Annotated in this window: 59 protein-coding genes, 1 tRNA gene, 1 other RNA gene and 2 pseudogenes (1 of these 63 cut by a window edge); 22 read left to right on the top strand and 41 right to left on the bottom strand. The window is 43.2% G+C overall.

The genetic code is table 11. The annotated features are described in order from the left end of the window. Window positions 1-43: the 3' portion of a pentapeptide repeat-containing protein gene (locus H6F92_RS23915; protein WP_190359757.1), read on the top strand. 521 nt of this gene lie to the left of the window's left edge; only the last 43 of its 564 coding nucleotides appear in the window; its start codon lies beyond the left edge, outside the window; its stop codon occupies window positions 41-43. A 130-nt stretch (window positions 44-173) separates the two neighbouring features. Here the strand turns inward: H6F92_RS23915 and H6F92_RS23910 are convergent, their stop codons facing one another. After that, window positions 174-1,178, bottom strand: coding sequence for a sulfate/molybdate ABC transporter ATP-binding protein (locus H6F92_RS23910; protein ID WP_190359759.1), 1,005 nt, complete (start codon window positions 1,176-1,178; stop codon window positions 174-176). A gap of 284 nt (window positions 1,179-1,462) precedes the next feature. Here H6F92_RS23910 and H6F92_RS23905 point away from each other — a divergent pair, with 284 nt between their 5' ends. Then, complete coding sequence (locus tag H6F92_RS23905) at window positions 1,463-2,260, top strand: sulfite exporter TauE/SafE family protein (protein WP_190359756.1); 798 nt, start codon at window positions 1,463-1,465, stop codon at window positions 2,258-2,260. Window positions 2,261-2,270: 10 nt separating this feature from the next. Here H6F92_RS23905 and H6F92_RS23900 read toward each other — a convergent pair whose 3' ends face one another. Both H6F92_RS23900 and H6F92_RS23895 read right to left on the bottom strand, forming a co-directional pair. Next, window positions 2,271-2,705 (bottom strand): YidH family protein, encoded by a 435-nt coding sequence (locus H6F92_RS23900; RefSeq protein ID WP_002794271.1) that lies wholly within the window; start codon window positions 2,703-2,705, stop codon window positions 2,271-2,273. Between the two features lie 336 nt (window positions 2,706-3,041). Next, window positions 3,042-3,725 carry a cadmium resistance transporter gene (locus H6F92_RS23895; RefSeq protein WP_190359755.1) on the bottom strand — a complete coding sequence of 228 codons (684 nt, stop codon included), beginning with the start codon at window positions 3,723-3,725 and terminating at the stop codon, window positions 3,042-3,044. Between the two features lie 146 nt (window positions 3,726-3,871). On the opposite strand from H6F92_RS23895, the gene H6F92_RS23890 reads away from it, so the two are divergent. The 8 genes from H6F92_RS23890 to H6F92_RS23855 all read left to right on the top strand — a co-directional run bounded on the left by H6F92_RS23890 (window position 3,872) and on the right by H6F92_RS23855 (window position 11,245). Next, a complete protein-coding gene (locus H6F92_RS23890) occupies window positions 3,872-4,792 on the top strand; it encodes a LysR substrate-binding domain-containing protein (protein ID WP_002787117.1) in 921 nt (306 codons plus the stop codon). A gap of 506 nt (window positions 4,793-5,298) precedes the next feature. Then, window positions 5,299-5,994 (top strand): aldehyde oxygenase (deformylating), encoded by a 696-nt coding sequence (locus tag H6F92_RS23885; protein ID WP_190359754.1) that lies wholly within the window; start codon window positions 5,299-5,301, stop codon window positions 5,992-5,994. A gap of 148 nt (window positions 5,995-6,142) precedes the next feature. Beyond that, on the top strand, window positions 6,143-7,162 hold the full coding sequence (locus H6F92_RS23880; protein ID WP_190359753.1) for a long-chain acyl-[acyl-carrier-protein] reductase: 1,020 nt from the start codon (window positions 6,143-6,145) through the stop codon (window positions 7,160-7,162). Between the two features lie 332 nt (window positions 7,163-7,494). Then, window positions 7,495-7,728 (top strand): helix-turn-helix domain-containing protein, encoded by a 234-nt coding sequence (locus tag H6F92_RS23875; RefSeq protein WP_190359752.1) that lies wholly within the window; start codon window positions 7,495-7,497, stop codon window positions 7,726-7,728. 34 nt (window positions 7,729-7,762) lie between these two features. Beyond that, on the top strand, window positions 7,763-8,038 hold the full coding sequence (locus H6F92_RS23870) for a hypothetical protein (protein WP_002787027.1): 276 nt from the start codon (window positions 7,763-7,765) through the stop codon (window positions 8,036-8,038). 606 nt (window positions 8,039-8,644) lie between these two features. Further along, the gene (locus H6F92_RS23865) at window positions 8,645-9,781 is read left to right on the top strand and encodes a DUF58 domain-containing protein (protein WP_190359751.1); all 1,137 of its coding nucleotides are present in this window, start codon (window positions 8,645-8,647) and stop codon (window positions 9,779-9,781) included. Window positions 9,782-9,867: 86 nt separating this feature from the next. Continuing rightward, window positions 9,868-9,964, top strand: an RNA gene (gene ffs / locus H6F92_RS23860) — signal recognition particle sRNA small type. Between the two features lie 9 nt (window positions 9,965-9,973). Further along, window positions 9,974-11,245, top strand: a complete 1,272-nt coding sequence (locus H6F92_RS23855; RefSeq protein WP_190359750.1) for an MFS transporter — start codon at window positions 9,974-9,976, stop codon at window positions 11,243-11,245. Window positions 11,246-11,281: 36 nt separating this feature from the next. Here H6F92_RS23855 and H6F92_RS23850 read toward each other — a convergent pair whose 3' ends face one another. From H6F92_RS23850 to H6F92_RS23830, 5 genes are all read right to left on the bottom strand, one after another. Continuing rightward, complete coding sequence (locus H6F92_RS23850; protein ID WP_190359749.1) at window positions 11,282-11,932, bottom strand: DUF3782 domain-containing protein; 651 nt, start codon at window positions 11,930-11,932, stop codon at window positions 11,282-11,284. A gap of 133 nt (window positions 11,933-12,065) precedes the next feature. After that, complete coding sequence (locus H6F92_RS23845) at window positions 12,066-12,611, bottom strand: DUF3782 domain-containing protein (RefSeq protein ID WP_052275959.1); 546 nt, start codon at window positions 12,609-12,611, stop codon at window positions 12,066-12,068. A gap of 137 nt (window positions 12,612-12,748) precedes the next feature. Then, a complete protein-coding gene (purU, locus tag H6F92_RS23840) occupies window positions 12,749-13,603 on the bottom strand; it encodes a formyltetrahydrofolate deformylase (RefSeq protein ID WP_052275960.1) in 855 nt (284 codons plus the stop codon). Window positions 13,604-13,724: 121 nt separating this feature from the next. Beyond that, window positions 13,725-14,300, bottom strand: a complete 576-nt coding sequence (locus H6F92_RS23835) for a (2Fe-2S) ferredoxin domain-containing protein (protein WP_052275961.1) — start codon at window positions 14,298-14,300, stop codon at window positions 13,725-13,727. A gap of 122 nt (window positions 14,301-14,422) precedes the next feature. Continuing rightward, a complete protein-coding gene (locus tag H6F92_RS23830; protein WP_167341537.1) occupies window positions 14,423-14,587 on the bottom strand; it encodes an Asr1405/Asl0597 family protein in 165 nt (54 codons plus the stop codon). Between the two features lie 231 nt (window positions 14,588-14,818). On the opposite strand from H6F92_RS23830, the gene H6F92_RS23825 reads away from it, so the two are divergent. Beyond that, on the top strand, window positions 14,819-15,658 hold the full coding sequence (locus tag H6F92_RS23825; protein ID WP_052275962.1) for a reverse transcriptase-like protein: 840 nt from the start codon (window positions 14,819-14,821) through the stop codon (window positions 15,656-15,658). A gap of 244 nt (window positions 15,659-15,902) precedes the next feature. On the opposite strand, the gene H6F92_RS23820 is transcribed toward H6F92_RS23825, so the two are convergent. The 5 genes from H6F92_RS23820 to hisF all read right to left on the bottom strand — a co-directional run bounded on the left by H6F92_RS23820 (window position 15,903) and on the right by hisF (window position 18,910). Beyond that, window positions 15,903-17,000, bottom strand: a complete 1,098-nt coding sequence (locus H6F92_RS23820; RefSeq protein ID WP_190359748.1) for an AI-2E family transporter — start codon at window positions 16,998-17,000, stop codon at window positions 15,903-15,905. Between the two features lie 57 nt (window positions 17,001-17,057). After that, window positions 17,058-17,252, bottom strand: a complete 195-nt coding sequence (locus tag H6F92_RS27150) for a hypothetical protein (protein WP_072024799.1) — start codon at window positions 17,250-17,252, stop codon at window positions 17,058-17,060. Window positions 17,253-17,502: 250 nt separating this feature from the next. After that, window positions 17,503-17,575 (bottom strand) — tRNA-Ala (locus H6F92_RS23815). Between the two features lie 123 nt (window positions 17,576-17,698). Further along, complete coding sequence (locus H6F92_RS23810) at window positions 17,699-17,899, bottom strand: hypothetical protein (RefSeq protein WP_002796074.1); 201 nt, start codon at window positions 17,897-17,899, stop codon at window positions 17,699-17,701. 246 nt (window positions 17,900-18,145) lie between these two features. Next, window positions 18,146-18,910, bottom strand: coding sequence for an imidazole glycerol phosphate synthase subunit HisF (gene hisF / locus H6F92_RS23805; RefSeq protein ID WP_002796072.1), 765 nt, complete (start codon window positions 18,908-18,910; stop codon window positions 18,146-18,148). 23 nt (window positions 18,911-18,933) lie between these two features. Here hisF and ruvB point away from each other — a divergent pair, with 23 nt between their 5' ends. Beyond that, window positions 18,934-20,010, top strand: a complete 1,077-nt coding sequence (gene ruvB / locus H6F92_RS23800) for a Holliday junction branch migration DNA helicase RuvB (RefSeq protein WP_190359747.1) — start codon at window positions 18,934-18,936, stop codon at window positions 20,008-20,010. Window positions 20,011-20,030: 20 nt separating this feature from the next. On the opposite strand, the gene H6F92_RS23795 is transcribed toward ruvB, so the two are convergent. The 4 genes from H6F92_RS23795 to gltX form a co-directional block, all read right to left on the bottom strand. After that, window positions 20,031-21,029, bottom strand: a complete 999-nt coding sequence (locus H6F92_RS23795; RefSeq protein WP_190359746.1) for a type II restriction endonuclease — start codon at window positions 21,027-21,029, stop codon at window positions 20,031-20,033. Further along, window positions 21,002-22,414 (bottom strand): DNA methyltransferase, encoded by a 1,413-nt coding sequence (locus H6F92_RS23790; RefSeq protein ID WP_190359745.1) that lies wholly within the window; start codon window positions 22,412-22,414, stop codon window positions 21,002-21,004. The genes H6F92_RS23795 and H6F92_RS23790 overlap by 28 nt, the downstream gene beginning before the upstream one ends. Window positions 22,415-22,544: 130 nt before the next feature. Further along, a complete protein-coding gene (locus H6F92_RS23785) occupies window positions 22,545-23,627 on the bottom strand; it encodes an ATP-dependent 6-phosphofructokinase (RefSeq protein ID WP_190359744.1) in 1,083 nt (360 codons plus the stop codon). A gap of 314 nt (window positions 23,628-23,941) precedes the next feature. After that, window positions 23,942-25,384: a glutamate--tRNA ligase gene (gltX, locus tag H6F92_RS23780; protein ID WP_190359743.1), complete on the bottom strand. Its 1,443-nt coding sequence runs from the start codon at window positions 25,382-25,384 to the stop codon at window positions 23,942-23,944. A gap of 296 nt (window positions 25,385-25,680) precedes the next feature. Here gltX and H6F92_RS23775 point away from each other — a divergent pair, with 296 nt between their 5' ends. Then, the gene (locus H6F92_RS23775; RefSeq protein WP_190359742.1) at window positions 25,681-25,968 is read left to right on the top strand and encodes a hypothetical protein; all 288 of its coding nucleotides are present in this window, start codon (window positions 25,681-25,683) and stop codon (window positions 25,966-25,968) included. 272 nt (window positions 25,969-26,240) lie between these two features. Here H6F92_RS23775 and ndhN read toward each other — a convergent pair whose 3' ends face one another. After that, window positions 26,241-26,717, bottom strand: a complete 477-nt coding sequence (ndhN, locus tag H6F92_RS23770) for an NAD(P)H-quinone oxidoreductase subunit N (RefSeq protein WP_002747620.1) — start codon at window positions 26,715-26,717, stop codon at window positions 26,241-26,243. A 316-nt stretch (window positions 26,718-27,033) separates the two neighbouring features. On the opposite strand from ndhN, the gene H6F92_RS23760 reads away from it, so the two are divergent. Further along, window positions 27,034-27,903: an ABC transporter permease gene (locus H6F92_RS23760; RefSeq protein WP_190359741.1), complete on the top strand. Its 870-nt coding sequence runs from the start codon at window positions 27,034-27,036 to the stop codon at window positions 27,901-27,903. Between the two features lie 49 nt (window positions 27,904-27,952). On the opposite strand, the gene phoU is transcribed toward H6F92_RS23760, so the two are convergent. From phoU to H6F92_RS23745, 3 genes are all read right to left on the bottom strand, one after another. Beyond that, entirely contained in the window at window positions 27,953-28,621 is a 669-nt protein-coding gene (gene phoU / locus H6F92_RS23755) for a phosphate signaling complex protein PhoU (RefSeq protein ID WP_190359740.1), read from the bottom strand. A gap of 120 nt (window positions 28,622-28,741) precedes the next feature. Further along, window positions 28,742-30,043, bottom strand: coding sequence for a sensor histidine kinase (locus H6F92_RS23750; protein WP_190359739.1), 1,302 nt, complete (start codon window positions 30,041-30,043; stop codon window positions 28,742-28,744). A 47-nt stretch (window positions 30,044-30,090) separates the two neighbouring features. After that, window positions 30,091-30,843, bottom strand: coding sequence for a response regulator transcription factor (locus H6F92_RS23745; RefSeq protein WP_002796025.1), 753 nt, complete (start codon window positions 30,841-30,843; stop codon window positions 30,091-30,093). Between the two features lie 74 nt (window positions 30,844-30,917). On the opposite strand from H6F92_RS23745, the gene H6F92_RS23740 reads away from it, so the two are divergent. Continuing rightward, the gene (locus tag H6F92_RS23740; RefSeq protein WP_190359738.1) at window positions 30,918-31,673 is read left to right on the top strand and encodes a creatininase family protein; all 756 of its coding nucleotides are present in this window, start codon (window positions 30,918-30,920) and stop codon (window positions 31,671-31,673) included. 79 nt (window positions 31,674-31,752) lie between these two features. Beyond that, window positions 31,753-32,517: a hypothetical protein gene (locus tag H6F92_RS23735; protein WP_190359737.1), complete on the top strand. Its 765-nt coding sequence runs from the start codon at window positions 31,753-31,755 to the stop codon at window positions 32,515-32,517. A gap of 525 nt (window positions 32,518-33,042) precedes the next feature. Here H6F92_RS23735 and glcD read toward each other — a convergent pair. Beyond that, the gene (glcD, locus tag H6F92_RS23730) at window positions 33,043-34,509 is read right to left on the bottom strand and encodes a glycolate oxidase subunit GlcD (protein ID WP_130756697.1); all 1,467 of its coding nucleotides are present in this window, start codon (window positions 34,507-34,509) and stop codon (window positions 33,043-33,045) included. 147 nt (window positions 34,510-34,656) lie between these two features. Beyond that, window positions 34,657-35,208, bottom strand: coding sequence for a 2'-5' RNA ligase family protein (locus tag H6F92_RS23725; protein WP_190359736.1), 552 nt, complete (start codon window positions 35,206-35,208; stop codon window positions 34,657-34,659). Window positions 35,209-35,552: 344 nt separating this feature from the next. Between H6F92_RS23725 and H6F92_RS23720 the strand changes: the two genes are divergently transcribed. Beyond that, entirely contained in the window at window positions 35,553-35,819 is a 267-nt protein-coding gene (locus H6F92_RS23720) for a YciI family protein (RefSeq protein ID WP_190359735.1), read from the top strand. A gap of 623 nt (window positions 35,820-36,442) precedes the next feature. Here the strand turns inward: H6F92_RS23720 and H6F92_RS23715 are convergent. The 5 genes and pseudogenes from H6F92_RS23715 to H6F92_RS23700 form a co-directional block, all read right to left on the bottom strand. Further along, complete coding sequence (locus H6F92_RS23715; protein ID WP_190359734.1) at window positions 36,443-39,391, bottom strand: CHAT domain-containing tetratricopeptide repeat protein; 2,949 nt, start codon at window positions 39,389-39,391, stop codon at window positions 36,443-36,445. Window positions 39,392-39,585: 194 nt separating this feature from the next. Further along, window positions 39,586-39,762 (bottom strand): annotated as a pseudogene (locus H6F92_RS26340) (PIN domain-containing protein); the annotation flags it as partial. A gap of 177 nt (window positions 39,763-39,939) precedes the next feature. Continuing rightward, window positions 39,940-40,179: a type II toxin-antitoxin system VapC family toxin gene (locus tag H6F92_RS23710; RefSeq protein ID WP_242030249.1), complete on the bottom strand. Its 240-nt coding sequence runs from the start codon at window positions 40,177-40,179 to the stop codon at window positions 39,940-39,942. Next, entirely contained in the window at window positions 40,166-40,426 is a 261-nt protein-coding gene (locus H6F92_RS23705) for a hypothetical protein (protein WP_190359733.1), read from the bottom strand. The genes H6F92_RS23710 and H6F92_RS23705 overlap by 14 nt, the downstream gene beginning before the upstream one ends. Window positions 40,427-40,549: 123 nt before the next feature. Beyond that, a complete protein-coding gene (locus H6F92_RS23700; protein WP_190359732.1) occupies window positions 40,550-41,584 on the bottom strand; it encodes a Clr5 domain-containing protein in 1,035 nt (344 codons plus the stop codon). A gap of 263 nt (window positions 41,585-41,847) precedes the next feature. On the opposite strand from H6F92_RS23700, the gene H6F92_RS23695 reads away from it, so the two are divergent. Next, a complete protein-coding gene (locus tag H6F92_RS23695; protein WP_190359731.1) occupies window positions 41,848-42,459 on the top strand; it encodes a calcium-binding protein in 612 nt (203 codons plus the stop codon). Window positions 42,460-43,155: 696 nt separating this feature from the next. Continuing rightward, window positions 43,156-43,755 (top strand): hypothetical protein, encoded by a 600-nt coding sequence (locus H6F92_RS23690; protein ID WP_190359730.1) that lies wholly within the window; start codon window positions 43,156-43,158, stop codon window positions 43,753-43,755. A gap of 316 nt (window positions 43,756-44,071) precedes the next feature. Here H6F92_RS23690 and rpmE read toward each other — a convergent pair whose 3' ends face one another. The 12 genes from rpmE to H6F92_RS23630 all read right to left on the bottom strand — a co-directional run bounded on the left by rpmE (window position 44,072) and on the right by H6F92_RS23630 (window position 52,743). Continuing rightward, window positions 44,072-44,305, bottom strand: a complete 234-nt coding sequence (gene rpmE, locus H6F92_RS23685) for a 50S ribosomal protein L31 (RefSeq protein ID WP_002760058.1) — start codon at window positions 44,303-44,305, stop codon at window positions 44,072-44,074. 19 nt (window positions 44,306-44,324) lie between these two features. Continuing rightward, entirely contained in the window at window positions 44,325-44,738 is a 414-nt protein-coding gene (rpsI, locus tag H6F92_RS23680) for a 30S ribosomal protein S9 (protein ID WP_002737094.1), read from the bottom strand. A 4-nt stretch (window positions 44,739-44,742) separates the two neighbouring features. Continuing rightward, window positions 44,743-45,198, bottom strand: coding sequence for a 50S ribosomal protein L13 (gene rplM / locus H6F92_RS23675; RefSeq protein ID WP_002735375.1), 456 nt, complete (start codon window positions 45,196-45,198; stop codon window positions 44,743-44,745). Window positions 45,199-45,238: 40 nt separating this feature from the next. Beyond that, on the bottom strand, window positions 45,239-46,054 hold the full coding sequence (gene truA / locus H6F92_RS23670; RefSeq protein ID WP_002747547.1) for a tRNA pseudouridine(38-40) synthase TruA: 816 nt from the start codon (window positions 46,052-46,054) through the stop codon (window positions 45,239-45,241). Between the two features lie 2 nt (window positions 46,055-46,056). Further along, on the bottom strand, window positions 46,057-46,407 hold the full coding sequence (gene rplQ, locus H6F92_RS23665) for a 50S ribosomal protein L17 (protein ID WP_002766099.1): 351 nt from the start codon (window positions 46,405-46,407) through the stop codon (window positions 46,057-46,059). A 21-nt stretch (window positions 46,408-46,428) separates the two neighbouring features. Beyond that, the gene (locus tag H6F92_RS23660; RefSeq protein ID WP_002737965.1) at window positions 46,429-47,370 is read right to left on the bottom strand and encodes a DNA-directed RNA polymerase subunit alpha; all 942 of its coding nucleotides are present in this window, start codon (window positions 47,368-47,370) and stop codon (window positions 46,429-46,431) included. 179 nt (window positions 47,371-47,549) lie between these two features. Continuing rightward, a complete protein-coding gene (gene rpsK / locus H6F92_RS23655; RefSeq protein ID WP_002735413.1) occupies window positions 47,550-47,942 on the bottom strand; it encodes a 30S ribosomal protein S11 in 393 nt (130 codons plus the stop codon). A gap of 39 nt (window positions 47,943-47,981) precedes the next feature. Then, on the bottom strand, window positions 47,982-48,365 hold the full coding sequence (rpsM, locus tag H6F92_RS23650; RefSeq protein WP_002735415.1) for a 30S ribosomal protein S13: 384 nt from the start codon (window positions 48,363-48,365) through the stop codon (window positions 47,982-47,984). A 93-nt stretch (window positions 48,366-48,458) separates the two neighbouring features. Next, entirely contained in the window at window positions 48,459-48,572 is a 114-nt protein-coding gene (gene rpmJ, locus H6F92_RS23645) for a 50S ribosomal protein L36 (protein ID WP_012593611.1), read from the bottom strand. Window positions 48,573-48,699: 127 nt separating this feature from the next. Next, window positions 48,700-48,930 carry a translation initiation factor IF-1 gene (gene infA / locus H6F92_RS23640; protein ID WP_002737109.1) on the bottom strand — a complete coding sequence of 77 codons (231 nt, stop codon included), beginning with the start codon at window positions 48,928-48,930 and terminating at the stop codon, window positions 48,700-48,702. A 1,189-nt stretch (window positions 48,931-50,119) separates the two neighbouring features. Next, the gene (locus H6F92_RS26880) at window positions 50,120-52,219 is read right to left on the bottom strand and encodes a tetratricopeptide repeat protein (protein WP_190359729.1); all 2,100 of its coding nucleotides are present in this window, start codon (window positions 52,217-52,219) and stop codon (window positions 50,120-50,122) included. 23 nt (window positions 52,220-52,242) lie between these two features. Beyond that, window positions 52,243-52,743 carry a hypothetical protein gene (locus H6F92_RS23630; protein ID WP_190359728.1) on the bottom strand — a complete coding sequence of 167 codons (501 nt, stop codon included), beginning with the start codon at window positions 52,741-52,743 and terminating at the stop codon, window positions 52,243-52,245. 198 nt (window positions 52,744-52,941) lie between these two features. Between H6F92_RS23630 and clpS the strand changes: the two genes are divergently transcribed. The 3 genes from clpS (at window position 52,942) to H6F92_RS23615 (ending at window position 54,816) form a co-directional block, all read left to right on the top strand. Continuing rightward, window positions 52,942-53,229, top strand: a complete 288-nt coding sequence (gene clpS / locus H6F92_RS23625; protein WP_002738526.1) for an ATP-dependent Clp protease adapter ClpS — start codon at window positions 52,942-52,944, stop codon at window positions 53,227-53,229. Next, window positions 53,222-54,058: a CPBP family intramembrane glutamic endopeptidase gene (locus H6F92_RS23620; RefSeq protein WP_190359727.1), complete on the top strand. Its 837-nt coding sequence runs from the start codon at window positions 53,222-53,224 to the stop codon at window positions 54,056-54,058. The genes clpS and H6F92_RS23620 overlap by 8 nt, the downstream gene beginning before the upstream one ends. Window positions 54,059-54,228: 170 nt before the next feature. Continuing rightward, entirely contained in the window at window positions 54,229-54,816 is a 588-nt protein-coding gene (locus H6F92_RS23615; RefSeq protein ID WP_190359726.1) for a hypothetical protein, read from the top strand. A 280-nt stretch (window positions 54,817-55,096) separates the two neighbouring features. Here H6F92_RS23615 and H6F92_RS23610 read toward each other — a convergent pair. Continuing rightward, window positions 55,097-55,675 (bottom strand): annotated as a pseudogene (locus H6F92_RS23610) (ISAs1-like element ISMae8 family transposase); the annotation flags it as partial.

Genomic DNA, 55,675 nt, shown 5'->3' with positions numbered 1-55,675 from the left:
GGACGGTGAAGGGGCGATCGGTGTCGATCCCAATCTATTCTAAAAAAGTTGGCGTTGCTGAATAAGGTATGAATGCCAACCGTGCAGGTTCCCGTACAAAAGTTAGTTTGGGTCTAGGTTTGAAAAATCCCACAAAAGAAGATTCAGACCTCAAATCAGCAACGTCCTTACTTTTAAGCAAAAACGCGAGCATCCCGAGGACGAACATAAACTTGCTCCCCAACTTTGAGATGCAGTTGATCCAGTTGTTCTCGATTCAGATGGGCAATCAGGAGAGAGCGATCCGGTAGAATTAATTCCACATCGATGGCCCAACCCAGATGGATAATGCGCTCGACTTTTGCCGCAATGCTAGACCCATTGGGAGAAGAGAGAATTTCTAGGTCGTGGGGACGAATAAAAATCTTGACTCCATTAGTACCCCCCCCAAGCTGCTCGAACAGTGCAGCCGAGGTCGGTGGTAAAACATTCACCCGGCCGATAAAACTCATCACAAAAGCAGAGGCCGGATGATCGTACACCTGATCGGGAGTTCCCACCTGTTCGATTTTACCCTCATTGAAAATTACGATCTCGTCGGCCACTTCCATGGCTTCCTCCTGGTCGTGGGTGACAAAAACACTGGTGACATGGACCTCCTCGTGTAACTGTCGCAACCAAACTCGTAGCTCTTTTCTAACTTTGGCATCCAAGGCCCCAAAAGGCTCATCTAATAATAATACTTCCGGTTCCACCGCTAAGGCCCGGGCCAGGGCAACCCGTTGACGTTGACCCCCGGATAGTTGGGCCGGATAGCGATCGCCTAATCCCTGTAATTGAATTAAACTCAAGAGATTGTCCACTCGTTTTTGAATGTAGTCGGGGGTAGCTTTGCGAATCTTTAAACCGAAAGCGATATTCTGACGCACCGTCAGGTGTTTAAAAAGCGCATAATGCTGAAAAACAAAGCCAATGTTCCTTTTTCTGACATTTAAATGGGTTGTGTCTTTGCCGTTGATGATAATTTTGCCTGTGTCGGGAGGTTCTAATCCTGCGATCGCTCTCAGGAGAGTGGTTTTTCCTGAACCGGACGGCCCCAGCAGTGCCACCAGACGATTCGATTTGATCTCTAGGTTGATGTTGTCTAAAGCAGTAAAGGTGCCGAATTTTTTCGATACTCGCTCGATGATGATGCTCACGGTAGCTAATCCTCTGGCAAAAAAATGTATAGGGTTTGACCGTATTTTAACCATGATTCAATCGCAATCGTATTAAAATACACTTACATTTTACAAGATAGCAAGAAAATTAAGTTTCGATTCGGGAGATTACTGGTTATAAACAGAGACTAAAAGATTAAACAGCGATAAAAGCTTACTATTACTCTTTTTTGCTCTTTTAGTCGGTTCTAAAGGCTTAATTAACTAATTTTGTCTCTTAACCACCAGAAACACACCGGAGAAAAGAGACAACTGAGGCAAAAATGGACTATTCTTTATTGACAATATTTAGCTTTTTTATCGGGATTGTCGTGGGATTAACGGGAATTGGCGGTTCATCCTTGATTACACCCCTATTGATCTTTGTATTTCAGGTTCCCGCTACCACCGCAGTGGGTTCCGATGTGGTAGCGGCCGGGTTGATGAAAGTGGTCGGCACCGTTCGTCACTGGCAACAGCAAACGATCGAGTTAGAGGTGGTAAAATGGCTAGTAATTGGCAGTGTACCCGGTTCTCTATTAGGATTAGTCGGTTTTCGCTATTTTCAGCAGAATAGCTCCATCAATCTCGATCAATGGTTGCCTCATATCATCGGTCTTGTCTTGATGATCGTGACTGTCCTAGGGGCCCTAGAACTACTAATCTCCTTATTTTTTCCCGATTTGTCCCCTTGGTCCTGGCCAAAATTAGATTTAACCACTCGCTCCGGTCAGATAAAAACAACGATATTAGGGGCAGTTTTAGGCTATCTGGTCGGTTTAACCAGTATTTCCAGTGGTTCCTTATTTGCATTGGTCTTGATGACCTTTTTTCACCTTGATTCTCGCAAATTAGTCGGTACAGATCTATCGCAAGCGTCCATCCTCTTAACCTGTACTTCCATCGGTCATCTGGGATTAGGAACAGTAGATTGGAATCTGGTACTTCCTATCTGGTTGGGTGGGATACCGGGGGTGGTAGTGGGAGCAAGATTATCGGAATATTTCCCCAAAAATGCCCTAAAAATACTGCTTTATACGGTTCTAGTCACGGTCAGTTGGCGCCTACTCCAACCCACCTAACCCCCATAGTTCACTCGAAAGTCATCATACTACCCATCAACAGATCGGGACTGGTGGCGACAAAATAGATAATTCCCGCACCGAGAATAACGATCGCTAAACTAAATAGTACCACCCATCGATCGGCTGGTTCGTAGGTATCTTCATCTATATCTCGTCTGACTGTAAAATAATGGGCTGTGGTCAAAAATACGGTCAATAAACCCACTAAAGCAAACATTAAGCCTAATTTCCAGCCATAACCGGGCCGGGGAACCAGAGGAGGATGAAAGGCCCGTAAACGCAGAATAACCATACCAAAACCCATTAATGCGATCGCCGTTCGCATCCAAGACAGATAGGTGCGTTCATTGGCCAGATGATCGCGGACTCGATTGGGATTGACTTTTTTCGGTTTAATGCTGGTCTTGCTTTCCGTCACTGGTGATTTGAGAAAAAATAACATGATCGAGTTGACTAGGGGTCGGTTTCAAGGTGAGCGCTTGAGAAGATGATGTTATTCTATGGCACTTGAGTTATAGATGGTATGGAAAAAATCTAAAATCTCTTTTTAGATGTATTTGTATTGAATCAAAAATTAAATAGGGGTTGCTGAATAAATCTAAAAACATTGTTCGATAAGACTTTTAGACCTTTTTGAAATCCAAAAGTACCGGACATTGGAGGGATCGGGGGGAAAATTCCTGGACTTTTTACCTGAAAATGGGTAAAACCCTGCACCCTACACCCTACACCCTACACCCTACACCCTGCCCCCAGGAAAAACCTTTTGCCGCAAACCCTAAATAGATTCTGCTTGCTGCTGGAGAAGCGCCCATCCATAGCTTAAGGATAGGGCCAAGAAAGCCAGGGGAAGACTTTCCTTGATTATAAATACACCCAAACCGATCAACACACAGGGGACAAAGTGGCTGCCGTGACTGGTAATTAAATTAGCGATCGCCGGTAATTGAGTTAACCTATGAGCAGTAAAACACCAAACACCCACCAAGATCAGAAAAACGCTGACGATAGTGACTAAATTTGGCCAGGTATTACTAGCGAACAGCGGCAGATAAATGCCGATATTATCGCTGCCATTGGCGATGGTAATTGCCGCCACAGCACCGGTTTGAGGGGAAAACCAGGCCGCCAAAGGAGAAGAAGGTGCTGATTCTACAGCCACCTCCAGATGATTATCCGTCTCGGTTTCTTCTCGCTGCCAGAGACTCCGAATCCCGAAAATCACCGGCAAAAGACCGAGAAAACGAATCCACTGAGCCGGAACCAAAAAACTCCCGAAAAAGCCGGTTAAACTCGCCAAAATCAGCAGGATAAAGCCTAAATACTGACCGATAACGATATGACGACGGCGAAAAAGTTGATTGACTTGGGTAAAAAGAATCGTCAAAATCAGGATGTCATCGAGATTGGTGGCAATAAAGGCCGCTATTGCTGTGGATATGGCAGTAATCATGGTAGTCATAGGATTTTTTTCTTAATCGGGTCTTCTGATCTCGATCGCCCTACTTCCACTCTAGAAAGAGCCATTAATAAAATCAAATATTCTTTCTTGTTGATTTAATAAATTAAAATGATGGAAAGACCAATAGAGACGGAAAACCCCTTGCCATGGCCAGAATGACCCTAGATCAACTAGAAATCTTTCTAGCGACTGCGGAACATCTCCACTTCACCAAAGCAGCAGAAGCTTTATATATCACCCAACCGGCCGTCAGTGCCGCCATTGCCTCCCTAGAAAATGAATACGGGGTGAAATTATTCCATCGCGTCGGTCGTCATATCGAGATCACGGAAACAGGACGTTTACTGCAATTAGAAGCGCAACGCATTCTCACCCAGGTAACTTTGACAGAAAGGGGACTGGCGGAATTTAACGACTTGCAACGGGGAGAACTACAATTAGGGTCGAGTTTGACTATTGGTAACTATTGGCTGCCGGCAAAAATTAGCGATTTTCAGGAGCGCTATCCGGCAATTAAGATCAACTGCACCCTAGCTAATACGGAAGAAATCTGTCTGGGTACGGCTAACGGACGTTTTGACCTAGCATTAATCGAGGGAGAAGTCAAGAGTGATTTAACAAATTGTTTAGAACAGGAGATCGTCGGCAGCGATCGCCTATTAATTATTGTCGGACGTTCTCATCCTTGGTATAAAAGAGAAGCGATCGAATTACCCGAATTAGTGGAAACCCCTTGGGTAATGCGAGAATCGGGATCGGGAACTCAACAAAGATTCGAGGAAGCACTACGGAATTGGGGCATTGATTTAAGGACATTAAAGGTGACTTTGCTGTTAAATACCGGAGAAATGGTGAAAGCGATTATCGAGAATAGTTCGGCTGCTGCTGGCATTTCCGAATTGATGGTTCAAAAGGAATTACAATTAGGCACATTGCGATCGATTCGAGTCATCGATACTTCCGGTTTATCCCCTCGCTATCTCGAATTTATGCGCCCTTTTTTAAAAATAAAACACCGTCAGCGCTTTCAACCCCGCATCTGTCAAGTTTTTGAGCAGATGTTGTAATCTGATAGCAATCACCAAAAATTAACCCCAGAGAAAATAAAGATATGTAAGGGAAATTATCTTGGGCAAAAAAGAGAGATTAGGGGGAGTGAAGACGATTTGCTTGAACAGAGTAGATTGTACGATTAGAGAGGGAAGTTATCGTTTTTCTCGACCGACTTCTCGGCAACAAAAGGTGTTAGATTTATTAGGGGTTTCTTTAATTTGTACTCAGTAACGGGGCAGCAGAAATTCTCTTAATCCCTCCTATTTATGGTGCTTGAGGGTTGAAACTGTGGTCAAGAGGTCGAAGACGATTTGAGGAACGCTGTTCAACGTGCTAGGGTTGTGGGGTGAAAGCTATCAAAATTGCCTAGCTAACTTGGCAAGTCAGCCTCTCAGGGCAACCTATACAAAAAAGACCGATCGAGCTAGACTCTTAAAAAGATCACTCCATCTAGAAGGCTTACCCTAGACTGGAAAGAACGTCGGAAAAATCTCGTCAGAAATAGGAGTCAATCGAGTTTATGCCAGAGCTTGCTGTACCATTAGAGCTTGATTTCACTAGCGAAACCTATAAATCAGCCTATAGTCGCATTAATGCCATCGTTATTGAAGGCGAACACGAGGCCAATAGCAATTATATTCAATTAGGAGAAATCCTCGCCGATAACAAAGAGCAGTTACACCGTCTGGCAAAAATGGAAAACCGTCACATGAAAGGTTTTCAAGCTTGCGGCCAAAATTTGCAAATCACTCCTGATATGGAGTATGCCAGAGAATTCTTTTCCTCTCTGCACAATAACTTCCAAATTGCCTACGCAGAAGGTAAAGTTGTCACCTGTTTATTGATCCAATCTTTGATTATCGAAGCTTTCGCGATCGCTGCCTATAATATTTATATTCCTGTTGCTGATCCTTTTGCCCGTAAAATTACCGAAGGCGTAGTTAAAGACGAATATTTACATCTCAATTTTGGCGAAGAATGGCTAAAAGCGAACTTTGAAACCGCTAAAGAGGAATTAGAAGCGGCAAATCGCGCTAATCTACCCATTGTCTGGAGAATGCTCAATCAAGTCGAGGATGATGCTCGCGTCCTCGGGATGGAAAAAGAGGCCCTCGTGGAAGACTTTATGATTAGCTACGGGGAAGCGTTAAGCAATATCGGTTTCAGCACCCGTGATATCATGCGGATGTCTGCCTACGGATTAACTGCTGTCTAAAGCTTGAGTCTCTAAATTTCCCTTTTTTTCCCTGCTGCCGCTCAACACAGAGCGGCTCTTTTGTGTATTATATTTAAGAGTCTTAACGATTTCTTAGCAATATCCTCATTTTTATCTAGTGCCATCTAGTCTAACGAAAGAACAATCAATGTTTGGTCTTATAGGTCATCTTACCAGTTTAGAACACGCCCAATCGGTCGCCGACGATCTAGGTTATCCTGAATATGCTAACCAGGGATTAGATTTTTGGTGCGCTGCCCCCCCGCAAATTGTCGATGATTTTCATGTCACCAGCATCACGGGGCAAACCATCAGAGGAAAATACATCGAATCCTGTTTTTTACCGGAGATGTTGTCGAATCGTTGGGTAAAGTCGGCTATTCGTAAGGTGCTAAATGCCATGGCACTCGCTCAAAAAAGTGATATCAACATCACCGCACTCGGCGGTTTTTCTTCAATTATTTTCGAGGAGTTTAATCTCAAAGATAATCGACAGGTGCGGAATATCGAGCTAGATTTTGGCCGTTTTACCACCGGTAACACCCACACCGCTTACGTCATCTGCACTCAGGTAGAAACCCTCGCTGACAAAATGGGCATCGATTTAGCTCAATCTACCGTCGTGGTTTGCGGGGCAACCGGAGATATCGGCAGCGCCGTTTGTCGTTGGTTAAATGAAAAAACCGATACAAAAGAACTAATCTATGTGGCACGCAATCAAGAGCGTTTACAATCTCTGCAAGAGGAGTTAGGATGCGGTAAAATTCTTCCCCTAGAGGAGGCTTTACCCCTAGCTGATATCATTGTTTGGGTGGCTAGTATGCCTAAAGGGGTGGAAATTGATCCAGATCAACTCAAGCGCCCCTGCATTATTATTGATGGTGGTTATCCGAAAAATTTAGGCATGGTATTAAATGCCCCCGATATTTCGGTGATTAAGGGCGGCATTGTCGAGCATTCCCTCGATATTGACTGGAAAATTATGAAAATCGTTAATATGGATATTCCCTCTCGTCAAATGTTTGCCTGTTTTGCTGAGGCGATTTTATTGGAATTGGAGGGTTGGCAAACTAATTTTTCCTGGGGACGCAATCAAATTACCGTCCCTAAAATGGAACAAATCGGCGCAGCTTCCCGCAAACACGGTTTTCAACCTTTGTTATTTTAATTAATTTATCTAGAATGTCATTGGGTTCATCCCATAACCCACTGCTAAGTTCAGCCATCCAAGAATCATCGATTGGCCTTGAGTCCATCGCTTTTCTCTATAGACCTCTTGCATAAATCCGAAAACAAACGATAGAAACAATAATGGGAGGGACTTTCAGTTAATTATTTATTAGTAGTTGATAATCTTCAAAAATGTTGCTGTACAAGGATCGACTTAAGACTTTTGCAAGAGGTCTTATGTTTTCAATCTACCAAATTTATTTGTAATATATCAACAGGTCATCTAAACTTTTTTGTATATCATAAATGGTGTATAATACCTATATGGCCATGAAAAACAAGATCGACTCCCTCATCAAGCGACTTGGCATAACTCCCTATCGATTTGCCAAAGATACTGGTATTAGCATGAATAATATCTACTTACTGAAAAATGACCCCTCTCAGTTCCCTAGTGCTAGAGTTTTCGACTTAATCCTTGAGAGATATAAAGATAAAGGGATCGCAGTCAACGATATTGTCGAATGGATTCCCACTGGAGCGATCGCATCAAAAAAAGATTAAGCGACCGCAACAGACCAAAAGAGAGGAGACAGAAATGACAGAAGATAGATTAGAACGGATTGAGAAAATAGTTGAATCAAACTCCCGGGCAATTCAAGCTCTTGCTGATGCCGTAGCTAGGGATCGGGAAGAACGAAAACAAGAGCAAAAAGGGCTTTACGATTACCTTGCTCGAATAGCCAGCGCACAATCAGATTTTTATCAGACTCAAGCCGATTTTTACCGGCATTTAGAGAGAATGGATGATCGACACGCCCAAATGATTGAAATCATCCGACAAATCAACGAAAACAAGAGCGATCGTACTTGATGCACAATCAAGCGTTCTCTTTTTAACCAATACCCCCACCCCCCCACCGACCACAGAATTAAAAGTTTTAGGCGACAAATAATTGGGGCTTGCTGAATAAATGTGAAATATAGACGAGGTAAGGGTCTTAGGGTCTTTTTTTGCGAAACAGGTGCAAGATTTTGAGAGAATCGTGCTTCCAAACCTTGCGTCTTCATCGGCCCGCGTCCTGTAGGGGCGAAGCATTCGGGCAATAACCTATCGGTGAAACCGTAGATTTTCTATCCGAATGCTTCGCCCGTACTTTTTCAGGCGACAAATAATTAAGAGTGAGGGCTTGACTTTGGCGGCGGCTTGGGTTATAATTGTCTTATAATGGGATGATTGTGTTTAAGCTTAAATTCTAAGATTACCAATATGAATAAACTCTTTTAAAAACATTATCCCAAAATCTGCCGACAAAAGCAAGCAAAATTTTGCCTTCAATTGTTAAATTTTGTTAAGAAAAATAACAATAGTGGCAAGGTATAGGACTCCCTTCGCTGATCAGAGGGCTTTTGGGGGAATTATAGAGATGTGGGCCTGAATTTTAGCTTTCTCGCAAAGACGACAAAACCACTAAACCCTATGAAAACTTGGTTAGAAGATCGCGGTATCTTACCCGCTTACGGTGGTGGGGTAATCATTGGCATTACCCTCTGTTTTTTCGGAGCTGCGACCAATACCATGGCGGGATGGTTGTATGCTATCTCTGGCACGACGATCGCTCTTTTAATGTTATCGATAATCTTACCCCGTCGTTCCCTTCTTCCTCTGAAAGTGCGTCGTCTTGCCATTGTACCCGTGAGTGCAGGAGAAGATCTTAGTATTAGCCTAGAGATAGAAAATACTAGCAATCAGCCGATAAATCTGTTAGAAGTGACAGAGCTGCTGCCAATTGTCCTTGATCGGCCAAAAATAACCCCAATAGAAGCAATTGCCCCCAAAAGTTGCCATCGTTGGACCTATTATTTACCCACCAGTAAACGGGGTATTTATCACTGGCAAGAAGTACAATTAAGAACAGCAGCCCCTCTCGGTTTATTTTGGTGTCGTCGTTGCTATCAAGCAGCGGCTAAAGCTTTAGTTTATCCCCAAGTTTTACCCTTACAACAATGTCCCCTGATCGATTCCCTCGGTCAAGAGATGGAACAAAAATTAGAAAATAATCGCTATTATCAAAGGGCTAGCCAAGGACTTACCCGTAACTTGAGACAATATCGCCAGGGTGATTCTACCCGTTTAATTCACTGGAAAACTAGCGCCCGTTTGGGAGAATTGCAAATTCGGGAATTAGAAGTGTTGACGGGAGGACAGGAAGTGATTATCTGTCTCGATACCCTCTGTGATTGGCAAGAAGACAGTTTTGAACGGGCGATTATTGCCGCTGCTTCCCTCTATTTTTATGCCCATCGTCGGCAATTAAATGTGAGACTATGGACGGGTGAAACGGGTTTAATTCAGGGGGAAAGGGTCATTTTAGAAACTTTAGCGGCTATAGAGGCAAAAGCTAGTCAAAAAAATGCTAATCTGCCTAATTTACCTGTAATTTGGTTGACAAGTAACTTCAATTCCATCGAACAACTCACCCCCGGCAGCCGTTGGTTATTTTTCCTCGCTGCCGATTCTAGGGAGAGTCCTTCACTCTTAATCCGACAGTTTAGCGGATTGGCGATCGAACCGGAAACTTCTCTACAACAACAATTGCAAAAACCGCCTCGTTGAGGAAATTTCCGTTCACAGTCTAGATTGAGGGGAAATTCTCCGGAAAAAAATACCGGTATCCCCGAAAAAGATGTTATGATGGAAAAGACTCGGACTCATGCGATCGCAACGCCTTAACCTTGTCAGGACCGGAAGGTAGCAGCAATACGGGATGCTTGTGACTGGCGTGATCTCCGGGTCTTTTTGTTGCCTGTGACGGTCACTGTCGTGAACGCTTTCAAAACTTTTCGATCGCTTACTGCCGAGACTCGTCGTCAACTACTGATCCTCTTCGTCACGGCGCTGTTTTTCTGGATAAGTATCACCACTCTCGTCCCCACTCTCCCCACCTATATTAAATTACTAGGCGGTAGCAAACAAGATATCGGTTTTGTCATGGGGGCCTTTGCCATCGGTTTAATTTTATCGCGCAGTTGGTTAGGCAATCTAGTCGATCGCCGCAGTCGCAAATTAGTGGTTTTATTTGGAACTATTGTCGCCGCTACCGCACCCCTCGGTTATCTATTTTTTCGCGATCTTTCCTCTTTATTCGCCGTCCGCGCCTACCATGGCCTCAGTATCGCTGCTTTTACCACTGGTTACAGTACCCTAGTGGTGGATTTTTCCCCCGTTCGTCAACGGGGGGAGATAATTGGTTATATGAGCTTAACTGCACCCCTAGGCATGGGAATCGGTCCGGCTTTAGGCAGTTATCTCTACGAATCGATCGGTTATGACGGTTTATTTCTAGTTTCTGCCACTTCAGGAGCGATCGCCTTTCTCTTGGGTTTCTCCATTCAAGAACCAGACTTCAAGAAAAAATTAGCCCAAATGAAGGCAGAAAATCAGACAATCGAGCGCAGTTTTTGGGCATTATGTCAAGAGCGAGCTTTTTTAGTCCCTACCTTAGTTTTTCTATTGGTCGGTACTTTATTCGGCGGTTTAGTCGCTTTTTTACCCCTGTTTCTCCTCGAAAATCAGATCCCTTTCAGTGCCGGTCTATTCTACAGTTATGCGGCACTATCGGGCGTAATCGGACGGATTTTGTCGGGAGGAGCCAGTGATCGCTATGGACGGGGTTTATTCATCACTATTAGCGTTTTTTGCTATGGTTTATCCATGTTGGTTCTATCTTCTGCCCGATCTCCTTCCGCTTTAATTTTAGCCGCTATCCTCGAAGGTACGGGAGGGGGGATTTTATTCCCTATGTTACTGGCTTTAATCTCCGATCGCTCTGGGCCCCAAGAACGCGGCCGGGCCTATTCTATCTGTATCGGCGGTTTTGATGTGGGAACAGCCTTAGCTGGTCCAATTCTGGGGGTTTTAGCAATTTCCTACGAAACTATGTTTAGTTTATCGTCAGGATTAGCTGTTATTGCTCTCTTGCTCTTTTTTACTCTTTCTAACCCCACTATCCGCCATTCTTTTCTCTTCGCTTTTGGTTTAGAAAAAGATCGTTATGCTCTGCGCGGACAAGTACAATAGGGTTGACTGAAAAAGTTTTTCCTGGGGTAGGGTTATTTAATAGGTTTGAGGTGGAAAATTATCGGGAATATCTAATTCAAATACTTGGTCATGAATCCGAGCCACATAAAGCCCTTCTTGCAAAATTTTTTCGCGTAATTCCGGGGATAAATCAACCGCCGCTAATATGCCATAGAGTTTTTTATCTTTGTGTTCAGGAAAAAAGCGGCGAAACCGTTGCAAAATACTTTTTAATTGAGTAATATCTTCCTGTCTAACATGACTTTTAACCTCGACGATATAAGCAGTATTTAGCTCACCATTGCTATAGGCAAGTACATCAATTTCTAGGTGTTGTCCTTCTTTACTGACTCGCACACTGGGACTAACAACTTCCATACCAAAGCGTTGTCTGAGAATCGTTTCCATTGAGGGAAGGGCAAGTCCTTCGGTAAAGCTGCCGAATTTGGCACCAAGTCCCCCAATTTGTTTGCCCAGTTCTTTGAGTTGTTTGTCAGTTTCCTTCTGTTGTTGGGCGTTTTCCTTCTGTTGTTGACTAACTTCCTTCAATAGTAGTTCAGTCTCCTTCTGTTGTTGACTAACTTCCTTGAGTTGTTTGTCAGTTTCCTTGAGTTGTCGGTCAGTTTCTTTTTGAGCGGCAGTTAATTCGGCTAAGAGTCGCCATACATCTTCGGATGTGGTTGCCATAGATAATTTTTTCCTTCTGCTCTGGTCTATTGCTATTTTAGTCAATCGCGCCGATACTTCCTAGTTTTTAACCTTCAATGCTCTCTTTTTTGTCCAGTACATCTTATCCCATTTTAGATGAGCTTACCCTGTTTTAATAGATTTGAGGTTGAAAATTATCGGGAATATCTAATTCAAATACTTGGTCATGAATCCGAGCCACATAAAGCCCTTCTTGCAGAATTTTTTCCCGTAATTCCGGGGATAAATCAACCGCCGCTAATATGCCATAGAGTTTTTTATCTTTGTGTTCGGGAAAAAAGCGGCGAAACCGTTGCAAAATACTTTTTAATTGTGTAATAGACTCCTCTCTGGCATGACTTTTAACCTCAACGATATAAGCAGTATTTAGCTCACCATTGGTATAGGCAAGAACATCAATTTCTAGGTGTTTTCCTTCTTTACTGGCGCGCACACTGGGACTAACAACTTCCATACCAAAGCGTTGTCTGAGAATCGTTTCCATTGAGGGAAGGGCAAGTCCTTCGGTAAAGCTGCCGAATTTGGCACCAAGTCCCCCAATTTGTTTGCCCAGTTCTTTGAGTTGTTTGTCAGTTTCCTTGAGTTGTCGGTCAGTTTCTTTTTGAGCGGCAGTTAATTCGGCTAAGAGTCGCCATACATCTTCGGATGTGGTTGCCATAGATAAATTTTTCCTTCTGCTCTGGTCTATTGCTATTTTAGTCAATTGCGCCGATACTTCCTAATTTTTAACCCGCAATGATGTCTTTTTTGTCCAGTACATCTTATCCCATTTTAGATGAGCTTACCCTAGCAACCTTAAGCGAACACTACCGTGCGATTAGCGTAAACCAAAACGCGATTTTGCAAGTGTAAACGTACCGCTCGCGCTAACACCACCCTTTCTAAATCCTTACCTTGACGAATTAAATCTCCTACGGTATCGCGATGGCTAACTCTGACCACATCCTGCTCGATAATTGGCCCCTGATCGAGATCGGCAGTGATATAATGGGCGGTGGCTCCAATAATTTTTACCCCTCGATCGTAAGCCCGTTGATAGGGATTAGCTCCGGCAAAAGCCGGTAAAAAAGAATGATGAATATTGATAATATTGGGGAAAAAGTTAATAAAATCTGGAGTGAGAACCTGCATATATTTAGCTAAAATCACTAAATCTATCCGGTATTCCCGCAGTAACTCTAATTGTCTGGCTTCCTGTTCAATCTTGGTTTCGGCGGTAATGGGAAGATGATGAAACTCAATACCGAATTGATTGGCAACTGAGTGTAATTCTGGATGATTGCTAATAATTAAAGGAATTTCTGCCCTAATTTCTCCCCCGTGTTGTCGCCATAATAAATCGAGGAGACAATGATCCTGTTTTGTCACCCAAATAGCTAGACGCGGGACAGTATCGGAAAAATGCAAAGACCAACTAGCCTGCAAAGGTTTGGCAATAGCGGCGAAAGCTGGTTCGATCATCCCACGGGGTAAATTAAACCCTTCTAATTGCCATTCTATCCGCATCAGGAACAATCCCGCCGAAAAATCCGTGTGTTGGTCAGCGTGGATAATATTGCCGCCATTAGCGTAGATAAAATTAGCGATTTTCGCCACTAGACCAATCTGGTCAGGACAAGAAATTAACAAGGTTGCAGTGGCAGCAGTCATAAATTATCGGCGGCAAGAATTGACTTTTTCTATCCCTAATTTATTACAATTTTAGGCACTTCGTCCCTTTGATACACAAAAAAGATCGTTTGTCAATAGCGATCGCCGATTAAATTCCTGGTTAGACTGATAGGCTATTCCCTTGCTCAGAAGTGGCAAAATGCCGCTCGATTAGGGAGGGGACATCTTGGGGAGCTACCTGATTATAATGCTTTTTATCGGGCATAACCACCAGATTCGGGCCTTTTTTGCACTGTTTTAAACAGCCGGTTAATTTAATATTCACCGCTTCTCCCAGTCCTTTTTCCTCTAAACCACTCTCCAACCTTTGGCAAACTCTCGCACCGCCATTTTTCCAACAATCAGACTTCTGACAGATTAAGACGGTGGCTTTTTTCGCTTTTGCCGGGGCGACTTCTGGGGTTTTTTCGCCAGATAAATGCTCGATCCCTAGTACCCTCAGTTTTAATTTTCCCTTTTTTGAACAAAGACTACTTTCTCCCGTCACTTTTAGCCATGAGTGGAGAGCAATATTGAGAGGTATGTGGTCTCGCAGTGTTTTTTCGGGCTTAAACCAATATTCTCGTTTATCAACACTGATTCTCAGGTATTTTACCTTATATCCGTCCTTGAGGACAAAACCGAGGAATTGACCGACCACTTGAAAGGGAACCATGCTAGTTACAGATTTTGACATACTTTCTCACTTTTTACTCTCAGATTGCTAATTTTTCTCAAGGATTATGCCTGCCAACAGGTTTCTAGCCAAGCGATTAAACAGCCTCGGGAGGCCTCCACCTGTCGCAGGACAATCCACAGCTATAAAAGTTGAGCGGAGGCATCAATGCGAACCGGCAAAAGCTGATGGAGCGAGCATTGACATTCAATGTTTAGGGCCTGCATCTGGTGGTAAACCTGCCAGGGATCCCAAGCACTAAGATTGAAGATTTTCTCACCTTCCGATGGCCATTTGTCTATACTCATGGGGCTTTTAATTGAGAACTATTAGCAATATAACTCTAGGCTGATGTTCTCAGTATAACCAACAACTGCAAATAATTATCAATAACCTGAAGAAAAAAAGTTACCCGGTAGCGGCGATCGGCTAAAATCTTGCTATTGTTGCCTTGTCCGCTTTGCCGATCCCGGAATCGCTACCGCCTAGAATTGTCAAAGAGATAAAAATGGAGATAACAAGATTTATTGACGAAAATTATGGATAAAAAAGCTCAAAAAACCGATAATTCAGCAATTCTCTATTTTGATGGTGGTTCTCGCGGCAATCCGGGGAGAGCAGCCGGTGCAGCGGTAATAGTTTTAGCCGAGGGTAATTCCTTGACCACGACTAGATATATGGAGAGAGCCACTAATAACGAGGCCGAATACACGGGATTGATTATTGGATTGGAAAAAGCCCAAGAATTAGGCTTAAAAAGCCTAGAAATTCGCGGAGACAGTCAATTAGTCATCAATCAAGTTAAGGGAGACTGGAAGGTAAAAAGCGATAGTTTACGTCCCTTTTATCAGCGTGCTTGTCAATTAGTTGCCCGATTCGATCGCATTAGCTGGCGCTGGATTGAACGAGCTAAAAATAGTTTGGCTGACGCTGCTGCCAATCATTGTATGGATGCGGCGAAAAAATCGCCAGAAAAACCAAAGGAAGGCGAAACTAATCTCGATATTCTGCTCCAATCCCTGAAACCAGTCCTAAATACCGAAGAATTCGTTTTTTCTTCCCTAACAGCAACAGGACTAGAACAGCTACAATTAACCCCTATCTGCCAATTTCAGGAAGAGGAAGGCATAACGGTGATTATTCCCCGTCAGCAAGCCGATCGGACGGGCTTGCAGTACAAATATATTTATAGACAAATTACTCTTTCTGTGCATTCTAGTTTAGCGGCGGTGGGATTTTTAGCGGTAATTAGCGAGAAACTGGCCGCAGCAGCAATTAGCGTCAATGTCATTTCTGGTTATTATCACGATCATTTATTTATCCCTAGGGATAGGGTGACAGAAGCGATGGCTATTCTCGAAGAAATTAGCCGCTCATAACAGTTATCAGTTATCAGTTATCAGTTATCAGTTATCAGTTATCAGTTAAGTGGTCGTGCAGAATTAATTTCTTGGTTAGGATAGGCAAAAGGCAAAAGGCAAAAGGTAAAAGGCACTCATGCAAGGGGTAGTTAGATATGTGTAATTAATTTTGCTTAGGTACTTATCAGTTAGCAGATGTGAGTTTTCAATTCACTCATTACTGTTTACTGTTTACTGTTCACTGAAAAAACAGGATTTATTATTATTTGCTCTCCTCCGAGGAATTTTTCACCGTTTCTTCTAGGAAAACTACCGGTTCTTTTTCCCGTTGCTGTGAGCGGATAATATCGATGGTACTTTTCAGCACACTAGCGATGGGTACCGCTATCAATAAACCGAGAATTCCTGCCACTTTGCCACCGATAAAAAGAGATAGAATAATCCAGACGGGATTAAGTCCGATCATACCTCCCATTAACCGAGGAGCGATGACATTATCATTAATTTGACCGACAATAATAGTCAGGGTCAAAACTTTTAACCCTAACCAAAAATCTTGAAACATCAGTAGGGTACTAATGCCAATAATGGTGAAGGCACTGGCAAAAGGAATTAATGTAGTTAGACCGATCGCCACCCCGAATAATAGGGCATAATCGACCTTGAGAACCACAAAAACAAAAATTTGAGCAAGGCTGAGAATTCCCGCTAAAATGGTTTGACCAGCAAAATAGGTTTCAAAAGTTTGACGAATAATCGTTCTTAATTTGAAATTCCAGGGAGCAGGAATCCAGCTAAAAATTCCCTCCCAAATTTGTTCGCCATAGAGAACCAGAAAGACAGTTAGAACCAGAACAAAGAGAATGTTTAGGATACTGTTGATAGTTCCCAGCACAAAGCTGAGTAATTGCGTGCTAAGAGTTTGTAAAACATTGGTTAGTCGTTCCGATAACTGGGTGATTGATTGCTCGATATAAATCGCATATTTCTGAGTTTTATCCCACTTTTCTAAATTTTGTATCTGTTCGGTTCCCGACTCGATCCACTGGGGCAAACTATTGATTAAACTGCTTAATTGCTCGACAATCTGGGGAATTAAAATTAAACCTAAAACAATCAAAATTAATAGGGCAATTAAAAAGACAATAGCGATCGAACCACTGCGATTAACCCCGCGTCTTTGCAGCAGTTTGATGGGAACATCTAAGACAAAAGCTAGTAAACTAGCAGTGACAAAAATACTGACTAAGGGTTCTAGATAGCTAAATAATTGGAATAATAACCAACCATTGAGAAATAAGAGCGGAAAAACTAGACTTAGCCGCAACCAACGAGGTAGTTGCTTAAAAAGCTCTATCATTAGACCTCTTGTAAAAATCAAAAATTGTTGTTAGGGTTAGGAGTCAGTAGTCAGTAGTCAGTAGTCAGGAGAATTAAGGCTCTTCGTTACTTGGTATGGTTCGATAGGGTGGCATAAATCGACTAAATCCTTGTCTGGCAAAAGATTTAATTGATTAGTTCGCTCTAGATCGAAAAAAATTGACAAAAATCGCCAAGTGCCTTTCTCTATAAGAGTTTCATTCCCTATAACCCTGTCCGTTGCATAAGACAAACCGAAGAGCCAGAATTAAGAATGAATAATAATCAATTAAACGGTCTATTTCCAGATTTTATGTAATTTAATCCTTGTTTTTGCCGTTTTTGAACCCTCAAAAATTAATTATGCAAGAGGTTTATTAATTTTGTCCTGAGAGAGTATCGAGGTAAAAAGAGACTTTTCTAACTAGAAATCCCCTTTCAATTTACCATCTCCTCGTTACTTTTTTGGTTCCAGTAACCCTGAAACTCTTATCCTAACTGTATGGAGCTAAGCGGATTCGAACCGCTGACCCCCTCAATGCCATTGAGGTGCTCTACCAACTGAGCTATAACCCCTTGAAGACCATTTTTGAATATAGCTTAAATAGAATCATTTTGTCAAGGGGGGGCGAGAAAAAAATTTGTCACTCAAAAGGCGATCGCTCATTGACAATGGTAAAACAATCGCCTCGCCTCCATTTAGACAGGAGCCGGAATTTGGGTTAAATAGGTTAAACAGTGACCCATGAGGAAATAAACTACTAACATAGCCGCTGCCGCTGCTGCCACTAAGGTTCCCGCCAGCATCAAGGAAAACTCTTGCTTGTCAAACGCTTGCTGCATCAGATGCAATGACCAAGCCACAAGACCGAGGTCAAAGATGAGAATCGGAACTAACATATTTTAAATTTTGTTAACTTTCCTCTATTCTAATACATAATTTTCCCGAGGGATAATCGGACGGAAGTTAAAAATAGGGATTTTTTGCCGGTTGCTCGATCGCGGCTGTCAGCCGTCAGCCATTAGCTTTCAGTAATAGGTCTAAACCTTGCTATTCTTGGGTTTAAGCCTGAAGAAATCCTTATCCCGGAAAAGCGACTCAATCACTAGATTAAGTTCTGCAAATCTGTCCCTCATTTTCCCTGGCTAACGCACGGGTACTTGTTGATTTTGCAGATAATTTTTAACCTCAGCGATGGTTAATTGACCATAATGGAGCAAAGAAGCCAATAAAGCCGCTTCTGCCCGCCCTTCCGTCAATGCTTCGTAGATATGCTGACAATTACCCGCTCCTCCCGAAGCAATCACAGGAATCTCCACCCTTTCCGCGATCGCTTTTGTCAAGGCCAGATCGTAACCCGCTTGCGTGCCGTCGGCATCCATACTGGTAACTAACAACTCACCTGCCCCGCGTTTTTCCACTTCTTGGGCCCATAATAAAGCATCAATACCCGTATTTTCGCGTCCACCCCGAACATAAACCTCCCAACCGGGGTTATGCTCATCCTTACGTCGTCTAGCATCGATCGCCACCACAATGCACTGTTTCCCAAAGCGATCGCTGGCTCGATCGAGCAATTCCGGCTCGCGCACGGCAGCCGAGTTAATGCTGACTTTATCGGCCCCGGCTCTTAACAAATTTTTAATATTTTCTAAGGATTGGATACCGCCACCCACGGTCAGAGGAATAAAAACCTGTTCCGCCGTACGATAGACTACATCAATAATCGTGTCGCGATCTTCATGGGTAGCAGTAATATCAAGAAAAACCAACTCATCGGCCCCTGCCTGATTATACAAGCGGGCCAACTCCACGGGGTCGCCAGCATCCTGAAGATTGACGAAATTAACTCCTTTAACTACCCGACCTTTATTGACATCCAAACAAGGCAAAATCCGCTTCGCTAACATATCCTAGACTCTTGATTGTAACAATGGCCATCAAACGATCGCACAATTCCCCCCCGGCTGCCGAGGAAAATCTGCTCACTCCCAATCCCACTATAGAAGAAACGGAAAAAGCAGAAGCGCAGATTCGTCCGCAATCCCTAGAGGATTATATCGGTCAACAGGACTTAAAGGCTAATCTAAAAGTCACCATCGCCGCGGCCAAAGCTAGACAAGAAGCGATCGATCATTTGCTCTTCTACGGACCGCCGGGATTAGGAAAAACCACCATGGCTTTAATTTTAGCGGCCGAGATGGGAGTAAATTGCCGCATTACCGCCGCCCCCGCTTTAGAGCGTCCCCGGGACATTACCGGCATCCTGATCAATCTTCAACCCCGGGATATTCTTTTTATCGACGAAATTCATCGACTGAATCGGGTAACGGAGGAGCTATTATACCCAGCGATGGAGGATTATCGCCTAGATGTGACGATTGGCAAGGGTCAAGCGGCGAAAATTCGCAGTATTTCTTTACCTCCCTTTACTTTAATCGGTGCTACTACCAAAGTTGGCTCTTTAACTGCGCCTTTACGCGATCGTTTTGGCATGATTCAACGTCTGCGTTTCTATACAGTTGAGGAATTGACGGCAATTATGCTCAGAAGTGCTAATATTTTTAATATTCCCATTACCGAAGCGGGTGCGATCGAAATTGCCCGTCGCAGTCGGGGAACTCCACGCATTGCCAATCGTTTATTAAAACGAGTGCGCGACTATGTGCAGGTGAAGGGAGAAACTATTATCACCCCCCAGTTAGCCGCTGAGGGATTAAATCAATTAAATGTGGATTCTATGGGTTTAGATTGGACTGATCGATTAGTATTAAAGACGATGATCGAACAGTTTCAAGGTAAACCCGTGGGATTGGAAGCAGTAGCGGCAGCCACGGGAGAAGATGCCAAAACGATTGAGGAGGTGTACGAGCCTTATTTATTACAAATAGGTTATCTTAATCGTACTCCCCGGGGTCGCATGGTGACGGCTGCCGCCTACGAACATTTAGGTTTACTGGCGAAATTGCCGAAAAATAGGGATCGGAGTTTACCTTTGTTCGAGTTCTAGTTTTCTAGCTGTTAACTAGGTTAAAGATGGCATAGCCAACGCATAATTGAAACCAGTTGATTATCATTGGTTAAGTTAGCGGCATTGGTGAGTTTTTTCGTCTCTAATTGCTGATAAATTTCCCTAGCCATTTTTGTTTCAATAGCAGCGCCGATAAAAAAAGTATAAGGATGCTTAGAGATTTTTCTAAAAGCATCATCAATTCTCTGCAAAGCAGTACGAGCAGTTTTCCAATGTTCATCTGCTCCCGCGGGATCAATCCCACCTTTCAATTCTCCCAAAGCAATGTATAAATCAGGAGATTGTAAGGTTTGTTTTTTGTTTTTTTGATTAGCTAATTGCGTCGAATCACATTTTAAAAGGCACAAATCAATATTGTTGTTATTAACAATGGGAACATTGACATTATAAATTATTGTTCTTGGTTGGCTGTTATTTAACCAGCTAACACCTCTAACCAAGATTTCTAGATTAGGTGTCATTTCTTCCGCTGCTCTCCATTGATTATTACTAGAATTGAGCCAATCATAAGCAATTCCTGCTACTCTTAAAGTTGCTAATAGAGAACGAGTAAATTTACTTTGAGCTAAGGAGCCACCCGCGTTTCTCATGATTCCTCCTAAAGTGTCACCCCGAATCAATAGAAATCTATAGACTAACTCCTCGACAAAATTAGTCCCCGCAGGTTCCAGAAAATTGACAATTAATTCTTGAATTGCTTCTACCTTGTCTTGGGGATGTAAATAATTTTTAGCTTTATCAGAAATTCCCGATGCAGTTAATAAAGCCGCTTGAATATCTGGGATGTTTAGTAACTCTCTAGGATTGTTTACGGTTTGGGCAATAATTTTTAAGGTTCTTGCTTCTGCAATTAAAGGAGTAGCTCTCTGATTTTTTTCTAAGGCTAGAGCAATAAATCCTGAACGGATAGCTTCATAGGTAGTCTCCAAATCACAACTTTGGTTTAAATGCAAGAGATAGGGTTTTTCCATTAAGGCTTTCTCCACACATAAATACATTTTCTTAAAGATTCTCTACCATGACATCCCATTTGCTGACTACTATTACCTTTTCCCTGAGGAACTACTAAAATATTTTCTACTTTAAATCCAATTTCTTCGGCAATTTTTGACAAAATTAAATCTACAGAAATACTAGCCCCCGCATAGCGCACGTTATCATTAATCATACAGAAAATACCCGAGGATTTCATAACCCGAAAGCATTCATAAATTAGACAAGACATTTCCAGAAAATACCCCCTAATCATCCGAGGAATACCATGGTTATTTAAGGCCTTGCTTGATTTTAATTCCTCTAAATAACCTAGGATACTTTCTAATAATTTTTGACGATCAGTTATGGCAATGGCTGGCGACCAATGTTCATTGATTTTTAGTAACTCTTTGGGTTTATTTTCAACAGTGCAACTAAGCATTTGTTGACGTAATTGTTTTAATTGTAGTTGATCTATTCCCAACAGAGCCAATTCCAAAGCGTAGATACGAGTATAATCATAGCGATTACAATAAGGAGGAGAAGTAATAATAGAATCGTATTTTTCTGACGAAATCTCTGGCAAAATCTCAAGACAAGAACCTTGATATAGTTGAATTTTTCCCCGAGGATAATCTCTAGAAAAAAGTTCCAATTGTTGCTGACTAGGCTCTAAATCTGCGAGAATTTCTCGTAACTTGCTATGTAGGGCAGTTTTAAAGTCTAAAATTTTTCCTTTGTCAAATATATTTTTGCCCTGTTGTTTACCAGAACGATAATCCCAACGGAGGTATTGACCATCTTTTCTAGTATAGCTAATTGATTCGAGAATAGAAAGTAAGGCAAATTTTAAGATCGCTTGCACTCGCTCATTCTCTTGGGCAATCAACCCTAAGTAACTTTCTATACAAGCCTGATTTTCTTGGGGATATGCTCCTTGAGTAATTGGTAATTCTAATAACTTAACTTTGTCATCTACCTGTTGCCAAAGGCTATGGTTAGACCAGTACTCTAGACGATGTATATCATCACTATTTAAGCCATTTTCTAAAATTTGTCTAGTAATAATTAATTCTTGTCCAATCGGCAATAGTTCTATTCCATCTGCTGATAAACCCCTGGCCGCCGCCGCAAATAAAGTTGTTCCGCTGCCAGCAAAAGGGTCTAGTATTTTTCCTTGTTTGATACCATATTTTTCTAGAAGATAAACTATCAGATCAACGGAAAAACCCTCTTTATATTTATACCAGCGATAAACCGGTTGGTTCTTATTACCTTGAAAACTGACTAGGGTACGAGATAATTGCTCAGAATCAATTAATTTGTCTTGAAAATAATTAAATAATTCTCGATCAAGATTGTTGATTTCTAACAATCTTTCTGCTACATTAACTGAACTATTAATCATTTAGGTTTACTGGCGAAATTGCCGAAAAATAATTATCAGAGTTTATCTTTATTTGAGGGGTAATTTTAATCGGTGGGGAAAGGGCGATACTTAAGGGTTAATTCTCGCACCGATTCCCCTAGATTTAATCTCAATCCCCTAGACAAATACCCAAACCCCTGGCGGTTTTGACTAAAGTTTCTTCGGGATCGACGACGCGATAGGTTTTAATCGCCTCCTCAATGGGAACACTGACCACTTGCCGATTTTGCCAGGCCACCATGCGATCGAATTCTCCCCGGGCGATCAGATCCACGGCCGCCACGCCAAAAGCCGCCCCCAGTAAGCGATCCATCGGAGAAGGAATACCCCCCCGTTGAATGTGGCCCAGGAAAGTCACTCTCGTTTCGGCCCCGGTTTCCCTGGCAACTTCTTCGGCTAAATAGCGACCGATACCCCCGAGACGATCTTCCCCTAGGGCTTCCTTTTGCACTAGGCGATTGCCAGTTTCGGTACGCACAGCCTCGGAGACAATAATCAGAGAAAACTGTTTATCCATACGCTGCCGTTGCCGGATCTTCTCGCAGATCTTCTCTAATCGGTAGGGAATTTCAGGAATGAGAATGATATGGGCCCCCCCCGCAATACCGGCAGCCAGGGCGATATGGCCGGCATCTCTACCCATAACTTCTAGAATCATTACCCGGTTATGACTAGCGGCGGTAAAATGGAGGCGATCGAGGGCTTCTGTGGCGATATTAGTAGCTGTATCGAAGCCGATGGAGACTTCTGTAGCTCCCACATCATTATCGATGGTTTTGGGGATACCAATCAGATTAATGCCTCCCTGTTGGGCAATACGGCGCAAAATCGCCAGACTACCATCGCCACCGATGCCGATCAGGGCATCCAGTCCCAGACTATGATAGCCGTCGATGATGTCCTGAGAGCGATCGATCAGGGTTCCATCCGGCATCGGGAAAGCGAAGGGATCCCCCTTATTGGTAGTACCGAGAATTGTTCCTCCCATCACCAACAGGCGATCGACTCCTTCAATATCAAAGATAGTGGTTTTGGGGGGACGGTTAATTAATCCGTTAGTTGCTTCTCGAATACCCACCACTTCCCAGCCATAATTGCCACTGGCATGGTGGACAACGGCACGAATGGCGGCATTTAAACCCGCACAGTCGCCACCACTGGTGAGAATTCCAATTCGTTTTTTTTCACCCATAGGTTTTTGTCAGGAGATCAACAAATCTATATTTAGGGAAAAGTTGCGGATAATGCCTAAAAATTAAGAAAGTTTCTAGATCGTCCCTGACAGCTAGGGGAAAAAATCGAAAAATCCGCCCCCATCCCCTCAGTCCCCCTAGCAGAAAGTTTGACCCACCTCCGGGTTTTTAACTTTAATACTGGTCAATCGATCACGAGCAGGGTATGCAGGGCGACACGGATTCCCATTATACTATAAATTATATAGCAATTCTAGGGCATTTGTCAACCCTAATATACGAGAAATTTTCTGATAACTGATAGCCAATCAATTTAACTATTTACTGCTTGCTGAAGACGGGATATATCCCAACCTTTTTGATTGAGAAGTAGCCAAGACTGCATTAAATCCGGACCATGTAACTCCCCCATCAAAGCGGCGCGTAGAGACTTCATCACTAGACCTTTTTTCACCCGATGGGCTTTAGTTGTTGTCTCAACAATTCCCTTAGCAACTTCTCCAGTCAAATCGGGACTAATAGCGGCGAGAATATCCTTGATAATATCCTTAACTCCCTCTAATTGTAATTGACTTAAAGCCTCCTGATTATAATTAGCCAGAGGGGTTAAAAGTAAACGACTTTCAGCGACAGCATCGCTTAAACGAGTTAAACTCGGACCGATGAGAGTAGCCAAACCGATCAACCAAGCTCGATCGGTTTCAGCAGCAAAATTATACCCCGCTTCTTGCCAGTAGGGGAGAAGTAAAGGCACTAATTCCTCACCGGTTAAACGATGAAGATATTGACTATTAATCCAATCCAATTTAGTCCAGTCAAATTTTGCCCCCGCTTTATTTACCCGTTCTAAACTAAACACTTCAGCGGCCGCTTCAAGGGTAAAAATTTCTTCGGTGGAATCGGGAGGAGTCCAACCGAGGAGAGTCATGTAATTAACCAAAGCTTGCGGCAGAAAACCCAGTTTTCGGAAATCATCGATCGAAGTGACTCCATCCCGTTTAGATAACTTGCGACCCTCCTGATTTAAGATCAAAGGACTGTGGGCAAACTCCGGCACTTTTGCCCCCAAAGCTTCGTATAAAAGAATTTGTTTAGCCGTATTAGCGATGTGATCTTCCCCACGAATAACATGGGTAATTTCCATATCGATATCATCAACAACTACCGCTAAATTATAGAGAGGCTGACCGAAGTTTTCCTCCCCATTTTCCGAGGTACGAGCGATCACCATATCGCCACCTAAATCACTACCTTTCCAGATAACTTTTTCCCGGATTAAATCCTGCCAAATAATTTCTCGATCATCGTCAATAATAAAACGAATTACTGCTTTTCTCCCCCCTTGCTCGAATTGAGCTTGTTGTTCGGGGGTGAGATAACGATGACGATTATCGTAACGGGGGGCAAGATTGCGGGCTTTTTGTTCTTCCCGCATTTTTTCCAATTCTTCCGGGGTACAATAACAACGATAGGCTAAACCTCGATCGAGCAGGGTTTGAATAGCTTGACGATAATAATTAAGGCGTTGAGTTTGAAAAAAAGGACCTTCATCCCAATTCAGTCCTAACCATTGTAGGCCCGCTTGAATATTTTCCGTATATTCTGGTCGAGAACGTTCTAAATCGGTATCTTCCACGCGCAAGATAAATTTCCCCCGGTGATGATGGGCAAAAAGCCAGTTAAACACGGCTGTGCGCGCTGTTCCAATGTGTAAATTTCCCGTGGGACTGGGGGCAATACGAACTCTAACTGTCACGATTTAACTCCTAGGTTTTTTGCGGCAACGATATCCCATATTATGGCAAATTCACCTAGGCCAACTCGCAAAATTAAGACAGTTTTCAGCCAGGTTTGCCAGCAGCAATTATCAGTTCTTTTGTACCGATTAAGCTCGGAGTGTTAGCCCTGAGTAACCGCACTGGGGAATCGAAGAACAATAAAACATCTTGGGGAATGTAAAAATATATAAAAGTATGTGAAGATGTGCGGAATGTCGGTTATAAATTTTGGAGATGTCTATTGGTTTTATCTCTGAGGTTGCGATTAATCACAATGTTTGAAACTCTATTATCTTCGATTTTGCTTACCCAGTCTAATTATATCTATCTGACTCCCACTAATAAGGTGGCAGTGCAGAGAAGAATTGTCGAAAAAAGTTTTGGTTCCGATCCTGAGATTAATCCTAGCGAAATCTCCAGTATTTTGAATCTTCAGCCCCAATGTGGTGCGAATCCTGCTAATTCTCAGATTCAATGCACTTGGAAAGAAGGAAATAGACAGATAAAAGCCTATTGGTTAAAACCTTGGCGCTTTCAGCGCTGGCAATCTACGGGATTCTAGCTATATCTTGAGATAATAAGCTAAGACGCATTTTAAACGCTTATTCTTAGATTAGCCCAACCTTCCCCAATCCCTTTACTGTTGCCTTTTGACTCTTGCCTTTTGCCTCGTCTCAACAAGCAATTTAAATTACGAACAGCTTATCAGTTCTCAAAATGAATAGCTACTAAAAGGTGAGGGAGGAAAAACAAACTCTCAAGAAATGAAGTTTCCCTCTCCAGGGAGAGGGTTTGAGGAGGAGATATTTAAATAACCCTGTTATTTCGGTAATTCTAGGCAGCGATTAAAGATTTGCTCAAAGGTTGCCAACGGAAATATCTTTCCCCACCCAATTCGAGGACAAATTTTAACCGGGGTTCCTGTTGACTAAGATTAATTAAGTATTGTTTTTCTTCCGAGGATAAAACAAAACTTTCAATAATCCAAATCACTAAACCTTTAGATTTGGGAGGTAAATTTTCCAATTGATAGGTAGCAATGGGAGGAATAAAATAAACTGGTCCCACGGCTGCTTCCCGACCAATATTTTTTTTACCTAAATGGGGGGGACGGACTCCATGAATGCCGGTAAGATAGGCACTTAAATCCCCTAGACCTCTAGCGGTGATATGCAGGACATTGTAACCAGTGGCCCGTAAACGTCTTTGATAGCGTCCCTCGTAACCCCCTTCTAAGGGTGCGTAAACGCCTAAAGCGCCGTATTGTTCCAGATCGCGAATAAATGGTTTTCCTGTGGTCAGTAATGCCATAGCTAGTAAAAAAATCTTTTTCCCTATAATCGCACGTTTTGTTAAGTTGTGCGTCAGGTGAACAGAAAAAGACTTAGGATCAGAGTATGAGAAAGAGACAATCCCTGCTCTCTCCCGAGGAGGCAATATGTTTCACGATCTCCTTTATCCCAACGGACTGCTTTACATCCTGATTAAACTAACTATTTTAGCTTTAGCAGTCTTGCTCTGGTTTATGGTCGTTTCGGCCCCAGCTGTTTGAAAAAAACACTGCTCTTGTCTCAGGTTAGCCTTGTCTTCTACAATTAGCGTTCTATGCAATGGCTAAATTTTGTCGATGACTCCTGTTAAATTGCCGATCGATCCTTTTCTGAAACCCAACCTAACCACTAAGCTCCTAGGGGTGGGGTTGGTATTGACAATTATTTTTATCCTGATTGCCCTGTTTTCGCCCCTTCTGCAAGCGATCGGACTGATTCAGGATCCAACCGACATTTTAAGCAATTATCCCCTACAAGCCCCCAGTTCCAGGCATTGGTTCGGGACGAATGTGCGCGGTTATGATGTCTTTTCCCGTACCCTATTCGGGGCCCGGGCGGCCTTGTCTGTGGTATTTTTGGCCACAGGATTATCTTTAGTCATCGGGGTTCCTTTAGGACTAATTAGCGGTTATTTGGGGGGTAAGATCGATCGCGTTCTCCTCTTTCTCATGGATACTCTCTACACCTTGCCGGGGTTATTATTATCGGTGGCTCTGGCCTTCGTTTTGGGTCGTGGTATCCTCAATGTAGCGATCGCTGTTAGCATTGCCTATATTCCCCAATATTTTCGCGTGGTCAGAAATCAAACCGCCAGCGTCAAAAATGAGTTATTTATCGAAGCGGCACGAGCGATCGGTGCCAGTCCTAGCCGGATATTATCAAAATATCTTTTCTTTAACGTCGTCCAGAGTGTCCCAGTTCTTTTTACCCTCAACGCGGCGGATGCGATCCTTGTTTTAGGCGGTTTAGGCTTTTTAGGCTTAGGATTACCGGAAGAAGTGCCGGAATGGGGTCATGATCTCAAGGAAGCTTTGGCGGATTTATCTACAGGCATCTGGTGGACGACTTTATTCCCCGGATTAGCGATGACCACGATGGTGGTGGGTTTATCTCTCTTGGGAGAGGGGTTAAGTGAAATTTTTAACCCCCTGAGTCGTAAACGCTAAAAGCGAGGGTCAGAGTTCGAGAGAAATCATCTGAGGAACTTCCACACCCTCAGCCTCTCTGTCCAGTAACGATGTAGGATACCCTTTGGGCGATATTGGTGGCGTGATCGGCCATACGTTCCAGATGACGGATTAGTAAAGCCATCAGCAAGATTGGTTCCACCACACCCTTAATATCTCTTTGATGGGCGAGAGTGTGATAAAGATAGTCATAGGCTTGATCGACCGTATTATCTAGTTCTTTGACCTTTGGACCGGCTTCCTGATCGAGGTCGGCCAGAGCAACAAGGCTCGTGGCTAACATATACTGGGCATGGTGGGACATAGCCTCGATCTCACCCATACAATCGTGGGGAGTATAGGCGAATAACTTGAGTGCTATTTCGGCTAAATCCTTGGCATAATCGCCGATCCGTTCCAAATCGCGCACTAATTGCATAAAAGCGCTTAAAAGCCGCAAATCTTGGGCTACAGGAGCCTGTAGAGTCATGAGAGTGGCACAATCTAACTCGATTTGACGGTAGTAGCGATCGATTTCCTTGTCAAGGGGGGCGATTTTTTTCGCCATTTCTAAATCCCTAGCAAAAAGGGATTGATGGCTAAGACGAAAGGATTCTTCGACCAAGGTTCCCATTCTCAGCACATCCTGTTCCAATCGCTGGAGAGAACGAGCGAAATAGGTGCGATCGCGATGATTGGTTTCTTTGGATAGGCTCACGGTCGGATTCGCTTAACATAAAACTACTCTTTCTCTACAGTCATAACAAGAAAATTTTCGATTTTGTACAGTTGTCCAGAGAACTTGACAGATTTTTTTTCTCCCCACACCCCACACCCATCACCCCACCTCCTTTTTTTGATGGGGGAGAGTGACTTGTAGGCGAGCGCCGCCGGTGTTAGGATCATTTTGAGCGACGATCGAACCGCCATGGGCTTGAATAATCTCTTTGGCAATCGATAAACCTAAACCGGTACTGTAATCCTTTGTGCTTTGTTTTTGACGGGTGCGGGAAGGATCACCGCGAAAGAGGCGATCAAAAACGTAGGGGAGATCCGCTTCGTTAAATCCTTTACCGTTGTCGATAACGTCAATTTTCAGCCATTTTTCCCCGATAGTATCGGATATTTCCCGAATTTCTAGGCGTATTTTCCCCTGATCGGGACTATACTTAATGGCATTATCAAAGAGATTCAGGAAAACTTGCAACAGACGAGAACGATCAACTTCTACCGTCCAATCCACCGGAGAGGAATAATCTAAGCTAATCTGTTTTTGGGCGGCTATTGGGGTGACAGTCTGCCAAGCAGCGCTGATTAATTCCTCTAGATTAATTATCTGGTATTGTAAAGATCGCCCCGCATCCGCTTGTAATTCACTGATTTCTAGCCAATCGCAGACTAATTGACTCAAACGCTCCACTTCTTTCCCCATTTGTTCTAACCAGCGTCTTTCGGGAGCTTGGAGGCGTTTTTGTAAAGCTTCGGTAAGGAGAGAAATGGAGGTTAAGGGAGTGCGTAACTCGTGAGTTAAGTCAGAGAAAGCTCGCTCGCGATTTTGCGATAATTCCACTAAAGGCTGTCTATTTTCGATAAATACAGCGATTTGACCTTCTGGCAAGGGATAACCGTAACCCTTCAAGGCAATCGATTTAGGAGCAATCACTTGGCGATCGCTAATAGGGGTGACAGGATAATTAGTCGGGTAAAAAGTCCAAGTTTGCACCTGTGGACTCTGTTTTTGACGAGTTTCTTGAATTAATTGATCTAATTCGTAGGAGCGCACTAATTCCAGCAGCAGACGTACCTGATCTGGCTGCCAGCGATCGAGTTTTAAGAGGGTAATTGCCTGTTGATTACACCAGAGTAGTTGATTATCGGCATCTATATGAAGATAGGCGATCGGCGCTCGTTCTAGCAAGGATTTCTGAATTTCTAAGCTCTTTTCTCGCTCTTGCAGACTTTGGGAGAGAAACTGTAATTCTCGACGCACTAGGGAGGTAACGGGAAAAGAAGCCGACAAATCCGCCGAATCCGAGAGAGCGCTCAGGGTTCGCTTTAACTCTCTATTTAAGCGTGAGACTTGCCAGTAACAAATACTCAAACCTAAAACTACTCCCAAAATAAAAGCGAAAATAGTCATTGTCTGCGCGAGCGGCGATCGCTAAACTTGAAAATATAATCGCTCACCTAGCCAAAACGATAACCGAAACCGCGTACAGTAATCAGGTATTCTGGTTGACTGGGATCGATTTCTAGTTTTTCGCGTAACCAGCGAATGTGAACATCGACGGTTTTGGTGTCTCCTAAAAAATCTGGCCCCCAAATTTGTTCAATTAATTGCTCTCTTGACCAAACTCGGCGCGGATAACTCATAAATAGGTCTAGGAGACGGAATTCTTTAGGAGAAAGGTTAATTTCTTCATCTCGCACCGTCACCCGACATTCCTGGGGATAGAGAAGAACATCGCGGAATTTTCGCACGGGAGCGGCAGCTAGGGAAGTAAATCCTTGACGACGAATGAGAGCGCGACAACGAGCGACTAATTCGCGCATACTAAAGGGTTTAGTCAGATAATCATCGGCACCTACTTCTAAACCCAAAACTCGATCGGTTTCGCTGGCCTTAGCACTTAAAATTAAAATCGGGATAATATTGCCGTGATAGCGCAACAGACGACAGATATCAAGACCGTTGATTTGGGGTAACATTAAATCCAAAACGACCAAATCAAAACGAGACTCACCGTGATTAGATTCTTGACTTTGCAGTAATTCTAGGGCAACGCGACCATCACTAACACCGAGAGCCTCGTAACCTTCTTCTTCCAAAGCCAAAATAATCATATCCCGAATCACTTCTTCATCTTCAACGATTAAAATCCGATGATTGGGAACGAAATCCGCACTCGCCGACAAGGGGGGGTTGTCAAGGGTTAACATAAAAATACTTGATTATTCGTCCTAATTTTATCTCAATTTGTCAACCTGCACTCGTTTTGGAAGGCTAGAGCCGAATGTTATTACAGTTATCTACATGGTTAGAGGTGGAATCCTATCTAGAACAATCTCAGGGAATTATTATTCCCATTGGTTCCACGGAACAACACGGGCCGACGGGACTGATTGGTACAGATGCTCTATGTGCGGAGGCGATCGCTAAAGGAGTGGGGAAACAGGTACGAGCAATGGTAGCACCGACCTTAAATGTCGGTATGGCCCTACATCACACGGCTTTTCCAGGTACAATTAGTCTTCGTCCTAGCACTTTGATTCAAGTCATCCTCGACTATGTGACTTGTTTAGCTAGAGCCGGTTTTCGTCAATTTTTCTTTATCAATGGTCACGGGGGCAATATTGCCACCCTAAAAGCCGCTTTTGCGGAAACCTATTATCATTTGGATGCCCTCAATTTGCCTAACACAAACGAGGTTAAATGTCAAGTGGCCAATTGGTTTATGGTGCGAGAAGTTTATCTTTTAGCCAAAGAATTGTATGGAGATCAAGAGGGTTCCCACGCTACACCGAGCGAAGTGGCCTTAACTCAGTATCTTTACCCTGAGAGCCGTAAAAAAGCCTTTTTATCGGATAAAGTGGCTTCTGGTCATGGTATTTACGGTGCGGCTAATTTTCGCCAAAATTACCCCGATGGTCGTATGGGTTCCAATCCTGCTTTAGCGACTCCCGAACACGGTCAGAGGTTCTATGAATTAGCGGTGAAAGAATTGAGTAATACTTATCTGGAATGGCTCTCTTGTTCTTTGTCCGAGTGATAGTGACTAAGCCACCGAGACCCGGAATAATTTAACTGTAACCCTAGAGACAAAACTTAAATATACAAGGAGAAAATTGATGACTGCCACCAATGACAATAACTCCAATCAAGCTCTGGCTAGTTTGCGGGAAATACAAGAATTTGCCATCGCAATTACCGCCAAAAGCCTCAATCCCGCCATGCTAACGGTTGATTTCCTCAAATATTCGGGAATAGTTCCCCCCGACTGGGAATTGAACGGCCAGCCAGTACTCAATCCTAATTACGCTCAGGTTAATTTTCAAAATGGTATCAGCATCGTCGCCCAACCCCGGAAAATTACCTTTGTGGAGATAATTAAATCCCCCGATAGCCTGAACCTAAAACTGCCGGAAATTGTCTGTTTATATCTAGATAAACTCCCTTTAGCCGAATATCAAGCCCTGAGTATCGCCCCGAAAAGTATTGTTCCTCTCCCTAGTAGCCCCGATGCCGCTAAAAAATATATCACCGAAACTCTTCTGGCCCCCGGTCCCTGGCACAATTTCGGTACAGCACCCCTACAAGCCGGCATCAATCTACTTTATCAGCTAGAAACCTCTCAGTTATCCGTGGCGATTAACGAGGCAAAATTGCAATTACCCGATGGTAAAACCTTAGCGGCGCTATTATTTGCCGGCAACTTTAACTATAATCTGGCCGAGGGCAGCGATCGATTAAATCTGCTTAAACAATATCTGGGACAATGGCAAAAAGATCTAGAGATTTTCCGAGAATTAATCACTCAGCGTTTTCTGGAAAGACAACTCCCAGTTTTCCCCTCTAATATCAATCTGCCCCTAGGACCGGAAGATGGACTGTAATCAGTAGTCAGTCATCAGTCATCAGTCATCAGTCAGAAAAATCTTTAGACCTCTTGCATAATTAGGGCTTGCTGAATAATGGTAAAACCCTTTTAAAATAAAGCTTTTGACCTGTTAAAGTCCGATGTTAGTGCAAGAAAATAGGATTGGGACTTTCAAAAACCTTGCATTATCCTTCTTGTAGTACATCGCTTGGTACAAAAACCAAGGGCAACAAAGCCTGAAACGACCGGCTACTGACTCCGTTCGGACTTCGGCGTGAGCTTTTGTCGAACGCTGAGATCACGGCCGAAGCCTGACGACCGACTCCTACCCCCAGGAAAAACTTTTTCAGCAGACCCTAATTAATTTTTCATGGTTCAAAAACAGCAAAAATAAGGATTAAATGGCATAAAATTTGTAAATAGACCATTTAATTGATTATTATTCATTCTTAATTCTCCTGACTACTGACTACTGGCTACTGACTCCTAACCCTAACAACGATTTTTGATTTTTGCAGTATATCTATTGCTTACCGATAACCTAAAACACATCCACCCCCGCAAACCCTTGTATTTTGGCATTAGCGGCCTCCCCACAGCTGCGCGGGGTGGGGAATAATTTCCCCGGGTTAGCCAAACCTTTGGGATTAAAGCAATCCCGCACATAGCCCATAGTTTCTAAGTCAATCTCGTTGAACATGGCGGGCATATAACAATTTTTATCGATGCCGATACCGTGTTCCCCCGATAAACTGCCCCCAACCCGCACACAAAGCTTGAGAATTTCACCGCCTAATTCCTCCACTTCTGCCCAGGCCCCTTCTACCCTGTTATCGTAGAGAATCAACGGGTGTAAATTGCCATCCCCAGCGTGGAAAACATTGGCGATTTTATAACCGTATTTTTCACTTAAAGCCTTAATTTCCTGAAGAACAGACACCAATTGAGTGCGGGGAATCACCCCATCTTGCACAAAATAATTAGGGCTAATTTTCCCCGCCGCCGCAAAAGCCGCTTTTCTGCCCTTCCAGAGTTTCAAGCGGGTTTCGGCATCATTAGCGGTGGTGATATTTCTCGCCCCATTTTGACGGCAAATCTCGGCAACCCGATGTTTATTACTGGCTACTTCTACCCCTAAACCATCCAATTCCACTAATAAAACTGACTCGGCATCCCGGGGATAACAGCCGGTAGCTACCACGTCTTCCACGGCGTTAATACTGAGATTATCCATAATCTCCATCCCCGCCGGAATCATTCCCGATTTAATAATATCCGCCACCGCTTGGCCCGCCGCCTCGATACTGGTAAAATCGGCCAGTAAAACACAGATAGATTCCGGAGTTTTCAGGATTCTTAAGGTGATTTCCGTGGCAATGCCTAAAGTTCCCTCGGAACCCACAAATAAACCGGTTAAATCGTAGCCCGGTTGTTCCGGTACTGCTCCCCCCACATCGATAATTGAACCATCGGGAAGGACGATTTTTAAGCCCATAACGTGATTGGTAGTGACACCGTATTTTAAACAGTGAACCCCGCCGGAATTTTCCGCCACATTACCACCGATCGAGCAGATAATTTGACTAGAGGGATCCGGTGCGTAATAAAATCCCGCCCCGCTTACCGCTTGTGTCACCCAATTATTAATCACCCCGGGCTGCACCACCACCCTTTGATTATCTAAATCAACCCTGAGAATCTGATTCATCCGCGCCGTGACGATGAGAATCCCCTCTTCTAAGGGTAACGCCCCTCCCGATAAGCCCGTTCCTGCACCCCTCGCTACCCAGGCAATCTCGTTATCGTGACAGAGTTTCACCACCGCCGCAATTTCTGCGGTGCTGCGGGGCAGTACCACAAGAGCGGGTCTTTGTCTGTATCCTGTGATACCATCGCACTCGTAGGTTAATAATTCATCTTTGCGACGGATAACTCCATCTTTGCCAAGGATCGCTTCTAGCTGTTTGATCAGATTGGGGGAGATTTTCGGGGGATTTTTGAGTAACATAGGTTTCAGGGCGGCGGAGTCGCCATAAAATCGCTCTATAGGTTAAAATTTCGCAAAAAAGCCAGAAATGAAGCTTTAAAAACTGCTCTCTCCTATTTTACCACTATAACTCCCTCCTCTGTAGATAGAAACCTGCAAGGGTCCGGATTATAGAGAAAATTCCCGATAAATTTCCCAGTGCTTACCGTTATGAATTAGGAGGGTAATTTGATCGATTATCACCTCAAAAAATAGCTCTTGATTAGCATATTTTGACCAAGCTTTCCAGAAATTATCTTTAGTTAAATCTCGGAAGCCAACGGTTAAATGGGGCGAAAAAGCTCGGCTTTTTGAGACGTTATCGATGATATTCAAGGAAGATTCTAGCTGCTGCAAAAGCCGTTTTTGTAGGGTTAATAATTCTGGGGTTTTCTGGACATTAATATAAATGACTCGCGGTTTAAAGGCGGCAAAATTCTGGAGAATCAGGGGAATAGGAGAGTGCGAGCGGGCAAATTCCTCTAAACATCTTTCTAAATCTGGTAATTGTCCTAAATTCCACCGAAAAGGGGGTTGGAGAGTGACGTGGGGAGGCGATTTCAGGGCAGCGCGACTATTGTAAATTTCTGCAAACTCTAACTTGATTTTTGTGGCAATTTCCTGTACTTCTGGCGGCGGCAAAAGCGCGATAAAAAATAGAGATCCCTGGGGTTGATTCATGGAAACAAGCAAAGCTACAGAAATGAGGCTGTCACCTCGATTCTAGCAGTCTTCCACAACTCTAAGCTAATTGTATAAGCTAAGACGTATTTAAACCGCTTATTCTTAGATTAGCCGAATCTCCCTCGTCCCCCTGCTAGTAGGGTTGATTCAAGGTAGGGTTGATTCATGAATCAACCCTACTAGGGTTGGGGGGGTTGCGTGAGTGCCTCTTGCCCCTTGCCTCGTCTCAACAAGCAATTTAAATTAGGAAGAGCTTAGTTCTGTTGCATGGCACCCTCGACGGCCAAGATTAATCGGTATAATTATAGGGTTGTTAATCCGTCCTAGCCTACTGAGAATTTATGCCCTGGTTTGTCAAGATAGAAAAAGGCATTGTTGATAAAACTACCTTCGATCACTATGTCAGCGCCCATAAGGACTATGTGCGTGATTTAATTAGTCAAGGACGAGCAGCAAAAAGTGGTTATTGGGCAGAAAAGGGCGGCGGAATGTTATTATTTAAGGCCGATTCTCTTGAGGAGGCCCAAGCAATTATAGTTCGCGATCCTTTAATCGAGAATGGTTGTGTGGAATATGAACTCCATGAATGGCGAATTGTCGTCGAATAATCTAGCTTTTCAGTCAACAGTGAACAGTAATCAGTAATCAGTGAAAAGACGGCAATGTTAAGCTGTTGATTATCTAAATAGGGCTGGCTGAATAATGGTAAAACCCTTTTAAAATAAGGCTTTTGACCTGTTAAAATCCGATGTTCATGCTGCGAAAATAGGATTGGGACCTTCAAAAACTTGGCATTATCCTTTTTGTAGTACAAATGCTAGTACAAAAAAGGAGGGCAACAAAGCCTGAAACTGCTGCCTCCTAACCCCACCAACCAACTTTTTGCCGCAAACCCTAAGTAGTTAGGTGTTAACTAGACCTCTTGCATAAATCCGAAAACAAACGATAGAAACAATAATGGGAGGGACTTTCAGTTAATTATTTATTAGTAGTTGATAATCTTCAAAAATGTTGCTGTACAAGGATCGACTTAAGACTTTTGCAAGAGGTCTACTGTCAGATTCCCCCTCAAGGTAGGGTTGATTCATGAATCAACCCTACCTTGAATCAACCCTACCCCAACCCCCCCCGATGTCGGGGGGCAAGGGGGGGAGGTTCGGCTAATCTAAAAATAAAGGGATATCTTGAAATTGTAGTTTCCTCATTTCAGATTTTGTTCCTTGCTCGCCTGTCAAAATGGTAAAAGCGGAAGACCGGCTGGATTCCCTAAACAAATAAAAGCAGCCCAATACTTAGGAGCTTCATAAGGGCGTTCTAAATCAGATTTTTGACTTAATTCACGCAAATGGGCAGCAATTCCTATACTGTGTTTTTCTGCCGATTTGATGGCATCTTCCGTTAGCCATTGGGAACGCATTTTGGCGATGGTGAGACGCTGGAGGCTAGATTTGGCTTTTCTCAAAGCTTCTGCTTTGCTAAGTTTGGCTTTCAGGAGATAATAATAGAAATACTGCATTAAGATAGTGGTAGCCACATCCTCCACTTTCCAAAGGCTGATAATAACGGTTTTTGCTCCTGCTTGGATGAAGGAACGACGCAAACCGATGAGGGTTTCTCCTGTGTAGAGGTGTCCTAAGGCGGTTTCACAGGCGGATGTTACTACTAACTCTGTCCCTGCTAAGTTGATAGATTGCACGTCTAGGGAAGTTAATAAGCCATCTTCGGCTTCTTCGGGTAGTTTACCGCCGTTTAACATGGTATTCACCCCCGCAAAGGCTAAACCTGAACGCAACAGGGGATTTTGCCTGGTGCCGACTTGGAATCTTTCTGAGGCGGAAAGACTCGATAACATGAAGTTTTGGTTAATTGTGTCCAGTTCGGGGGTTATATCGCCGAGAAAGTAGCCATGAGTAGCGATATGGAGAATATACGGGGCTTTTTGGGCTTTGGAGACAAGAGGTTTTAAAGCTTTGGCGGCGGTAACGGGTTTGACTCTGAGTATTTTAGCGATTTTTTCGCCTTCGATTTCGGCGCCGGGGAGGGAGTTGAATATTTGTCCTTGTCTAGAGGTGGCTAAATCGCGTAAGGATGGTTTAAAGGGGAATTTTTCCTCATTTTCAGCAGTTGATGGCGTGTTTTCGGGACTAGCTAAGTTATAGTCAGGGTTAGCGATAACGAGAGGATAGGTGACTTTTGCGGGAATTTTGGCTTTAAAGCGCAGGATATCTCGTCCTACATTTAAGAAGTTGCAGCGATATTCATCCATTAAGTAGCTGCCTTTATCGGTGGGTAAAATTTCAAAGGGTAAGCAGTTTAATTCGCCATCGGGACAGATAATTAATTCTTGGGTGAGATAAGGCTTGATTTTCTGAAAAATAAGCTGGCTTAGTTCAATTTTTGACAGTATATCCTCTTTTTTCTTAAATACGGCCACACTTAATCCTCGTGGGTTTTCTACCGATTCCCGAAACTCTTTCACTAATTTGTCTATGGGTTCAGCTTCTCCTAAATCTATCATAGTTAGCTGTTCTGGGGCTTGGGCAGGTAGGATAAAGGCAAGATAGCGAGGGGGAAAGGATGCAGCGTCACCGTTGGCGGGAATTGCTGGAAAATTGTAGTTATTAAACCTGAAAAATTCAATTAGAGTAGTTCCTTGAGGTAATTCTAAGGCGATGGTACGAAAATCAGCGTTTTGCAGTTCTTTTTCGAGGTTAAGTTCGGGGATATTTAATTCTCGTTCGAGGTTTTCTGCTTGTTGTTCGAGGGATTTAATTTCTTGTTGGTAGTAGGGAAGTTGTTCGGGGGTGGGTATATCAAAACAGCGTTTGGCGAGTTGTTGTCTGATTTGTTGCCATTGTTGGAGTTTGGGGGCAAGATGGGCGTATTGTTGGGATAATAGGGCGATTTTTTGCTGGATGGCGGTTTCGGTTGCGATCGCTTTTCGTCTTAAGATGAGGTTATAGGCAGATTGTACCGCTTCGGGGCTATTAGGAAAGTGTTGGAAAACAAGGGAGAGAAATGTTTCTACTATATGGTAGTTTTCGGCAAGATAGTTGATGCGTTGCTTATCGGTGCTAATGCTAAAGATGGTCGAGATAGTTTTTAAATCAATATCTGCCGCTTCTTGCATTAATTTTAGTGCTTCTTCTGGGCGGTTGGTTGCTGTGTATAAAAGGGCTAAATTATTGAGAAAAAGAGCATAGTTAGGGTGATCAGTACCTAAACTTTTACCATGAATTTCGAGAGCTTGTTGAAAGAGAGGTAAAGCTTGCTCATACCGTCCCATTGACCGATATAATGCGGCTAAGTTATTCAGAGAAGTGGCATAGCCAGGGTGGTCAGTACCTAAACTTTTACCACGAATTTCGAGAGCTTGTAGAGAGAGAGGTAAAGCTTGCTCATACTGTCCCATTGACCGATATAATCCGCCTAAATTATTCAGAGAACCAGCATAGTCAGGATGGTCAGTACCTAGAATTTTACTACGAATTTCGAGAGCTTGTAGAGAGAGAGGTAAAGCTTGCTCATACTGTCCCATTGACCCATATAATACGGCTAAATTATTCAGAGAATCAGCATAGTCGGGGTGGTCAGTACCTAAACTTTTACCACGAATTGCGAGAGCTTGTAGAGAGAGAGGTAAAGCTTGCTCATACTGTCCCATTGACCCATATAATACGGCTAAATTATTCAGAGAATCAGCATAGTCGGGGTGGTCAGTACCTAAACTTTTACCACGAATTGCGAGAGCTTGTTGATAGAGAGGTAAAGCTTGCTCATACTGTCCCATTGACTTATGTAATACGGATAAGTTATTCAGACAAGTAGCATAGTCAGGGTGGTCAGTACCTAAACTTTTACCAATAATTTTGAGAGCTTGTTGAGAGAGAGGTAAAGCTTGCTCATACTGTCCCATTGACTCATATAATAGGGCTAAGTTATTCAGACAATTAGCATATTCAGGGTGGTCAGTACCTAAACTTTTACCAACAATTTCGAGAACTTGTTGAGAGAGAGGTAAAGCTTGCTCATACCGTCCCATTGACTTATATAATATGGCTAAAAGATTCAAAGAATAAGCATAAATAGGCTCATTAGTTAGTGAGTAACTTTTGGCTAAATCACAGGTTTGTTGAGCGAAGATAATCCCTTGCTCATATTGCCCCTGCTGATATAGCATTCCTAGGGTTTGGTTATACTGTTGTATCTGGTTAATTATGGATTGATTGATGTTACTATCTTCCTTTAATAAACTAAGTTTTTGTTGCTGATTATTGTTGCTGATTGATCAGAGTGATTAATGGGTTTTTCTACCACCTTAAACCGCTTATAAAACACCTCACTATTACCATGATTACCCTGAATAAATATCTCCTACAATAAGTTGTTAAAAACCTCCGTATTGTTCCAACGATAGATACTGAAATCTCGACGATCAACAGTTAATATTCTTCCATGTCCTAGATGCTCTGCTAATACAATCAAAGAAGCGTCTGCCATATCCATCGGTAAGTTAGCGTAACGATCCATTAATTCAATCATTCGTTCAATAAGTACCTAAGCAAAATTAATTACACATATCTAACCCCCTCTTGCCGTTCGGCGGTTCGGCGGTTCGGCTGAGCTCACCGTCGAAGCCTGAGCTCACCGTCGAAGCCTGAGCTCACGGCCGAAGCCTTTTGCCTCTTGCCTTTTGCCTATCTTCACTAGGAAATTAATTTTGCACGACTACTTATGATGATTTTGTAAATGAAATATTTCAAAGTTATCGTTAACCAATCCCTGCAAAAAGTTGATTTGCGCCTGATTACCTATTCTGGCTAAGAGTAAATAACAGGTTTCGGTGATAACAGGATAGGTGGTAATTAAGGCTTCATTTTGACTATAAATAGTTTGAATGGCTAACGAGTGATCTTTGTCTTTTCGATTGCCAAGAGCGAGAAAGAATCCTGTATCAGCAATGATCATTTTTTTCGGATAGGAGTGAATGCAAAATGTTTTCTGAGTTTTCGGCAAAGTCAGCCTCTGCTTCAAAGCTACCGATAAAGGAACTTTGTTTTAATTTAGCTAGGGGATCGTGTGTTTTTTCTTGGAGTTGTTGATAGCGTAGTTCAATGGCTTGTTGAATGGTTTCTAGGGTATTTTTTTTGGTGGTTTGTTGGATATAGGCTAGTTTTTGAGCGTGTTCATCGTCTAGTTGAATGGAAATTTGCATTTTTTTTCCTATTTTATGGGCAATTACTGTTGACAATGGGCAAGGGCGATCGCTGGCATGATGCGATCTAGTTATACTATTGTATCTGGTTAATTATGGCTTGATTCATGTTACTATCCTCCTTTAATAAACTAAGTTTTTGTTGTTGATTATTGTTGCCGATTGCTCAGAGTAATTAATTGTTTGTTCTACCACCTTAAACCGCTTATAAAACACTTCACTATTACCCTGTTGACCCAATTTAACAAATATCTCCTCAAGACGCTCTTGACTTAAAATAATATCTGTAGGGTCAGATTCCCCATTAACCCAAGATAAATCAATGGGTTGTTCTGTGACAATTGCCAGAAAATATTCATCTCCTACTGCATCATATTGGAAAAATCGAGCTAGTCCTTCAGACGGGGGTAAACGAAGTCCTTCTGACAGCTTAGTATAAGGAACATAGGCAAATGCTCTTGAAGGACTAAAGAGATAAAAATTTCCTTCTACCGTCTCATTAATTAACAATAAATATTTACCATTGTCAGGTAAATCAACCCATAAATAATGGGGCTTATTAAGATAAAGATAATTACCCTTATCTGGCTCTGGCTTAATTACAGTACCATTCATAACTAGACCCCTTTTTGAACTACCGTTTGAGGCTCCTCCATTAGGGGATTTTTCTCCCTCAAAATTTTCATTAATATCCAGCATCGTTAACTTATTACAAGCAGGTGCAGCAACTTCTTTTGCTAATTCCCAACCCATCCGAGGAAATTTTTTCTCCCATAACCATTGATAAGTCACTTGATGAGGTTCAATTGAATTCTGAGGTTTTCCTTTCTTCTCATATTTAGTAGTAATTAAATTGACACTTAATTCTAATCCATCGTCTATCATCGCTTGTTTAAACACATCTACCATTATTCTCCTAATTCTTTTCGCATATTCATTAATAGTTGCTTCCGTATAATGAAGATTATGCTTATCTTTCATTATTTCGACAATTTCACTTCTTTTTTTATCTTGATTTTTTGGATGATATAGAAGTTGAAATAAACAACTATGATCTTGATTTTTTATCAAACCAGTATTTTGCAAGATCCAGTTTAGAAATGCTTTTTGCAATAGGTCTTTATCTTTAGTCCCTATCCTGTCAGGAATGCCAACCATTTTTAGTTCAAAAATAATCAAAAAATTAATGGAGATATTTAAAGATTACATCATTTCCTCTAATTTGTCAATATTTTGATGAGAAAGAGAAAGCAATGTTATTAATTGTTATTAAAAGTTATGTACGGTTATTTAGAGCTATTTAGAGTTATTTAGAGTTGTTGGCTGATACCAATTTGTTATTCAGTATCTATTGAATGTTATTTGATCTGAATGTTTGACTTGAATCATCAACTTAATTAATTCACAGGAGTTGACAGCTAATGCCAGTTTACAACGGTACAATTTACAATGACTTCTTGTTCGGCAGTTTCGGTAATGACACCCTTTACGGGAATGAAGGGAATGATAGCATTTACGGCCAAGGAGGCAACGACTACATCGACGGTGGAATAGGCAACGACTACATTGATGGTGGAGATGGTGTAGATATCATCTTCGGCGGCGCTGGAAATGACAATGTCTTCGGCGGAAACGGTAGTGACTTGCTCATTGGCGAAGCGGGTGCTGACACGTTATCAGGCGGAAACGACACTGATTATCTCTTTGGCGGAGCCGACAACGATGTTCTATTAGGAGGCGCTGGGAATGACTTTGTCTATGGCGGCTATGGCAATGATATCCTCACTGGCGGCACTGGTGCCGATGTCTTTTATTTCGGTTCTCTTCTAGAAGGAGTTGACGTAATCAAGGATTTTCAGTGGATAGAGGGCGATGTCATCCAGATCAGTAAGTCCGGATTTACTGCTAGTAGCCTTAGCCAATTTAACTACAATAGCTTAACAGGTGGGTTAAGTTTTCTTGGGCAACAATTCGCAACCATTGAAAATCGCCCCGCCGGGTTTGCTGTCTCTTTCGATGTTCAGCTTATTTAGGGTTTGCGGCAAAAAGTACGGGCGAAGCATTCGGATAGAAAATCTACGGTTTCACCGATAGGTTATTGCCCGAATGCTTCGCCCCTACAGGAGGCGGGCCGATGAAGACGCAAGGTTTTGAAGCATGATTCTCTCAAAATCTTGCACCTGTTTCGCTCGTAAAGCCACAAAACCCTTACCTTGCCTACATTTCACATTTATTCAGCAAACCCTATTTAGGGCTTGCTGAATAATGGTAAAACCCTTTTAAAATAAAGCTTTTGACCTGTTAAAGTCCGATGTTCATGCTGCGAAAATAGGCTTGGGACTTTCAAAAACCTTGCATTATCCTTCTTGTAGTACATCGCTTGGTACAAAAAACCAGGGCAACAAAGCCTGAAACGACCGGCTACTGACGACCGACGACCGACTCCTACCCCCAGGAAAAACTTTTTCAGCAGACCCTATTTAACTAGTTGGGAGTGGGCGGGCGAACCAAAAGATTCGCCTGTTCCAGACGACTGGGCAATTTTTGCTCACTGATCAAACTAAGCTAAACGGCGCTTAACCTGCATGATCCAATAGCTATAACCCTTTTGGAGTCTATATCGGTGATCCGAAGTAAAAGCCGTTTAGCTTAAAAGCATGAACCTTGTTCTCAAGGAACAAAAGATAACGAACAACAAAAAAAGAATTAATTTTTGAGGAGCAACAAAAATGTTCAATCCCTGCAACCCCAAATATCCCTTATTTACTTTTGCTATTGCTTTATTCGTTGGCGGTATTACTAATCCAAGCAGTGCAGCAGAGTTTAAATTTCCTGATCAGGTTGATATTTACGTTAAATCCTTAGGAGGTGGTGCTGGTGCCAATTCTGAGTTTGGTCTTGGGACTACTTCAGAAAACTTTGTTCCAGTTCTTTCAGGATTGCCGAATAATCCATCAACAAACAGTGAGGTTTTTTTGGGGTCTTTTAATCCAGATCAACCAATTCCACTGGCAGTTCTAACTAACTGGAATGGTCAAAGTTTTTTCACTACAATTGGAAGCACAGATATTGCTTCAAAAATAGTTTTTTCAGATCTAGATAATAGCCTTGGTTTCGGAGGAAATACATTTGAGTTACTAGATACTAATATCTTCTTAGCTCATCTTGATGACGCTGCATCTTTCACTGTAGATGATGATGACGATGATGTTCTTGTTCAGATTCGTGTTGCATCTAAAAGAACGACTCCAGAATCCAGCAGCGTTCTTGTTTATATTACCCTTGGGGGTTTAATGCTAGGGAGTGCTATCCGCAAAGCCAGAAAGTGATCGCAGATATTGTAGCTCGCTATTGGGTTGTTGTCAGCTGAGACCTTGCGACTGGATTCCTTGCTCACTCTACGATTTCAGAAGTTTAATAAATCTCAGATTATGAACGTCTAATACTAAATCTGGTTATTAAAGACTGATTATTTATTCCCCTTTTTGCCTGAGTGCATGAGCAGAAAACGGGTTTCTCGGAGAAACCCGTTTTCTGTGCGTTACTCAACGGATTTAGTATAAAGTATAGCTTACCAAATCATTACCTACCAAAAAACCCGGTGGGAAAATTTCCCCACCGGGTCAAAAAGGCAAAAGTAAAGAATTATTTCTGATCGGCCTTTTTGCTTGACTTATCGCCCATTTTGTACTTACGCAAGAAGCGATCGACCCGGCCCTCGGTATCGATCATCTTCTGGGTTCCCGTATAAAAAGGATGATTACCCGACCAAACCTCCACATGAATTTCTGGTTTTGTCGAACCCACAGTCATCACCAGTTCACCATTACAGATCACCTTGGCTTCCGGATACCAAGTAGGATGAATTTTTTTCGGCATAATAAACCTCTCTATTAACCTAACGTTTCGAGTATTGAGGCGCTTTGCGCGCTTTGTGAAGACCGTATTTTTTCCGTTCCTTCGCCCGGGGATCCCGAGTCAGATAACCTTCACTCTTGAGGGGAGGACGATTTTCTGGCGCTAATTGACATAAAGCTCTAGCGACACCCAATTTCACCGCGTCCGCTTGGCCGGTCAAACCACCGCCCTCGGCCTTAACGATGATATCATACTCGTTTTCCAGTCCCAAAGTCTCCAGAGGAGCCTTGATCGTCTGGATATAGGTGGGAATGCGGTTAAAATGGGTTTCCCCATCGCGACCGTTAACGGTAATTGCCCCCGTCCCCGGCACCAGACGCACGGAAGCGACCGCCGATTTGCGTCGTCCCGTTCCCCAATAAACTACCTTATTTTTACTGTCCGTGGCTTGCATTGACTTAATTTCCTCCTGCGGGAATCGTATTAATTGCTAAAACTTCCGGTTGTTGTGCCTGATGGGGGTGTTCCGCACCGGCATAAACTTTCAGTTTCGTGAACAATTTCCGACCTAAGCTATTTTTCGGGAGCATTCCCTTAACAGCGTGTTCGATAATCCGTTCGGGAATGCGTTTTTGCAGTTTATCGAAGCTTTCTACCTTCATACCACCCGGTCTGCCGGAGTCGCGGCGATAAACTTTCTGTTGGCGTTTTTTGCCCGTTACCGTCACTTTTTCGGCGTTAATAACAATGACAAAATCCCCCGTATCCAGATGGGGGGTGAAGGTGGCTTTATTTTTGCCCCGTAGAATCATAGCGATTTCGGTGGCCAGACGACCTAGACGCTGATCGGCCGCATCAATGACGTACCATTTCTGCTCTAGAGTCTCTAAATTTGGTAGCGGTGTTTTGTTCATGGTCAGTTTGCCTTGGTTTACAAAAATAAACTTTGAATCTCTATGCTCGGAAATAATAAAGAGGCTGAGTCTCGCACCAGACGCTATCGGCAAAGGGAAAATCAGCGTAACCCACCCGCAGTAAACATAGTCCTTTAGCTGGTGCGGCGTATTTGACCAATTCTCGGCGCTGATTGACCCAGATGTCGGTAAAGTTTTCTAGCGATCGCTCACCGGTTCCCACCTCCACCAACATTCCCACCAATAGCCGCACCATCCCGTACAAAAAGCCATTGGCTTGAATTTCCATCTGTACAAACGGCCCTTGACGGTAGCATTCCACCCCCTGTACTTCTACCCAAGAATGGTCACGACTAGAGTTGGCACGGTGAAAGGCGGCCAGATGGTGCTTTCCCAATAGGGGAGCCAGGGCCCTGGCCATCAAATCGGCATCGAGGGGACGATGGTAGTAGTGCCAACTAAAGGGACTAACAAAGAGATTGGGGATGGGGTCGGTATAGAGGGTGTAACGATAGCGTCGCCAGAGGGCAGAAAAACGAGCGTGCCAGCGATCGGGAACCTGGGCTGAAGCCCGAATGACGATATCGTCATCTAGCCGAGCATTGAGAACCTTGGCCCAATGGGCAGGTGGGATCGGACTCTGCTGCTGGAAATGGGCAACTTGGGCGGCGGCGTGAACACCGCTATCGGTACGTCCGGCCCCGTGCAGAGTGACGGCATGACCGAGAATATCGGCCAGAGCCTTCTCGATTTCCTCCTGCACGCTCCTGTGATGGGGTTGCCGTTGCCAGCCGTGGAAATTAGTTCCCACATACTGGATAACTAGGGCGATCCGCGACTGGGGGCAAGCTGTCATCCTTACATCAGTTCGATAATCGCCATGGGGGCATTGTCCCCGCGACGGCGCAGAGTACGCACGACCCGGGTATAACCGCCGTTACGGTTGCCATAACGGGCCTGGGCGCCTTCAAAGAGGGCGTGAACCAGTTGTTTGTCGTAGATGTAGCCCATGGCTTGGCGACGGGCGCTCAGGGAACCGTCTTTAGCTAGGGTGATAATGTGGTCTACCTCTGCTCGCACCGCTTTCGCTTTCGCTAGGGTGGTGGTGATCTGACCGTGGCGAATTAGCTGGGTGGCCAAGCTGCGCAGCAGTGCCTTTCTTTGGTCAGCCGGCAGACCCAATTGAGGCACTTTACACCGATGTCTCATGGTATTTTCCTGGAATTGGGTTTACTTGCTTTTTTCTTGGGGTAGGGTGATGCCTAACCGTTTTTGTAGGGCTTCAATGACTTCTTCAGCCGATTTCTGCCCAAAGTTTTTGATTTCTAAGAGATCTTCTTGGCTGTAATCGAGGAGGTCGGCTACGGTGTTGATCTGCGCTCGCTTCAGGCAATTGTAGGCGCGCACGGATAATTGTAGTTCCTCGATCGGAATTTGGTTTTCTTGGTTGATCTCTTGGTCGTCAAAGTTACCGGAGGATTCGAGGGCGTTGAGATCCTTGAGCGGGTTAAAGAGATTAACCAGCATATCGGCCGCTTGGGAAAGGGCTTCTTTGGGGTTAATGCTCCCGTTTGTCCAAATTTCTAAGAGCAGACGATCTCTAGCTTGACCGCTTTCGGAACGGATATCTTCGACGCTGTAGTTGACTTTGGTTACGGGCATAAAAATCGAGTCGATTTGCAGAAAGTCCAGCGAAGTGGCTTCTTCTTTACTGCGATCAATCGCCCGGTAGCCTTTGCCTTTTTCCACGCGAAATTCCATCTCTAGCTTGGCCCCTTCGGCCAGGGTAGCGACGTACTGATTGCGATCAACTATCTCGATTTCTGAGGGTAAATCGAATTGTGCCGCCACTACTGTCGCCGGTCCAGTTGCCACTAAACGCCCGATCTGGGTTTGATTGGTGTAGCTTTTCAGGATGATTTCTTTCATGTTGAGCATGAGTTCCATCACGTCCTCGCGTACTCCCTCGACGGTGGCAAATTCGTGATTGACTCCCGCGATCCGCAGGGCCGTCACGGCCGCCCCTTCCAGATTGGAAATGAGAATCCGTCTCAGGGCATTACCTACGGTCGTACCCTGGCCTCTTTCTAGAGGTTCTAGTACGAATTTACTGTACTGACTCTGATTCTTGTAAGTTTTTGCTTCTACACACTCGATTTGAAATTGCGCCACCGATTGACCTCCCTTGTTCAGTTTTCAGTTATCAGTTATCAGTTATCAGTTTTCTTTGGCTTTCAGCCTTTAGCTTTTTGCTCAGATGGTCTTTGACGACCCGATTCTGCTGCTGATGCGCTCAAAGCTAACGGCTGTCGGCCTCAAGATCCCTGTCACCTGAAAAAGCTGTTCACTGTTTACACTCTCCGGCGTTTGGGAGGACGACAACCATTGTGGGGGATGGGAGTCACGTCCCGGATCAGGGTGATTTCTAATCCTGCTCCTTGCAGGGCCCGGATTGCGGTTTCCCGTCCTGCCCCAGGGCCACTAACCATTACCTCTAGTTGACGCATTCCCTGTTCGATCGCTCGGCGGGCGGCGTTATCGGCGGCGGTTTGGGCGGCGAAGGGGGTTCCTTTTTTGGCTCCTTTAAAACCACTCGATCCCGCCGATGCCCAAGAGATCACATCGCCTTTGGTATCGGCGATCGTGACAATGGTATTGTTGAAGGTCGATTGAATGTGAGCGACTCCGGTAGGAATATTTTTCTTCTGTTTTTTCGGTCCGGTTTTTTTGGTTGGTCGCGCCATAGTTTTTCTTGATTGGGGGATATCGCAATGAATAAAAAATTATTTCTTGGAGGGGGCTTTTTTCTTCCCTGCCACTGTCACCCGACGACCGCGACGGGTCCGCGCATTGGTTCGCGTCCGTTGCCCGCGCACGGGTAATCCTAGCCGATGCCGACGACCTCGATAGGTGCCGATATCGGCGAGGCGTTTGATGTTCATCGCCTCCCAGCGTCTCAAATCCCCCTCGATTTGATAATTTGTTTCGATATAAGTCCGTAGCGCCGCCACGTCTTCATCGCTGAGATCCTTGACCCGAGTGTCAGGGTTAACACCCGTCGCGGATAAGACTTCTTGGGAACGCGATAGACCCACTCCGTAGAGGTAGGTCAGGGCGATTTCCACACGCTTATCGCGAGGTAGGTCTACACCAGCTATCCTTGCCACGCTTTTTTTTTCTCCCTATGAACGATTTTTTTTCCAAAAACGACTACAATTAACGGTAACGATTCTCTGCCCCAAGACAGTGACTTTGGTGGATTAACCTTGTCTCTGCTTGTGTTTGGGGTTAGAACAAATTACCATGACCCGACCGCGCCGACGGATGACGCGGCACTTTTCGCACATTTTTTTGACAGACGCTCTAACTTTCATGCCTAACTATTTTGGCAACACTGCAAGCTTATTATTATATCAGATTTCTTTTACCCGTGTCACCTATTTTTTTAAAATAAATTTGGCCGCTTATTAGGCTTTTTGGCGTCTCTGCCCCTATTTATCGCTATTTTTTTTGATTTTTCAGGCGATAGGTAATTCTGCCTTTGGTTAGGTCGTAGGGGGTGAGTTCCACTTTGACTCGATCGCCGGGGAGGATTTTGATATAATTACGGCGGATTTTGCCAGATATATGGGCTAAGACGTTGAAACCGTTATCTAAATCCACCCTAAACATGGCGTTGGGCAAAGATTCGGTGACGGTTCCTTCCATTTCGATCAGATCTTGTTTAGACAAAATTAATTCCTCAATTTCACTGGAGACAATTTATTTAATGATTCGGCAGCAGCAACCGTGCTATCAGCACAATTCCCCCAGTATAGCTTATCAGTGATCAGTGATCAGTGATCAGTTATCAGTGATCAGTTATCAGTGATCAGATGTGAGTTTTCAGTTCACAGCAAAAAAGCTCCCCATCTTCCCTCTCCCATCTCCCCACTCCCATCTCCCCACTCCCGGGCAGTATTAACGAGTAATATTTAGGTTTTGCTGAAAAAGTCGCTCAAAAAATTATGCTATTGAGTGCCAATAATTTGTCGCCCAAGTGATAAGTTTTACTTGAGTAAAATAACTGATAACCTAATACCATTTTTCACAAGTAATGGCAGAGATGGTTAATTTTCCTCAACCCCCCACCCCACCCCCCCAACCCCCCCGACGTCGGGGGGGCAAGGGTAGGGCTGATTCATTCTCTAGTTTGATTCCTTGTTTGTCTGTCTTCAATCGCTTACGGGGCAAGCAAAGCAAGGCATTTTAAAAATTTTTCAGATATTTGTTCTGAGAAATTGACTGAAAACCTTGCCAGATAAGGATTTGATTGAATGACATTTGCGAGAATGAAACGACCCTAGGGGCAAGGGGGGGTAAGATACCTGCCAAGAATAAAGAAAAATGGTATAAGTTTCTTTGAATATATCCCCGTTGTTGACCAATGGTTTTCCGTCTTTCTTTTTGAGAAGGAATAGGGACGATTTTAGCGACTTTTAAATAGTTCTTTCTCGCTATTTTTCGGGAAGTTCTTGGTTTCTTAGTTAACTTTTCGGCTCTTCTGGTTTCTGTGTGGAAACGAGGTCTATACTGATAGTTTCTTCGGCAAAATAGCACTAAAAGTCTTGCCCGATAAGCATTTCACGATTACATAAGCAAAAATTATCACACAAAGTCGAGAAGAGCCACTTTTCTTTGACTTCCTGGTAGAGATGATAGTTTTCCGCCAAAGAGTAGTTCTTATGATTCGGATTCTGATGGAGTTGCTGTGGAAGTAAAATATATCCGTACTGAATAAAAAAAGTGCAGGGCTTTTAGTATTTTGCCTTTTTTTTTGGGCTTTTTTTCTCGACTTTATTGAGTCGAAACCTTTTTCCTATCGACATTTCAGGCTTTTTCAGCCAGCCCTAATTATCTCATCGGGGAATCTTTACTGTAATTATTCATCGGGTAATCGCAACAACAGAATCATAAAATTTTGCCTTACTATTTGGGTACGGGGATGATTTTCTCCTAATCTTTCTTGATAAATAGCAATAGCTCTCACATACAACGGTTCCGCTTCTGCGTATCTGCCTTGGTATTTGTATAATTCTGCTAAATTATTGAGACTGGTAGCAACACTAGGATGGTTTTCTCCTAATCGCTGTTCCCGCAGAGAAAGGGAGCGCTTATACAAGGGTTCCGCTTCTTCGTATCTGCCTTGGTATTTGTATAATAGTGCTAAATTATTGAGACTGTTAGCAAAATAGAGATTGTTTTCTCCTAATAGCTGTTCTTTCAGAGAAAGGGAGCGCTTATAAAACGATTCTGCTTCTGCATATCTGCCTTGGGAGCGGTATAATTCCGCTAAATTATTGAGAATGGTAGCAACATGGAGAAGGGTTTCTCCTAATAGCTGTTCTATCAGAGAAAGGCATCTCTTACACAAGGGTTCCGCTTCTATGTATCTGCCTTGGTATTCGTATAGCACTACTAAATTATTGAGACTTTGTGCAACATCGGGATGGTTTTCTCCTAATACCTTTTTCCTTAGAGAAAGGGAGAGCTTATACAAGGGTTCTGCTTCTATGTATCTGCCTTGGCATTGATATAATAGTGCTAAATTATTGACACTGGTAGCAACAATGGGATGGTTTTCTCCTAATAGCTGTCCTATCAGAGAAACGGAGCGCTTATATAAGGGTTCCGCTTCTGCGTATCTGCCTTGGCAGCGGGATAATCCTGCTAAATTATTGAGACTGGCAGCAACATGGGGATGGTTTTCTCCTAAGCGAGATTGGATTTCTTCACAACATTTTGTTAAGGTAACTGCTGCTAAATCATATTCTCCCTGTCCCTTATAAAACAAAGCTACCCCAAGAAACACCAAAATTAAATTATCTTCTGGGTTGGGAATATCATCTAACATGGTTTGACTGACAAGTTGCAGATGGGGAATTGCGGGAGTTACTGCTGCAATAATCTCCCTTGTGGGGGTTGGTGGGATATTTTCGGCAATGGTTAACAAAGTTTCCACAAAAGCGCATCGATAAAGAGAATTTATCTGAGGAATTGCCTGTAATTGCTGTTGAAAAAATTCTCTCACGAGGGGATGAATCCGATAAAAAGAATAGTCCTCATCCACGGGTTGCATCAGATGAGAATTATCCAATTGTCCCCGCGCTTCTTCTAGTTCGCTTTCGGTAATTTCCGTGGATTTTGCCGTATCTTCTAGCAACGTCCAAGCAATAGCCACCGGTGCGAATAAACTCAACAGCATTGCCACTTTTTGACCAGCAGAACTTAAATCATCCCAACTGATTTTAATTGCGGCTGCTACTCCTAAATGTCCATAAGCTCTGTGGTTTCTTTCCTTAGTTAAAGCAGTATGAGCTAAATTTAATTTATCGCGTAAATGGCTAAACTTTAAATGACGATTTTTTGCTAAATATTCCCCCACTAACTCCACTGCTAAAGTTAAGCGTCCTAAAATTTCGTGACAAATCTGTTCTACTAAAGCTTTTTCTTGCTCAACTTTAGCAGTACCAACAATTTTGGTTAATAATTCTACACATTTATCCAAGGGTAAAACATCTAAAGCTATAGACTCAAATTCCGTACTAAGACACCTTTCCCTAGTGGTGACTAATATCTTAATCCTAGAATCTTTTGGTAACATTCGATCGGGAATTCTGTCGATATTGGGGACATCATCGAGAATTAATAATAATTTTCCCTGCTGAGGTAGCCAATTTTGCCAATACCAGTCCACTTGTTTTTCTAAAGATTCTTTTTTCAATATTTCTGGTAAAGATAGATAGGGACCAGCTAATTTAACTATTTCTTCTGCTAAACCCGATAGTCGCAAGGATAACCAATATTGTGCCGCGTATTCCTGTTGGTATCGTTTCGCATATTCCAAAGCTAAAGCGGTTTTTCCTATTCCCCCTAACCCTTCCACCGCGCAAACAATCACCCCTTGTTCTGTTTGCAATTTCTGATGAATTAAGGTTAACTCATCTTCCCTCCCGACAAAATTAACCGTACTTTTGCCCACATTACTAGGGATAGAGGGAATACTTACTTTTTTAGACGATTTTTCACTCCTGCGATCGCACGATTAAATGTGGGAAAATAACGCTTAAAAGTTGACTCAGTATCTAATTCCGCTTCGTAGGTCAGGGAAACAAAAGGGGGTATAGTAGATAGGGCCGCTTTTAATTTGGCTGCTGCCGATCGCTCTGGTTGATTGAGTTTAGCCAGAATTTGATTTAATAATTCTAAGATTTGTGCAGAAGCAAGTTCTGAGGGTGGTTCTTTGGTAATTGCCGTCAATTCTGTGACAATTTCTGCTACCATTACCTCGGCATCAGGAAAAGATGCTTCTTGACTCTCGCTGGCGATTAAATCCCATTTTTCTCGTTCCAATTCTTTAATTTCTATGCGCTTATCGTTTATGCGTTGCTGCAAAAGAACTTTATCTTCTGGACGCGCACCTGTCCACGCATCGCGGATTCCCGCTAATTGTTCTTTTAAGCGTTGAATATTTTTATCGAGATTTTGTAATTCGCCAGCAGACATAGAGAAATAAGGTTAAATTACAGGGTCAATTTAATTATGATCTATCCATCTAGAAATGTCATTCCTGTGGCTGTCCCCCACTCCCCAACACCCAACCCCTCACGGATCGCTGAAAAAGCCTAGCTCAATCTGGAAATTTTGATTATGATCATTAGTAATTGACCTTTATTTGTGATATAGATTCAAAGGAGAGACACGGTGTCCACAGAAGTCATCGAAAAGCGTTCCACAGCGACAATCCGTAAACCAGCACCGCGTTATCGCGTTTTACTCCACAATGACGACTTTAACTCGATGGAGTATGTGGTTCAGAGTTTAATGCAAACGATCGCCGGTATGACGCAACCCCAAGCAGTCGATATCATGATGGAAGCGCACACTAATGGTACGGCCTTGGTGATTACCTGCATCCAAGAACACGCGGAATTTTACTGTGAAACCTTGAAAAATAAAGGTTTAACCAGCAGTATCGAACCCGATGAATAAAAGATTGCGGGTAATTGCCACTTACCCAGTCCCCCTGCGACTGGGAATTTTTATTTTGCTCTTACTTTTTCTCTGGTTGCCGATCGCACTTCCCCTCTATCACTTTTTTGCCACTAATGCTAATCTGGTCTCAATTTTGACCCTTTCTGTTCTCTATCTGGAGTTTTTGGGGTTATCCCATTGGTGGGGACGGACAATTTATGGCGATGAGGGATTAGCCGATTATGGGTTGATTTGGCGAAGAAAAACGCTGATCGAGTTAATTAACGGGTTAGCGATCGGTCTATTTTTCACTTTCTCGCTTTTTCTGTCCCAAGCGTTCCTAGGTTGGTTAAATTTCTTACCCGCAAATCCCCAAATCAGCAAAATCATCCTGGAGGGGTTTTTAGTCGCTTTAGCGGTGGGTTTTGCCGAAGAATTGCTATTTCGGGGCTGGTTACTGGGAGAATTAGAAAAGGATTATCGTCCCGCTATCGCTCTAGTGATTAGTGCCTTAATTTTCGCTCTTGCTCACTTTATTAAACCTTTAGCCGAAATTATCCGCACTTTTCCCCAATTTCCTGCCTTAGTCTTGCTAGGATTAATTCTCGGTTGGGCCAAACGCGCCTGTGGTGGTAGTTTGGGTAAAAGTATCGGTCTGCACGCGGGTTTAGTCTGGGCATACTATATATTAAATGTGGGTCAGTTAATTAAATACACTGGTACTGTTCCCGATTGGTTAACTGGAATCGATAAAAATCCTTTAGCGGGAGTGATGGGTTTACTTTTCCTGACAATTCTCGCTATCTGGACCAGAAAAAAAGTAACCGATGTAAAACCTAGCAGTTAGACTGTCTTCTCTCCCTGACAGGTGTTTTCAGGGTTTTTTCGCCCATAAGTATTAAGGTTTATCCTGCCGATATTTCCGATGAATGACAATTTTCTAGCGATCGAGCGTTTCCACTAGCGAAATTCGAGTTTATCATAAAAAGAAATCCTCTCTCCGGTAAGAGCGGTAGTATGGCTTACTCGACACAGCAGTTAATTGAAATCCTCGAGCGAGAAATGCACGCCACTTGCAAAGGGGAACGTCTGTTACTCTCTCCAGCGGAGCGCATTGATAATCCGGTGATTGCCAAGGCGATCAATCTAGAAAAGGTGGGTAAAGTCTTCGCCTATCAGGATTTTCGCCGCCAAGTTCACGATTATCAACAACAGTATCAGGTTTCGGGCATTATCTGGCGTGTTTGTCAATGGGGCGATCGCACTCTCCGTTATCCCGAAATTCATAATCAATTAGTTGCCGTCGAGGGTGACAAGGAAATTCTCATGGCTGCCAAAGCCTCTGTTTTAGATTTTTGGAACAGTATCACCCCTAATATGAATTTTTGGTGGGTGCTTAACTCCCGTCGTCCCATTTCTGCCGATTCTCTAGCCGAATTAGTCGCCCAGTCCGAATGGGCGGAATTAGATGTGGCGCGCACGGAATTATATCTCGGTCTCTGTTGGGGTAATCCTTTAGAACACCAGTATCAATGGGCGCAACCCTTTTCTGGTTGTCATCGCATTATCGCCGCCGTCGATGAACCTAGTTCGATTAAGGTCTGAGGACGATTGATGTCTTGGGGTGTGGGGTGTGGCCCCCCCAACCCTAGGGTTGATTCATTTAAATTAAGTACAGCGGATTTTGAGTCAATAAATTTGAATGAAAATTCTCAAGTTTATCTTTTTCTAATCAAAAGAGTTAGTGACAATAACTAATCTTTAATCCTCTGCCAATATTGATTATGAATAAATTGATAAAGCTTGTTCCCAAGCCACTAAAAGCCTATCTCTCTTGAAATTTTCTGAGAGTACATCCTGTTAATTTAGCTAATTTTTCTGCTTCTTACGTCGATAAAACTATCAGTTTTTCCCAACGTTCAGCTAACCACCTCTGTCCCTCTGTTATTGAGAGAAAACCCAAACCTCTGAAAAGATTCAATCCTATAGTTGTGAGAATTGACCAATTGCTGGCCGCTTGAAAATCACTTATCTCGCTTTTATCTTCCTCAAAAATTACATCTTTTACCCAATGTAACTGATTTTCTATTTTCCAATGTCCTCGAATAATTTTAGCAAATACTTGAGCGGATTCAGTTAGGCTACTGATATAGTAAGCTGTTTCTTCATACGTTTTATCCCCGCGACTACCCCTTCTTTCTACTTTAATAACTCTTCGCAGATTTTCAAATCCTTGTCTTTCATTTTTCCTCACTTTAAAAACTTCTATTTTTCTGGATATTTTTCGACCATGACTATTATCTTGTTCAAGAAAACAACTTTCTGGCTTTGAGGAATTACTCAGGTCTTGTATTCGCTGATAAAGATTTTTCTGATTTCCTTTAACTGTGATAACATAATCATTTTTAGTCTTGGCTATTAAGCTGATTGTTTTCTTCTGACAGTGTAAAGCATCGCCAGTAAA

The sequence above is a fragment of the Microcystis wesenbergii FACHB-1317 genome (assembly GCF_014696875.1).
Taxonomy (GTDB): domain Bacteria; phylum Cyanobacteriota; class Cyanobacteriia; order Cyanobacteriales; family Microcystaceae; genus Microcystis; species Microcystis wesenbergii_A.
Note: the sequence above shows the minus strand (reverse complement) of the source record. Positions and strands in the feature narration are given on the sequence as shown.

What these genes read in the sequence shown, in the direction of transcription:
- hisF (WP_002796072.1), bottom strand. Translation starts at nt 18,910, where the DNA reads ATGTTAGCGAAGCGGATTTTGCCTTGTTTGGATGTCAATAAAGGTCGG.
- H6F92_RS23740 (WP_190359738.1), top strand. Translation starts at nt 30,918, where the DNA reads ATGTTATTACAGTTATCTACATGGTTAGAGGTGGAATCCTATCTAGAA.
- H6F92_RS23725 (WP_190359736.1), bottom strand. Translation starts at nt 35,208, where the DNA reads ATGAATCAACCCCAGGGATCTCTATTTTTTATCGCGCTTTTGCCGCCG.
- glcD (WP_130756697.1), bottom strand. Translation starts at nt 34,509, where the DNA reads ATGTTACTCAAAAATCCCCCGAAAATCTCCCCCAATCTGATCAAACAG.
- purU (WP_052275960.1), bottom strand. Translation starts at nt 13,603, where the DNA reads ATGACTGCTGCCACTGCAACCTTGTTAATTTCTTGTCCTGACCAGATT.
- rpmE (WP_002760058.1), bottom strand. Translation starts at nt 44,305, where the DNA reads ATGCCGAAAAAAATTCATCCTACTTGGTATCCGGAAGCCAAGGTGATC.
- H6F92_RS23700 (WP_190359732.1), bottom strand. Translation starts at nt 41,584, where the DNA reads ATGGTTGGCATTCCTGACAGGATAGGGACTAAAGATAAAGACCTATTG.
- H6F92_RS23835 (WP_052275961.1), bottom strand. Translation starts at nt 14,300, where the DNA reads ATGTCAAAATCTGTAACTAGCATGGTTCCCTTTCAAGTGGTCGGTCAA.
- H6F92_RS23710 (WP_242030249.1), bottom strand. Translation starts at nt 40,179, where the DNA reads ATGATCATTGCTGATACAGGATTCTTTCTCGCTCTTGGCAATCGAAAA.
- H6F92_RS23615 (WP_190359726.1), top strand. Translation starts at nt 54,229, where the DNA reads ATGGCTTACTCGACACAGCAGTTAATTGAAATCCTCGAGCGAGAAATG.
- H6F92_RS23750 (WP_190359739.1), bottom strand. Translation starts at nt 30,043, where the DNA reads ATGACTATTTTCGCTTTTATTTTGGGAGTAGTTTTAGGTTTGAGTATT.
- rplM (WP_002735375.1), bottom strand. Translation starts at nt 45,198, where the DNA reads ATGAACAAAACACCGCTACCAAATTTAGAGACTCTAGAGCAGAAATGG.
- H6F92_RS23720 (WP_190359735.1), top strand. Translation starts at nt 35,553, where the DNA reads ATGCCCTGGTTTGTCAAGATAGAAAAAGGCATTGTTGATAAAACTACC.
- ndhN (WP_002747620.1), bottom strand. Translation starts at nt 26,717, where the DNA reads ATGGCATTACTGACCACAGGAAAACCATTTATTCGCGATCTGGAACAA.
- H6F92_RS23785 (WP_190359744.1), bottom strand. Translation starts at nt 23,627, where the DNA reads ATGGGTGAAAAAAAACGAATTGGAATTCTCACCAGTGGTGGCGACTGT.
- H6F92_RS23885 (WP_190359754.1), top strand. Translation starts at nt 5,299, where the DNA reads ATGCCAGAGCTTGCTGTACCATTAGAGCTTGATTTCACTAGCGAAACC.
- truA (WP_002747547.1), bottom strand. Translation starts at nt 46,054, where the DNA reads ATGACAGCTTGCCCCCAGTCGCGGATCGCCCTAGTTATCCAGTATGTG.
- H6F92_RS23895 (WP_190359755.1), bottom strand. Translation starts at nt 3,725, where the DNA reads ATGACTACCATGATTACTGCCATATCCACAGCAATAGCGGCCTTTATT.
- ruvB (WP_190359747.1), top strand. Translation starts at nt 18,934, where the DNA reads ATGGCCATCAAACGATCGCACAATTCCCCCCCGGCTGCCGAGGAAAAT.
- H6F92_RS23825 (WP_052275962.1), top strand. Translation starts at nt 14,819, where the DNA reads ATGGATAAAAAAGCTCAAAAAACCGATAATTCAGCAATTCTCTATTTT.
- H6F92_RS23790 (WP_190359745.1), bottom strand. Translation starts at nt 22,414, where the DNA reads ATGATTAATAGTTCAGTTAATGTAGCAGAAAGATTGTTAGAAATCAAC.
- H6F92_RS23880 (WP_190359753.1), top strand. Translation starts at nt 6,143, where the DNA reads ATGTTTGGTCTTATAGGTCATCTTACCAGTTTAGAACACGCCCAATCG.
- H6F92_RS23690 (WP_190359730.1), top strand. Translation starts at nt 43,156, where the DNA reads ATGTTCAATCCCTGCAACCCCAAATATCCCTTATTTACTTTTGCTATT.
- H6F92_RS23875 (WP_190359752.1), top strand. Translation starts at nt 7,495, where the DNA reads ATGAAAAACAAGATCGACTCCCTCATCAAGCGACTTGGCATAACTCCC.
- H6F92_RS23865 (WP_190359751.1), top strand. Translation starts at nt 8,645, where the DNA reads ATGAAAACTTGGTTAGAAGATCGCGGTATCTTACCCGCTTACGGTGGT.
- H6F92_RS23735 (WP_190359737.1), top strand. Translation starts at nt 31,753, where the DNA reads ATGACTGCCACCAATGACAATAACTCCAATCAAGCTCTGGCTAGTTTG.
- H6F92_RS23715 (WP_190359734.1), bottom strand. Translation starts at nt 39,391, where the DNA reads ATGCTATATCAGCAGGGGCAATATGAGCAAGGGATTATCTTCGCTCAA.
- H6F92_RS23870 (WP_002787027.1), top strand. Translation starts at nt 7,763, where the DNA reads ATGACAGAAGATAGATTAGAACGGATTGAGAAAATAGTTGAATCAAAC.
- H6F92_RS23775 (WP_190359742.1), top strand. Translation starts at nt 25,681, where the DNA reads ATGTTTGAAACTCTATTATCTTCGATTTTGCTTACCCAGTCTAATTAT.
- H6F92_RS23900 (WP_002794271.1), bottom strand. Translation starts at nt 2,705, where the DNA reads ATGTTATTTTTTCTCAAATCACCAGTGACGGAAAGCAAGACCAGCATT.
- H6F92_RS23820 (WP_190359748.1), bottom strand. Translation starts at nt 17,000, where the DNA reads ATGATAGAGCTTTTTAAGCAACTACCTCGTTGGTTGCGGCTAAGTCTA.
- rpsK (WP_002735413.1), bottom strand. Translation starts at nt 47,942, where the DNA reads ATGGCGCGACCAACCAAAAAAACCGGACCGAAAAAACAGAAGAAAAAT.
- rpsI (WP_002737094.1), bottom strand. Translation starts at nt 44,738, where the DNA reads ATGCAAGCCACGGACAGTAAAAATAAGGTAGTTTATTGGGGAACGGGA.
- H6F92_RS23905 (WP_190359756.1), top strand. Translation starts at nt 1,463, where the DNA reads ATGGACTATTCTTTATTGACAATATTTAGCTTTTTTATCGGGATTGTC.
- H6F92_RS23850 (WP_190359749.1), bottom strand. Translation starts at nt 11,932, where the DNA reads ATGGCAACCACATCCGAAGATGTATGGCGACTCTTAGCCGAATTAACT.
- H6F92_RS23795 (WP_190359746.1), bottom strand. Translation starts at nt 21,029, where the DNA reads ATGTATTTATGTGTGGAGAAAGCCTTAATGGAAAAACCCTATCTCTTG.
- H6F92_RS23745 (WP_002796025.1), bottom strand. Translation starts at nt 30,843, where the DNA reads ATGTTAACCCTTGACAACCCCCCCTTGTCGGCGAGTGCGGATTTCGTT.
- H6F92_RS23705 (WP_190359733.1), bottom strand. Translation starts at nt 40,426, where the DNA reads ATGCAAATTTCCATTCAACTAGACGATGAACACGCTCAAAAACTAGCC.
- H6F92_RS23630 (WP_190359728.1), bottom strand. Translation starts at nt 52,743, where the DNA reads ATGTCTGCTGGCGAATTACAAAATCTCGATAAAAATATTCAACGCTTA.
- H6F92_RS23620 (WP_190359727.1), top strand. Translation starts at nt 53,222, where the DNA reads ATGAATAAAAGATTGCGGGTAATTGCCACTTACCCAGTCCCCCTGCGA.
- rpmJ (WP_012593611.1), bottom strand. Translation starts at nt 48,572, where the DNA reads ATGAAAGTTAGAGCGTCTGTCAAAAAAATGTGCGAAAAGTGCCGCGTC.
- H6F92_RS23890 (WP_002787117.1), top strand. Translation starts at nt 3,872, where the DNA reads ATGGCCAGAATGACCCTAGATCAACTAGAAATCTTTCTAGCGACTGCG.
- rplQ (WP_002766099.1), bottom strand. Translation starts at nt 46,407, where the DNA reads ATGAGACATCGGTGTAAAGTGCCTCAATTGGGTCTGCCGGCTGACCAA.
- H6F92_RS23845 (WP_052275959.1), bottom strand. Translation starts at nt 12,611, where the DNA reads ATGGCAACCACATCCGAAGATGTATGGCGACTCTTAGCCGAATTAACT.
- H6F92_RS23830 (WP_167341537.1), bottom strand. Translation starts at nt 14,587, where the DNA reads ATGAGTATAGACAAATGGCCATCGGAAGGTGAGAAAATCTTCAATCTT.
- H6F92_RS23810 (WP_002796074.1), bottom strand. Translation starts at nt 17,899, where the DNA reads ATGTTAGTTCCGATTCTCATCTTTGACCTCGGTCTTGTGGCTTGGTCA.
- H6F92_RS23695 (WP_190359731.1), top strand. Translation starts at nt 41,848, where the DNA reads ATGCCAGTTTACAACGGTACAATTTACAATGACTTCTTGTTCGGCAGT.
- H6F92_RS23760 (WP_190359741.1), top strand. Translation starts at nt 27,034, where the DNA reads ATGACTCCTGTTAAATTGCCGATCGATCCTTTTCTGAAACCCAACCTA.